This is a genomic window from Polaromonas sp. Polasp52 (assembly GCF_059491565.1).
The window spans coordinates 3,064,009-3,120,427 of sequence record NZ_CP168513.1; the positions used below are offsets into that span (position 1 = coordinate 3,064,009).

The 56,419-nt window shown below is 63.9% G+C and carries 51 protein-coding genes (2 of these 51 running past the window's edge); 11 read left to right on the forward strand and 40 right to left on the reverse strand.

Translation table 11 applies throughout. The annotated features are described in order from the left end of the window. The 31 genes from ACEN9P_RS14335 to tviB form a co-directional block, all read right to left on the reverse strand. Positions 1 to 387, reverse strand: the 5' end (the start) of a protein-coding gene (locus ACEN9P_RS14335; RefSeq protein ID WP_477663622.1) for a polysaccharide biosynthesis protein. It extends 624 nt beyond the left edge of the window; only the first 387 of its 1,011 coding nucleotides appear in the window; the start codon lies at positions 385 to 387; its stop codon lies off the left edge, out of view. Next, positions 380 to 1,252 (reverse strand): dTDP-4-dehydrorhamnose reductase family protein, encoded by an 873-nt coding sequence (locus ACEN9P_RS14340; protein WP_477663621.1) that lies wholly within the window; start codon positions 1,250 to 1,252, stop codon positions 380 to 382. Before ACEN9P_RS14340 ends, ACEN9P_RS14335 begins: the two co-directional genes overlap by 8 nt. 245 nt (positions 1,253 to 1,497) lie before the next feature. After that, positions 1,498 to 2,718, reverse strand: coding sequence for a glycosyltransferase family 4 protein (locus ACEN9P_RS14345; RefSeq protein WP_477663620.1), 1,221 nt, complete (start codon positions 2,716 to 2,718; stop codon positions 1,498 to 1,500). After that, positions 2,715 to 3,863, reverse strand: a complete 1,149-nt coding sequence (locus tag ACEN9P_RS14350; RefSeq protein ID WP_495619629.1) for a glycosyltransferase — start codon at positions 3,861 to 3,863, stop codon at positions 2,715 to 2,717. The genes ACEN9P_RS14345 and ACEN9P_RS14350 overlap by 4 nt, the downstream gene beginning before the upstream one ends. Then, positions 3,860 to 4,807 carry an NAD-dependent epimerase/dehydratase family protein gene (locus ACEN9P_RS14355; protein ID WP_477663618.1) on the reverse strand — a complete coding sequence of 316 codons (948 nt, stop codon included), beginning with the start codon at positions 4,805 to 4,807 and terminating at the stop codon, positions 3,860 to 3,862. The genes ACEN9P_RS14350 and ACEN9P_RS14355 overlap by 4 nt, the downstream gene beginning before the upstream one ends. Continuing rightward, entirely contained in the window at positions 4,804 to 6,225 is a 1,422-nt protein-coding gene (locus ACEN9P_RS14360; protein ID WP_495619630.1) for a hypothetical protein, read from the reverse strand. Before ACEN9P_RS14360 ends, ACEN9P_RS14355 begins: the two co-directional genes overlap by 4 nt. Continuing rightward, a complete protein-coding gene (locus tag ACEN9P_RS14365) occupies positions 6,222 to 7,577 on the reverse strand; it encodes a hypothetical protein (protein ID WP_495619631.1) in 1,356 nt (451 codons plus the stop codon). The genes ACEN9P_RS14360 and ACEN9P_RS14365 overlap by 4 nt, the downstream gene beginning before the upstream one ends. A 43-nt stretch (positions 7,578 to 7,620) precedes the next feature. Next, positions 7,621 to 8,550: a glycosyltransferase gene (locus ACEN9P_RS14370; protein ID WP_477663615.1), complete on the reverse strand. Its 930-nt coding sequence runs from the start codon at positions 8,548 to 8,550 to the stop codon at positions 7,621 to 7,623. Next, positions 8,547 to 10,043: a flippase gene (locus ACEN9P_RS14375; protein ID WP_495619632.1), complete on the reverse strand. Its 1,497-nt coding sequence runs from the start codon at positions 10,041 to 10,043 to the stop codon at positions 8,547 to 8,549. Before ACEN9P_RS14375 ends, ACEN9P_RS14370 begins: the two co-directional genes overlap by 4 nt. Then, positions 10,040 to 10,771, reverse strand: coding sequence for an acylneuraminate cytidylyltransferase family protein (locus ACEN9P_RS14380; RefSeq protein ID WP_477663613.1), 732 nt, complete (start codon positions 10,769 to 10,771; stop codon positions 10,040 to 10,042). Before ACEN9P_RS14380 ends, ACEN9P_RS14375 begins: the two co-directional genes overlap by 4 nt. Positions 10,772 to 10,838: 67 nt before the next feature. Then, positions 10,839 to 11,867: a class I SAM-dependent methyltransferase gene (locus ACEN9P_RS14385; RefSeq protein ID WP_477663612.1), complete on the reverse strand. Its 1,029-nt coding sequence runs from the start codon at positions 11,865 to 11,867 to the stop codon at positions 10,839 to 10,841. 29 nt (positions 11,868 to 11,896) lie between these two features. Next, the gene (gene neuC, locus ACEN9P_RS14390) at positions 11,897 to 13,048 is read right to left on the reverse strand and encodes a UDP-N-acetylglucosamine 2-epimerase (RefSeq protein WP_495619633.1); all 1,152 of its coding nucleotides are present in this window, start codon (positions 13,046 to 13,048) and stop codon (positions 11,897 to 11,899) included. 7 nt (positions 13,049 to 13,055) lie between these two features. Further along, a complete protein-coding gene (locus tag ACEN9P_RS14395; protein WP_477663610.1) occupies positions 13,056 to 13,742 on the reverse strand; it encodes a glycosyltransferase in 687 nt (228 codons plus the stop codon). Between the two features lie 45 nt (positions 13,743 to 13,787). Further along, positions 13,788 to 14,798 (reverse strand): N-acetylneuraminate synthase family protein, encoded by a 1,011-nt coding sequence (locus ACEN9P_RS14400; protein ID WP_477663609.1) that lies wholly within the window; start codon positions 14,796 to 14,798, stop codon positions 13,788 to 13,790. Then, positions 14,795 to 16,108: a hypothetical protein gene (locus ACEN9P_RS14405; RefSeq protein WP_477663608.1), complete on the reverse strand. Its 1,314-nt coding sequence runs from the start codon at positions 16,106 to 16,108 to the stop codon at positions 14,795 to 14,797. The genes ACEN9P_RS14400 and ACEN9P_RS14405 overlap by 4 nt, the downstream gene beginning before the upstream one ends. Before the next feature lie 10 nt (positions 16,109 to 16,118). Continuing rightward, positions 16,119 to 17,549, reverse strand: a complete 1,431-nt coding sequence (locus tag ACEN9P_RS14410) for a hypothetical protein (protein ID WP_495619634.1) — start codon at positions 17,547 to 17,549, stop codon at positions 16,119 to 16,121. Next, entirely contained in the window at positions 17,546 to 19,075 is a 1,530-nt protein-coding gene (locus tag ACEN9P_RS14415; protein ID WP_495619635.1) for a capsular polysaccharide export protein, LipB/KpsS family, read from the reverse strand. Before ACEN9P_RS14415 ends, ACEN9P_RS14410 begins: the two co-directional genes overlap by 4 nt. Further along, the gene (locus ACEN9P_RS14420; RefSeq protein ID WP_495619636.1) at positions 19,072 to 20,559 is read right to left on the reverse strand and encodes a hypothetical protein; all 1,488 of its coding nucleotides are present in this window, start codon (positions 20,557 to 20,559) and stop codon (positions 19,072 to 19,074) included. The genes ACEN9P_RS14415 and ACEN9P_RS14420 overlap by 4 nt, the downstream gene beginning before the upstream one ends. Positions 20,560 to 20,627: 68 nt before the next feature. Further along, positions 20,628 to 21,353: a methyltransferase domain-containing protein gene (locus tag ACEN9P_RS14425; RefSeq protein ID WP_477663604.1), complete on the reverse strand. Its 726-nt coding sequence runs from the start codon at positions 21,351 to 21,353 to the stop codon at positions 20,628 to 20,630. A gap of 10 nt (positions 21,354 to 21,363) precedes the next feature. Further along, entirely contained in the window at positions 21,364 to 22,263 is a 900-nt protein-coding gene (locus tag ACEN9P_RS14430; protein WP_495619637.1) for a phytanoyl-CoA dioxygenase family protein, read from the reverse strand. 285 nt (positions 22,264 to 22,548) lie between these two features. Continuing rightward, positions 22,549 to 23,604, reverse strand: coding sequence for a hypothetical protein (locus tag ACEN9P_RS14435; RefSeq protein ID WP_495619638.1), 1,056 nt, complete (start codon positions 23,602 to 23,604; stop codon positions 22,549 to 22,551). Continuing rightward, positions 23,604 to 24,698 carry a hypothetical protein gene (locus tag ACEN9P_RS14440; protein ID WP_495619639.1) on the reverse strand — a complete coding sequence of 365 codons (1,095 nt, stop codon included), beginning with the start codon at positions 24,696 to 24,698 and terminating at the stop codon, positions 23,604 to 23,606. The genes ACEN9P_RS14435 and ACEN9P_RS14440 overlap by 1 nt, the downstream gene beginning before the upstream one ends. 11 nt (positions 24,699 to 24,709) lie before the next feature. Continuing rightward, complete coding sequence (locus tag ACEN9P_RS14445) at positions 24,710 to 26,149, reverse strand: MBOAT family O-acyltransferase (RefSeq protein ID WP_495619640.1); 1,440 nt, start codon at positions 26,147 to 26,149, stop codon at positions 24,710 to 24,712. 127 nt (positions 26,150 to 26,276) lie between these two features. Then, positions 26,277 to 27,566: a hypothetical protein gene (locus tag ACEN9P_RS14450; RefSeq protein WP_495619641.1), complete on the reverse strand. Its 1,290-nt coding sequence runs from the start codon at positions 27,564 to 27,566 to the stop codon at positions 26,277 to 26,279. Further along, entirely contained in the window at positions 27,563 to 29,353 is a 1,791-nt protein-coding gene (locus ACEN9P_RS14455) for a glycosyltransferase (protein ID WP_495619642.1), read from the reverse strand. The genes ACEN9P_RS14450 and ACEN9P_RS14455 overlap by 4 nt, the downstream gene beginning before the upstream one ends. Beyond that, positions 29,346 to 30,161 carry a hypothetical protein gene (locus tag ACEN9P_RS14460; RefSeq protein ID WP_477663599.1) on the reverse strand — a complete coding sequence of 272 codons (816 nt, stop codon included), beginning with the start codon at positions 30,159 to 30,161 and terminating at the stop codon, positions 29,346 to 29,348. The genes ACEN9P_RS14455 and ACEN9P_RS14460 overlap by 8 nt, the downstream gene beginning before the upstream one ends. A 56-nt stretch (positions 30,162 to 30,217) precedes the next feature. Continuing rightward, the gene (locus ACEN9P_RS14465; RefSeq protein WP_477663598.1) at positions 30,218 to 30,859 is read right to left on the reverse strand and encodes an acyltransferase; all 642 of its coding nucleotides are present in this window, start codon (positions 30,857 to 30,859) and stop codon (positions 30,218 to 30,220) included. Beyond that, entirely contained in the window at positions 30,853 to 32,076 is a 1,224-nt protein-coding gene (locus ACEN9P_RS14470) for an ABC transporter ATP-binding protein (protein WP_477663597.1), read from the reverse strand. The genes ACEN9P_RS14465 and ACEN9P_RS14470 overlap by 7 nt, the downstream gene beginning before the upstream one ends. A 7-nt stretch (positions 32,077 to 32,083) precedes the next feature. Next, entirely contained in the window at positions 32,084 to 32,914 is an 831-nt protein-coding gene (locus tag ACEN9P_RS14475) for an ABC transporter permease (RefSeq protein ID WP_477663596.1), read from the reverse strand. 30 nt (positions 32,915 to 32,944) lie between these two features. Then, positions 32,945 to 34,006 carry an NAD-dependent epimerase/dehydratase family protein gene (locus ACEN9P_RS14480; protein WP_495619643.1) on the reverse strand — a complete coding sequence of 354 codons (1,062 nt, stop codon included), beginning with the start codon at positions 34,004 to 34,006 and terminating at the stop codon, positions 32,945 to 32,947. Position 34,007: 1 nt separating this feature from the next. Continuing rightward, entirely contained in the window at positions 34,008 to 35,300 is a 1,293-nt protein-coding gene (gene tviB / locus ACEN9P_RS14485; RefSeq protein WP_477663594.1) for a Vi polysaccharide biosynthesis UDP-N-acetylglucosamine C-6 dehydrogenase TviB, read from the reverse strand. A 516-nt stretch (positions 35,301 to 35,816) separates the two neighbouring features. Between tviB and ACEN9P_RS14490 the strand changes: the two genes are divergently transcribed. From ACEN9P_RS14490 to slmA, 9 genes are all read left to right on the forward strand, one after another. After that, complete coding sequence (locus ACEN9P_RS14490) at positions 35,817 to 37,070, forward strand: hypothetical protein (RefSeq protein WP_477700908.1); 1,254 nt, start codon at positions 35,817 to 35,819, stop codon at positions 37,068 to 37,070. A 15-nt stretch (positions 37,071 to 37,085) separates the two neighbouring features. Next, on the forward strand, positions 37,086 to 38,537 hold the full coding sequence (locus tag ACEN9P_RS14495; RefSeq protein WP_495619644.1) for an MATE family efflux transporter: 1,452 nt from the start codon (positions 37,086 to 37,088) through the stop codon (positions 38,535 to 38,537). Continuing rightward, complete coding sequence (gene epsC / locus ACEN9P_RS14500; protein ID WP_495619645.1) at positions 38,465 to 39,091, forward strand: serine O-acetyltransferase EpsC; 627 nt, start codon at positions 38,465 to 38,467, stop codon at positions 39,089 to 39,091. The genes ACEN9P_RS14495 and epsC overlap by 73 nt, the downstream gene beginning before the upstream one ends. Next, positions 39,088 to 40,980, forward strand: coding sequence for an NAD-dependent epimerase/dehydratase family protein (locus ACEN9P_RS14505; protein WP_495619646.1), 1,893 nt, complete (start codon positions 39,088 to 39,090; stop codon positions 40,978 to 40,980). Before epsC ends, ACEN9P_RS14505 begins: the two co-directional genes overlap by 4 nt. A 101-nt stretch (positions 40,981 to 41,081) precedes the next feature. After that, entirely contained in the window at positions 41,082 to 41,870 is a 789-nt protein-coding gene (locus ACEN9P_RS14510) for an NAD-dependent epimerase/dehydratase family protein (protein ID WP_495619647.1), read from the forward strand. 90 nt (positions 41,871 to 41,960) lie between these two features. Continuing rightward, positions 41,961 to 42,857 (forward strand): acetylglutamate kinase, encoded by an 897-nt coding sequence (gene argB, locus ACEN9P_RS14515; RefSeq protein WP_074576764.1) that lies wholly within the window; start codon positions 41,961 to 41,963, stop codon positions 42,855 to 42,857. A gap of 159 nt (positions 42,858 to 43,016) precedes the next feature. Beyond that, positions 43,017 to 43,718 (forward strand): response regulator, encoded by a 702-nt coding sequence (locus tag ACEN9P_RS14520; RefSeq protein WP_495619648.1) that lies wholly within the window; start codon positions 43,017 to 43,019, stop codon positions 43,716 to 43,718. 107 nt (positions 43,719 to 43,825) lie between these two features. Continuing rightward, positions 43,826 to 45,265, forward strand: a complete 1,440-nt coding sequence (locus ACEN9P_RS14525; RefSeq protein WP_477663275.1) for a sensor histidine kinase — start codon at positions 43,826 to 43,828, stop codon at positions 45,263 to 45,265. Positions 45,266 to 45,427: 162 nt separating this feature from the next. Beyond that, entirely contained in the window at positions 45,428 to 46,078 is a 651-nt protein-coding gene (gene slmA, locus ACEN9P_RS14530; protein ID WP_477663218.1) for a nucleoid occlusion factor SlmA, read from the forward strand. Between the two features lie 195 nt (positions 46,079 to 46,273). On the opposite strand, the gene manD is transcribed toward slmA, so the two are convergent. From manD to ACEN9P_RS14565, 7 genes are all read right to left on the reverse strand, one after another. Next, positions 46,274 to 47,485 carry a D-mannonate dehydratase ManD gene (gene manD / locus ACEN9P_RS14535; protein ID WP_477663219.1) on the reverse strand — a complete coding sequence of 404 codons (1,212 nt, stop codon included), beginning with the start codon at positions 47,483 to 47,485 and terminating at the stop codon, positions 46,274 to 46,276. 49 nt (positions 47,486 to 47,534) lie between these two features. Further along, positions 47,535 to 48,329: an amino acid ABC transporter ATP-binding protein gene (locus ACEN9P_RS14540; protein WP_477663220.1), complete on the reverse strand. Its 795-nt coding sequence runs from the start codon at positions 48,327 to 48,329 to the stop codon at positions 47,535 to 47,537. Further along, positions 48,326 to 48,985: an amino acid ABC transporter permease gene (locus tag ACEN9P_RS14545; protein ID WP_477663221.1), complete on the reverse strand. Its 660-nt coding sequence runs from the start codon at positions 48,983 to 48,985 to the stop codon at positions 48,326 to 48,328. The genes ACEN9P_RS14540 and ACEN9P_RS14545 overlap by 4 nt, the downstream gene beginning before the upstream one ends. Next, entirely contained in the window at positions 48,982 to 49,647 is a 666-nt protein-coding gene (locus tag ACEN9P_RS14550) for an amino acid ABC transporter permease (protein WP_495619649.1), read from the reverse strand. Before ACEN9P_RS14550 ends, ACEN9P_RS14545 begins: the two co-directional genes overlap by 4 nt. A gap of 79 nt (positions 49,648 to 49,726) precedes the next feature. Then, positions 49,727 to 50,575 (reverse strand): transporter substrate-binding domain-containing protein, encoded by an 849-nt coding sequence (locus tag ACEN9P_RS14555; protein ID WP_477663223.1) that lies wholly within the window; start codon positions 50,573 to 50,575, stop codon positions 49,727 to 49,729. Between the two features lie 61 nt (positions 50,576 to 50,636). Next, positions 50,637 to 51,473: a substrate-binding periplasmic protein gene (locus ACEN9P_RS14560; protein ID WP_477663224.1), complete on the reverse strand. Its 837-nt coding sequence runs from the start codon at positions 51,471 to 51,473 to the stop codon at positions 50,637 to 50,639. Between the two features lie 57 nt (positions 51,474 to 51,530). Next, positions 51,531 to 52,271, reverse strand: coding sequence for a FadR/GntR family transcriptional regulator (locus tag ACEN9P_RS14565; protein WP_477663225.1), 741 nt, complete (start codon positions 52,269 to 52,271; stop codon positions 51,531 to 51,533). 128 nt (positions 52,272 to 52,399) lie between these two features. Between ACEN9P_RS14565 and ACEN9P_RS14570 the strand changes: the two genes are divergently transcribed. Next, the gene (locus ACEN9P_RS14570) at positions 52,400 to 53,842 is read left to right on the forward strand and encodes a mannitol dehydrogenase family protein (protein WP_495619650.1); all 1,443 of its coding nucleotides are present in this window, start codon (positions 52,400 to 52,402) and stop codon (positions 53,840 to 53,842) included. 3 nt (positions 53,843 to 53,845) lie between these two features. Then, positions 53,846 to 54,601, forward strand: coding sequence for an SDR family NAD(P)-dependent oxidoreductase (locus ACEN9P_RS14575; RefSeq protein WP_477663227.1), 756 nt, complete (start codon positions 53,846 to 53,848; stop codon positions 54,599 to 54,601). Here the strand turns inward: ACEN9P_RS14575 and ACEN9P_RS14580 are convergent. Further along, positions 54,598 to 55,653, reverse strand: a complete 1,056-nt coding sequence (locus tag ACEN9P_RS14580; RefSeq protein WP_477663228.1) for a malate/lactate/ureidoglycolate dehydrogenase — start codon at positions 55,651 to 55,653, stop codon at positions 54,598 to 54,600. The two genes, ACEN9P_RS14575 and ACEN9P_RS14580, sit on opposite strands and share 4 nt — an antisense overlap. Before the next feature lie 25 nt (positions 55,654 to 55,678). Then, positions 55,679 to 56,419: the 3' end of a UxaA family hydrolase gene (locus ACEN9P_RS14585; protein WP_495619651.1), read on the reverse strand. Its footprint extends 795 nt past the window's final position; the window shows 741 of its 1,536 coding nt (coding positions 796-1,536); the start codon falls outside the window, past its right edge; its stop codon occupies positions 55,679 to 55,681.

Sequence of the window (56,419 nt, forward strand, 5' to 3'; positions counted from 1 at the left end):
ATACACGGCCTTGTCGGTGCTCAGCACCACCACCCGTTTCACACCGGAGGCGATGGCGGCGTTCAGGACGTTCTCGGTGCCCAGCACGTTGGTCCGCACGGCCTCCATGGGGTAAAACTCGCAGGAGGGCACCTGCTTGAGCGCCGCGGCGTGAAACACATAGTCAACGCCGACCATCGCCTGCGTGAGGCTTTCGCATGAGCGCACGTCGCCGATGTAGAACTTCACCTTGTCGTTGCCGAGCTCGATGCGCATGTCCTCCTGCTTTTTTTCGTCGCGGCTGAAGACCCGGATTTCCTTCACGTCCGTGGCGAGAAAGCGCTTGAGCACCGTATTGCCGAAGGACCCGGTCCCACCCGTGATCAAGAGGACTTTGTTGTCAAACATCGCGGGATACCTCGTAGCGGTGCATGGTCTCAACGAGATCGGGCCAAGGCGGCGGGGTGTAGCCGGTTGCCGCGTTGAAACGCTGCGCATTCAATGAACGATCGATCACCAGCCGTGAGTCCGGGGTGATCTCGATTTTTTTTCCGTAAGCGGCTGCAACCATGGTGAGGAGCTCATATTTGTTGATGGGGGACGACGCCACATGGTAGAGGCCGTGCAGCTCGGGCCTGGGCAGAACGACGTCCCGGACAAGGCGGGCCAGCTCCACGGTGGGCAGGCCCGAGAAAATCGCCTTGTCATAGCCCTTGCAACTGCCCTGCTGCTGCAGGAACCAGCCGATCAGGCCGTTGGCGCCGGCCAGCTCGTGCCCGATGATGGAGGTCCTCAACGTGATCGCGTGCGGGTAGTCCACCTCGCCCAGCAGCTTGGAGCGGCCGTACAAGTCCTCCGCGTCGGGCGCATCGCTCTCGAGGTAGCCGCCTTTTTTTCCCGAAAAAACGCAATCGGTGCTGACGTGCACCAGCCGCGCGCCCGCCAGCTCGCACAGTCGCGCTATGCGGTGCGGCAGCAGGGCGTTGACCGGAATGGCGCTGAGCGCATCACCGGCATGCGACAGCTGTTTGATCAGGCCGATGCAGTTGATCACCACCTGCGGCCGCACGGTCTGGAACAGCTGGATCAGCGAGTCGGGGTTTTCAACGTCCCCCCCGACCACAAGGTGTTTGCGCAGGTTCGGCGGGAACAGGGCCTTGCTGGCATTGGAGCGGATGGCACCGACAACCTGATGCGCGCCGGATTCTGCGAAAACCCGCAAGGCGGCGCTACCCAGCATTCCGCTTGCGCCAAGAATCAGTACTGTGCTCATCGATTGATTGGGTGTTCCCGCTTCAAAAAATGAGGCGGGCGGTGAATATGCTCTGTCATGTAAGACGGGAATCCAAATGGGGCGCCACGAGGGTTTAACTACACCTTGAACTGAACGCGCGCCTGAAGATCGGCTTCTTCCGGCACGCTTTCAGCTGAAATTCAGAGATGGATCCCGGTGGCTTGGTCCAAGCCCACATGGTGCGCCGCCGCCGGCCACCCCGGATCGGCCGCGTACGCCGGCAGTCATTTCTTTGTTACTTCAGAAAGCCACTCGTCCAGTTTGTCAAGAAGCTTTTCACGGTCAAAGTGCTTTTCGTAGTACTTCCGGCCATTGTCTCCTAATACCTTGCGTCCGGAAGGGTCCATTTTATAGATTTTCAGCACAGCCTCGGCAAGTGCCCGGGCGTCTTCGGCGGGCACGGCCACGCCTGCGCCGGAGACATTGACGACACGGGCGCCTTCGCCGTCCAGGGCCGCGACAATGGGTTTGGCGCACGCCAGGTAGGACTGGATTTTGGAGGGGATGGTCAGGGCAAAGACCGGGTCCCGGCGCAGGCTTGCGAACATCAGGTCGGCCTGTGCAAACCACTGCGGCATGGCGGCCAGCGGAAAGTGCCCCACCAGATGAATACGGGCACCGAGTTCCCGCCGCGCCACTTCCTCTTTGAGCCATGGCGCCAGGCGGCCGTCCCCGACGACAATCCAGTGGATATCCCCGTGATCCCGCAGGATTTCCGCGGCCGCCAGCATGGTTTCGATGGATTGCGCCGCTCCGATATTCCCCGCGAACATGACGCGAAAGCCGGTGGGCAAGGCAGGGGCGGTCCATGCCTGGCCGGCGGGCGGTGCCTGGTATATCGCCTCCGCGCTATTGGGAAAGTACCGGATTTTGTCCGCCTCCACGCCCAGGTCCAGCAGCGGCTGCACAAAGGCTTCGGATTGGACGAGTACTTTCGCGCAGCCCCGGTAAATCCAGCGCACCAGGCCGGCGACCGCGTTCAGGGCCCGCGGCGACTTGACCGCTCCGGTGGCGGAGAGGCTTTCGGGCCACAAATCCTGAACCCAAAACAGGATGGGCGCGGCTTTTAAGCTTGAAATGACGCGGGCCGGTATGCCGACCGTCACCGGCGAAGGCTCAAAAACCAGAATGGCGTCATAAGGCCCTTTGCAGCGCCAGCCGCCCAGCAGGCTGGCCGTCAAGGCAAACGACAGGTAGTTGAGGACCAGCCGGACGGCGCGCCCATTGCCCCGGGGTACCAGTGGAACGCGGATGACTTGCGCGCCGCCGAACCGGCCCGTGTACGGGCCGCCAAAGCCAAATCCCGGGGACAGCTTGCCGGAAGGGTAGTTGGGAAGGCCTGTGAGCACGGTGACTTCGTGCGAGCGCTCAAGCAATCCCTCAACGAGATCGTTGATCCTGAAGTTTTCCGGCCAAAAGTATTGGCTGATGACGAGCAGCCTCATGCGCGCGCTTTGCCGAGGATTTGCTCATACAAGGCCACATAACGTGCCGCCTGCATGTCCCAGAGGTATTTTTCGCGCACCAGGGCTTCCAGGCGAGCGGCCGCCGCGCGCATGGAGGCCTTGTCGGCCAGCAAAGCCGCCAGCCCGGCGGCCAGCGCCTCCGCGGAGGGCTCCACCATGGTTCCGGCGCCCTCGGCCGCGATGCCCTCCAGGCCGCAGGCATCGGTAAACAAGGTCGGCGTGCCGCATATCCCGGCCTCAAGCACAACAATGGACATGGCTTCACGGCGCGACGGAATTGCCATCAGCGTCGCGGCCCTCAGGGCTGCCGTCTTGTCCGCCCCGGCCAGGTAGCCGGGGAAATGTATTCTGTCTTTCAGGGTGCTTTGCCCGGCGCTTTCCATCAAGGAAGCCAACAATCCTCCATCCGGGCCGGCAAAGACCAGGTGGAACTCGGGGAAGCGGCCCGCGACCCTTGAAAATGCCTCGAGCAGCAGGTCCGGCCCCTTGATCGCGTTAAGCCTGCCCAGGAACAGGACATAGGGCGCCGCCCCGATCCCCAGGCGCTCGCGAACCCGGCGTTCCGCGTCCGGGTTGCCGGTGTACTGCCCGGGATCGATGCCGTTGGGAATCACCGTCACCCGCCCGGGTGCCACTCCGTATGCGGCGAAATCCGCGCGCTCCTGGTCGGTAATGGCCACACAGGCCGCCGCGGACTGGGCCAGTTCGCGGCCAACCCACGCATCGTAGGCGCGCTTGAGCTTGAGGGAGCGGCCGAAGCTTGTCAGCGCCCCGGCGGGGCAAAAAACAAGGGGCTTGCCCTGCCGGCGGCAGGACTTGTGCACGAACGCATTCAAGAGGGTCCAATGCCCCGAGAGATGAACCACGTCCGCATCCGCGACCAATGCGTGGATGGCGCCCGGTGACGTCCACGGCACAAAATAACGCCGGTTCAGGCAGGGCAGCGCCACCACCTTCACGCCCTCAAGCGTGTCCCGCCGCGCCTGGCTCAGGCCGATGTCGAGCGCCAGAACGCTGGTCTGGACGCCCGCCTTGCGCAAAAAGCGGCTGAGCTGGAAAGTCCGCTCGGCGGTTCCTCCTCCCGTTTCCGGATCCAGGAGGTGGTTGACGTTCAGGACCCTCATGGCGTGTTGTTGCCATGCAGGGCTTTGTGCGTCGCCGCGAATTGTTGCAGCGCCGCTTTCAGCGTCACCGGCTTGACGAATCCGCTGTTGGACAGCTTGTCGCAGCGGTACTCGGTGCGGGTGTTGACGTTCGCACGGCCCATGATCCGCATCAATGTCTCAAGCAGGATGCGGGGCAGCGGGAGGCGGGGGATGCGGTAAGGCGGCAGTTTCAGCTCATTCATGAGCACCCGCTCGACATCGCGGAAATTGTTGAAGGGGTCGTCGTCGTCGGACACGATGAACATTTCTATGCCGTCCGGTCCCGGCCTGGCGCCGATAAACCTGAGCGCGGCGACCACGGTTTCCACGGGAACAAGGTGCGTCTTGCGCCCGCCGAACATGGAGGATCGCAGGTAGTTGACGGTCCGGCTTCCCTCGAGCAGCTCATCCAGCAGCTTGATCAGCGCTTCACCGCCTTCCCCGAATACCGCGGAGGGTCGGATGATGGTGACCGAGAACCTTCCCCTGACCTTGTCGGCCAGCACCTGCTCCACGCGCAGCTTCACCTGGCCGTAGGCATCCAGCGGGGTGCAGCGCGAGTTTTCGGTCAGGATGGTTTCATCCGCCCGGCCGTAAACGGACACGGTGCTGCAGTGGATCAGGTGGGCGATTCCGGCGTTGGCGCAGACTTCGATCATCTGGGCCGTCGCGTCTACGGCGGCCGCGCCGGCCCGGGTGTTGGAGAAGGCGAGGTTGACCACGATGCAGTCCTTCTCCACCAGCTTTTCCCAGGTCTCGCGGTCGGCCGTGTCGCCGACAACCCATTCGATGCCGGGAATCCTGTCTTTGGCGTCGGGCTGCTTGCGGGTCAAGGCCCGGACCCGCACGCCGTCCGAGACCAGGCTGGCGACCAGATGGCGGCCGATAAAACCGTTGGCCCCGGTGACCACAAAAAGTGTCATGCCAGCATCTCCTTGACCTCGCCGGCAAGGCGGGCCGCCGCGCCGCCATCGAGGCGGTACAGGTAGCGCTGCCTGAGCCGCTCTCTTCCTTCGGCGTCAGCCCCCCGGTCGGCAAGATAGCGTGCGCAGGCCGCAAGCAGTTCAGCAAGGTCGCGGGCAAACATCATTCCCGATTCATGGCGCAATTCGCGCAAATGCTCAAGATCATAAGCGCGGGCCGGCCGGTCCCAATAGGGCAGGCCCGGGTCTTCCCAGGCCAGGCCTATGGTCGGTGTGTCCAGCGCCACGGCGTCCAGGTTGATGGACCCCGCCGATGCGATGACCACACCCGCATGGCGGACCATGGAGGCCAGATGGCCGAGAGGCCCGAGGTCGGGCGGGTCGACCACGACCCGCTCCATGGCCAAGGCCCATCCCCAGCGAGCGCGCCAGTCGCGGTCCTGGGGGTGGCAGCGGCAGACGAGGGTGACGTCCGCGCCGAATGTGTTCGCCTGGACCTGCATGGCCAGCTGCTTGAACACTTCCGGCTCATGCAGGCCCAGCCTGGGCGCATTGGCCGCGAACAGGATGTAGCGGTGCCCGGCGGGTATGCCCGCGCGCCGCAGCACTTCTTCGCGGGCCACCTCCGACTGGTGGAAGTAGGCGTCCATCTGCAGCCAGCCTATGGGCTTTATTTTTCCGGGGGCGATCTGGTGGTACCGAACCAGCTCATCCCGCACGATGTCGTTCTGGACCACGATGCGTTCAATGCCGGGGCACACCGGCCCCTTGGTGGTGGGCTGGTCCCAGCTTCCGTTGATGCCCAGTATCCTCACCTTGAGATGGCGCGCCGCCAAGGCATAGGGCGTGACCATGTGGGTCTGCACCATGGACAGGATCATGAGGTCGGGCTGGACTTGCGCGATCAAGTTCTCGACCGGCCCGAAGCTCTGCCAGCGCCCGTAGTAGCAGCGGTAGAGAAAGCGGTACAGCGGCAGGCTTTTCGGGAAAGGAAAGCCGAACACGCGGGACATGGGCAGGCCTTCGCGCAGATAGGTTTTGCGCAGGCCGAAGGATTGCCGCAGGCGCGCCGAGAATCCCTCAAAACCCGATAGCGTGTTGATGCGGTAGGTCAGGCCCATGTGCAGAAAGAGGCCTGCCAGGTAGCGGGCGTAGCGGCCCGCCCTCAACAGCCGCGCCAGGAGCCCTTCCTCGCCGGCGATCTTTGAACGCCGGGGATGAAAGTAGGGATGCCACGTCGCCCCGTTTTTTTCCACCAGCTCGCGATCATCGGGGTTCGGTGAGACCACGGTAATTTCGGTCTCTTCGCCCGAGCCCAGGAGGCGCAGGATGTCGGTGCGCAGAAAATTGCGCGCCATGATCGGCGAAGGCAGCACGACCAGCACCTTCCTGTTGATTCCGGTCCCGGCGTTTCTCATGGCTGCTTGCGGTCCAGAAAGCGTCCGGCCACATGCCATAGCGCAATGACGCCCACCGCGACGACGGTGTGGATCAAGGAAATGAAGGTGGCGAAAAGGCTGGTCGTAAAAAGTGTGAAGCCGAGATAGCCGTACCAGGCCGAGAGTGCCCAGGCCGTCGCGCCCGCGCGGATTCGCAACAGCACTTCCTGTATCAGGACCATGCACAGGAAGGAGATGCCGCCGAACAGCACGAAGCCCGGCCAGCCGAAGTTGACATAACCCTCGCCGGTGGCGGGCACGGGCGTGGCGCCCGCCACCGCGGATTGTGAACTCACCTCCAGGCCGCCGAGGAAAAGCTGCATCGCCGCTTCGAGGTTGAAGCGCTCGTGCGGGAGCAACCCCTTGAGGTTGGGCAGTGTTGTCCCGTGCAGGTAGCCGTGGGCCTCCACGAATCCCACGGTGGCGGCCAGCGCCTGGGAATAGACGCCTGTTATCCGGAAAAGAAACTGGCTGGCTATCTCGCGCAGGCTGTCGCTCGCGGTATTGAAGTAAATGAAGTAGGTCGCCGCCGTCGGCACGAATGCCAGGGCAATGGCGGCAAGGGCTTTGCCGTTCAGCGCGGAACCCAGGGCGCGCCCATGCCGGCCCAGGTGGATGCCGTAGGCGATGAACAGCACGGCCGACATGTTCAGGATGGCCGCTTTTTCAGCCAGCAGCAAGGGCGGAACGAGACAGGCGGCGATCCACAGGAGGTCGGAAAACTTCATGCGGCCCCGCGCGGAGGCGATGCCGATCGACAAAGCCGCCACCAGCGCGGGAAAGACCAGGAAACCCAGGCGAAAGAAGGGGTACTCCTTCAATCCGTAAGTCAGGGCCCGGAACTCGAGGATGTTGATCCGGTTGATCTTGCCGGCGAGCAGGTCAAACAGCAAGAACCGGCCGACCTTGAGGTAATACAGGAACAGGACGATCACCATTCCCAGCGCGAGAAGCGCCCGCACCACCTCGTCCGCTGGCGCGGCCGCCGGTGCCGCCACCGCGACCTCCCTTTTCAGGTAGACGTAGGGGCCGGCTATCGCATAGAACAACAAGGCCTGCGTCAGCAGCATGACGACGAACTGGCCGCTTCCCAGCGTGCCCGCGGCAACGGAGATCCAGACTCCCTCGCTTGTCAAACGAGGCAGATAGTGTGTTTGCGTCATGACCTGCCAGCTTCCCGCCGCGGTGAAAAGAAACATCCCCAGGAAGGTGAAGGTCACGACGGGCATGGCCGCGAGCTTGGGAAGACGCACGGCGGCAAGCAGCCCCGGCAGGTAAACCGCGAGGACCAGCAGAAACAGCAGGCCGGGATAACTCTCAGTGATTTTCATCGTGGGGCGCCGCCGGAAAAAACGGGTTTGGGGGGCCGGCGCATCATGCGCTCCACCTCGCCCAGGTGGAACGGACCCGGTGGAAAAACCGCCCTGTCACGGCGCTGAGCAACAAATGCGCCGCGCGTGCGGAGAGCAGCGTCACAATGCTCGCGCGCATGGCGCAAGCTATCCTCTGCAAGGCCATGACGGGCCGGCCCGCGCGCAAATGCAACTGCGCGCTGGCGATGTAGCCTGTTGCGACGACCCGACGGCTTGCCGCGGCGATCCAGTCAGGCAGGCCCGCGGTGGCGACGAAGCGGCGGGTCACCAAAACGGGTTCATCGGCCCTGCTGACGTTGGTGGACTGGTAGGTCGCGGAGCCTTCATGGACACGAAACCCGGCCAGTACCTTGGGTATCCTCAGGAAATTTCCGACCAGGGAAAGCCTCAGCCAGAAATCCAGGTCGGGATTCTGGCGCAATTCCGGATTCCAGGGCCCGGCCCGCAGGAAGGCGTCACGCCGGAAGAAGGCTCCGGGCCCGGGCTGGCAGACCAGGTCCAGCACCAGGTCCCGCGCGTCGAAGTCACGCGCGGCGATGGTCCTGACGGCTCGCGACTGCTCGTCGATCAAGTCGAAATCGCTGTAGGTCGCGACGATCTCCGGCCTGGCATTGAGCACGGCCACGGCTTCGGATACCGCCCGCGGCCGCAGGGCGTCGTCGGCGCTCAGGTAGCCCAGGATCTCTCCCCGGGCCATGCCCCAGCCCTTGTTGAGGGTGGCCGATTGCCCCATGTTGGCCTGGCTTTCCCAGTGAAAGCGCTGTCCGTAAGCGCGCAGCACGCCGGGCGTCGCGTCGGTCGAACCGTCATCGAGCACGATCAGTTCCACCTGCGGATAGTCCTGGGCCAGGACGCTCTCGATGCATTCCTTCAAATAGCCTGCGTGGTTGTAGGCCGGCACGACGATGGAGACAAGAGGCATGCTGTTCATGGCTGGTTATTGTGTGGCCGCGCGCCGCGGATACGTCCCAAGAGCTTGCCGCGTTCCTCGGCGGTCAGCAGGTAGCGCCAATGCCAGGCCGCCAGGCCGGCGACCAGGGCCAGGGCGAGCAGGCACTTTACGGCAAATGGCGTTGCGCGGGCGGCCAGGCCGCTTGCAATTATCGTTGCGCACAGCAGGCAGAAGCGAAGCGCGGAGATGCCCGGCCAGCGGCCCGGGCGCGCCTCGGTCCGGTGCAGGGAAAAACTCAGGGCCAGCCATTCGATCGCGGCCCTGATCGCCCAGGCCGCGGCGGCGCCCGTGGTGCCGTAGCGCAGGATCAGGCACCAGGCCAGCGCGGCATAAACAGGCAGCTCGAGCAGCTGGATGCCGCCGACGATGCTGGCGCGGCCCGAGGCCTGCAATGCGGTCAGGGGGACCTGCGCGAGGATGTTGACCCAGACGCCGACGGCCAGCCACTGCATCACCGGGGCACCGTGTGCCGCGATATGAGGGCCGACCCACAGGCGCAGCAGGTCGTCGGCGAATATGACGGCCACCAGCGTCGCCGGCGTTGCCGTGACCAGCAGCCAGCGCAGGCTCTGGTCGCAAAGCCGGTGCAGGTCATGCCCCTTGCTGGCGCTCATCAGGGGGTAGGCCGCCCCCAGCAGGCTGGCCGAGAGCACCCACATTTTCGTGACCACTTCGTAGGGCACCACATAGTAGGTGACCGCTTCCAGGGACACCAGCCGCGCGATCAGGCCGCGGTCCAGCATCATGATGGCCGGAACGGCGACGCTGGTGACGGTCAGCCAACCCCCGTCCTTCAGCAAGTCCGTGATCGTGCCCCGGCGCGGCGCCCGGTGGCCCGGCCGCAGCCGGACGGCCCGCCGGCACAGCACGGCGTAGACCAGCGTCGCCAGCCAGCGCGACAAGGCGATCACGGCGATGACGGCGTCAATGCGTTGCGTGAATTGCAGCGCCAGCAGGGGCGCCAGGTAGTTCAGCGCGCTGATCGGCATCTTCACCGCATTGACCAGGTCAAAGCGCTGCTCCGCCTCCAGCGGGCCGCGCAGGGCCGACGCCAGGACCAGCGCCGGCACCGAGAACGCCAGCCAGTAAAAGGCCGCGTAAGCCTCGCTTCGCAGCACGGGCGGGATGGCAAATGCGGTGTCGACAAACCAGGGCACGGCGGCGGCAAAAAGCAGGCCTCCCAGCGCCGCCAGGATGGCATGCGCATAGAGGGAATTCCAGAAGACCGCGGCATGTTCGCCCTCCGCCGCGGCCCCGCGCAGCGCCGCCATGCTGCGCGTGGTGGCCCTTCCGACCCCGAAATCGAACAGGGCGAAGTAGCCGGTGACCATCCAGCCGAGCGCGAGTATGCCGAACCGCGCATCGCCCAGCTGGCTGATCAGCAAGGGCATGGCCACGACCGCTGCGAGAATGGGCACGCCCAACCCCGCCAGGTTCCAGGCCGTATTGGTCAGCATGCGGGAACTGCTCACAGGGCGGGACTGGATGGGTGTTGCAGCAGCGGAAGCAAGTGCCTTGCCATCTCCAGGTCGATCGGATCGTCGATGTCCAGCGATGACAGGCGGTCCATTTCAAAGCCCAGCACACGCTCCCCATACAGCCGGCCGTGCAATTGCGCGTCGGCGGCCGAAACAATCAGGATGGCCGGGCCGTTTCGCGCGAACAGTTTTTCCTTTTCCTGGCGCCGCAGTTTCTGCCCGGCCGGGGACTGGAGCATCAGCGGCGCCGACGGCCCCAGGGGCTGCATGAGGGATGCCGGCACCATGTTGTGCGGAACGGCCGTCACGCTCACCAGGGTGTCGGGTTTTTCCCGGGCGAACAGGGCAATCGCTTCCGTGAGCTGGGCGGTGCTGCGAAAGGGGGACGTCGGCTGCAGGTAGGCAATCGCATCGTAGGGCTGGCCGTCCCGCGCCCTGAGCGCCTGGAGCGCGTGCCTGATCACATCGAGCGCCGGCGCGTTGTCGCCGGAAAACTCGGCCGGGCGCAGAAAGGGCACCTCGGCGCCATGCTCCGCGGCGGCCGCCGCGATCTTCTCGTCGTCGGTCGATACGATGACCCGATCCAGTCCGTGCGCGGCTTTCGCGGCGGCGATGGTCCAGGCGATCAGCGGCCGCCCGCCGAGATCGGCGAGGTTTTTATAGGGAATGCCTTTTGACCCACCCCGGGCCGGGATCACGGCGGCGATGCGCAATGGGCTCATGGACATGGGGGAAACGAATCAATCGTCCTTGTCTGCTCGCGTGGATGGCACCGGCCGGTGCGGGTTTTCACCGGATTTTGGCCCGGTAGCGTATTTTCTGGCGCACCGTGATGACGTGGATTGCCTTGCGGAAAAACCAGTCCAGGCCGAGCCACGCGCGGATCAGGAAATTTTTGTCGAAGTGAAACCCGTCGACCGAGCGGCCGCTCCAGGCTGTGGCGGAAGCCGACACCGGGCGCAGTTTTTCCGTGCTCAGCCAGGACAGGGCCCGAGGCGCGTCGCCACGCGGGGCTTTGCGGCAAATCAGGTTCATCGAGTAGCCGAAACGCGTGCCGCGCGGGGTATCGAGCGACGCGACTTCCTGGTAGCCATATTGCTGCAGCGTCGCGTGAAGCGCCGCCGGATTCAGGCGCAGGGACAAGCGCTCGAAGACGGACTGGTCCTTGGGTGAATACAGGTATTTGGCGGCCACCGAATTGGATGCATCCATGGTGAACTTCACCTGAAGCTCGGCCAGCGGCGAACGCGTCACCAGGTTGAAGAAGTCCCCCTTGAACTGCGTGTTCAGCAAGACAATCAGCGGCTTTGCGGGATCGGCCAGTTCCTCGAACATGTCGAACACCAGCAGCGGGTCTTTCAGGTGGTACAAAAGGCCGTGGCAAAGAATGATGTCGAATTTTCCCAGCGCCCTGATTCCCTCGATGTCGGTGGCGGCGCAGTGCACCAGCTTGTAGTTGCTAAAGCCGTGGTACTGGCCCAGCAGGAATTCGGCCCGGCGTAGATGCTCGTCGCTGATGTCGATGCCGACCACTTCCTTGAAGCCCATCCCGGCGATGAGCGCCGTGTAGTGGCCTTCCAGGCAGCCCATGTCGAGCACCCGCAGCTGGCTTGCGCTGCGCCCGTCGAGGATCGATTCAAACATCGCCGTCAATTCCGCGCGCGAGTCGAAATTCCGCTCGATGGCCGCGATGCTCGGATCCCCTTCGATGGGCGCGCTGCGGCCATTGCTGTGGCCGTAGCGCCACGGCTTCAGGCGCTCCACGCCTTCGGCGATCGAAGACTCGTCGGCGACAGCGCCTTGCTCAAGCATTTGCATAACCGGCTCCCTCTGCATTGCCGTACTGCTCAGTACGTGATGACTTTGTTGATGTTGAATGTCGCGGTCGCCAGAATCTCGGCGATGCGCGGCCCGGCATGGCCGTCGCCATAAATGGGGTTCGAGGGCAAACGCCCCGTCTTCAGGCGGTCACGGATGGCCGCCAGGATTTCGGCCTGGGTGTAGCCGGCATCGATCACGTTCTGCCCGCGCTCCCGTGCCGTCTGGCGTGAGCCGATGTTGACGGCGGGTGTCCCGATGAACGCCCCCTCGCGGATGGCGCTCGAGGAGTTCCCGATCAGGCAGCGCGTGCGGGCCATGAGCGGCATGTAGATTTCAGGCGGGAGGTTTTTCACGTACCTGAAAGGCGCGTCCGGATGCTGCTCGCGGAACTTGCGGATGCCGCGCGCAACATCCTCGGAGCCGGCGTCGGCGTTGGGCCACAGCACCAGGGTCTGCATGCCGAGCTCGAGGCAGGCGCCCAGCGTCGCCGCGACCTGCCGCTCGCCGCTGCCGTATTCGCCGGTGACAGGATGCTGCGACACCAGCAGGAAATCGCCCTTGACGTCAAAGCTGCTGCCCACGCCTTCGCTCAGCAGCTGGTTGCTGACCTCGGTTTCGTTGCGTAGAAAGCCGGCCACCAGGTCCATGCGCGGGCAGCCGACGTTGTGAACGGTGTCCGGCTGTTCCCCGAGTTTGACGATGCGGTTGCGGGCGTCTTCGGAGGCGGGAAAGTGAATGGTCGCGAACTTGGTGATGGCGTGGCGGATGTTTTCGTCGATGTTGCCCGACACCTCGCCGCCCATGGTGTGCGCCAGCGGGATATTCATGTACGCCGCGGCCAGCGTGGTCGCCATGGTTTCAAAACGGTCGCCGACCGTCAGTACCACGTCCGGTTGCAGCCTCTCGAAGATGGTCGGCAGCTCGATCAACCCCAGCCCGGTGGACTTGGCCATGGTGGCCGGCGTTTCGCCCTCGACGAGCATGAACAACCGGGCATCGATCTTGAAGCCGTCTTTTTCCATGATGTCGACCACAGCGCCATAGCGGTCCAGAAGCGCGGAAGCCCCGGCGACGACCTGGAGTTCGAGGTCAGGGTGCGCATCCACCGCGCGCATGACGGCCTTGATGCTGCTGTAGTTGGCCCGCGAGCCGACAACGACACAAATTTTTCTTTTCATGATTGACTCAGGGTTGTGGGGTAACGCGTTGAAGTGAATAGTCCATCAACATTCTTTCCCTGTGCCATTCGTCCGCCATGGGCGTGGTGGCGAATTCGTGGAAGCAGGGGGTGCCCAGCGTGAAATGAAGGAGCTTGGCCTCGGGATTGGCGCCGAACTCATCGGGGAGCCAGTTCCAGACTTTGGGAAGTTCGCCGATCAGCTCGTCATCCAGCCAGGTGAAGCGGTGCAACTGGGCACCCGTCGCGCCCTGCACGAATTCCGGGGTGAGGGCGCGGTTGGCCGGGTGCTCGCAATTCCACAGCACCACGCTCGACCAGTTCTTGCGCGGATAGTTTTCATTCTTCGACCCCAGGTACTTCTCGGTCATGCGGGTCTTGTAGTCGTGCTTGACCACCATCACGGCCTTGGTCGGGTCGCGAAGCTCCCACAGGCGGGTGATGTCGTCGCGCAGCAGCATGTCGCCGTCCATGAAGATGGCCCAGCCGCGGTGCTCCATCAGGTGCGGGACCAGGAAGCGGCTGTAGATGAAGTGGTTGCTGCCGTCGGTGTGTTTCTCGACATAAAAGCCCAGGTTGCGCAGGGCCAGCGGATTCAAGGACACGGGTTGCGACACCTGGCGCACGATGCTGTTGCTGCACACGTGGTACGCAACGGCTTCCCGGGGGTCGTATCCAATAAAAATCGGGATCATTCGGTATTCCTTGTTCTTGCAGGGGATGGAGGCCGCACCGGGCGCTCAGGCCGGGCGCGCCACCAGGTCGGCTTCGCGGATCAGGCTGTCGCTCTTGATGTCCACCTTGGCCACGCTGCCGACCACCTCGTTCAGGCGCGCGGCCGGGATGCCGGAGCCGGGCTTTTTGATACCCAGCATCTCCAGGGTGATCACGCTTCCGGCCGCGATATGGCAGGTCGACACCACGCTTTTCTCGAAAATCTCTTTCATTTCGCGGAAGGCGCTCAAGTCGTTCTTGTCCACCGGGTTCTCCAGCATGGCGGTGATCTCGCGTATGCCCTTGACCAGCGAGGTGAATTGCGCGGGTTCCGCCGAGTGCTTGGCATCCGAGCCGTACATCGCGCGGCTGAAGGTGAGGTGTTTTTCCACCACGGTGGCACCCAGGGCCACCGCGGCCAGGCAGGCATTGTTTTCCATGGAGTGGTCGGAATACCCGACCGGCACGTCCCAGCGCGCCTTCATCTCGCCCAGCACATTGAGGCCGACGTGCTCGGGCGGGCAGGGGTAGGAAGAGGTGCACTGCATGACCCACAGCTTGTTGTGGTGGCGGCGAATCGTCGCCACCGCGGCATCCAGTTCAGCCCAGGAGCTCATGCCCGAAGACAGGAAAACCGGTTTTCCGGTTTTGGCGATGACGTCCAGCATGGGCAGGTTGGACACTTCGCCCGACGGAATCTTGTAGCGGCTGATGCCTATGTCTTCGAGCATCTCGACGGCTTCCGCCGAAAAGGGGGAGGACATGAATTCGATGCCGCCGGCCGCGGCGTGCTGCGCGAGCTTTTTCCATTGCTCCAGGCTGAAGCCCGTGCGGGCGAAGTACTCAAAGCGGGGCTCTCCCTTGAAATAGGAGGGCATGGGGGCATCGCGAAGGGTTTCGGCCGCGGGGAGGTGGGTCTGGAACTTGACCGCGTCGGCGCCGCAGCTGACGGCCACGTCGATCAGGCGCTGTGCATTGCCGAAACTTCCATCATGGACAGAGCCAACCTCGGCGATTACATATACCTTTTTGCTCATGGCTGCCCTTTTGTCAGATTTGAAAGTAATGAGAAAACCCGCTGCCCGGCTTGTCCGTCGATTTTCCCGTACACCAGAGACTCCTGCTGCAACCGGGCACCCAGGGCCGAGCGCTCTTGTGCCGTGTGAACGAGTTCTGCCAGCATAGGCGGCAAATCCGAGGGGCCATGCGACAGGCGCAACGAGGGCAGTGCGGAAAAAAGTGCGTAATTCTGGCCAGCCCAGTCAAGGTTCACGGAGGCAATTCCCAGCATTGCCGACCAGCGCAGTGTCGAAGACCACGACGCCACAAAAATATCCGCTTCCGGCAATATTGTAGACAAGGCCTGCGGGGCTATCCGCAGGCCGTGCCGGGCCGCCAGGCTTTCATAGGCCTCCCGGGATGCCTTGGGATGCAGCGACAGCGAAACTTCACATGGGGTGGCCTGCAGTATTTCAAACAGGGACTGGATCCTGGCCATGTGCTGCGGCCAGGGCATCTGCAGGTGCTCCCCCCATTGCGGCAGGGCACAGACCAGCTTCAGCTTCTGCCCGCCGGCGGCAAGGCCCTGCGCGGCGCGCGCCTGCAGGCGGCGGGCGGCCATGCCGTCCCAGGAGGGCTGGCCCGTGACATGAAAGCGCGGCGCGGCGTCGCACAGCGACAGGGCTTCCTGCAAGTCCGCCTCGCCCTGGACGGCCACAGCGGCCACCTTGCCGCCTCCCACCACCCAGGGCTGCAGATCGGCCATGCCTGCCAGCGCCAGGGCGGCGCTGTCCCACAGCGAATAAAAAAGCTGCCCGCCCCAGGGGGTTTGCCGTGCGTGGCGGGGGTAAAAATGCGCGAAGCAGCGACGCGCCCAGGCCAGAACCCCGGACTCCAGGGAATAAGCGGTTTTACCGCGCCGGGTCCAGGCATCGCTCTCGGCCGAGGAAGAGGCATACCTGACCAGCAGCGCCGGAATGCCGCGGCGGGCCGCCACGTCCAGCCAGACCATCTCGGGCTGGAGCACCCTGTCTTCAAAAACCACCAGCACATCGGGGCGCAGCGCCGCCAGCTGCCGGCCGACTTCACGGCGGCACCGGGCGATTTCCAGCAGCGTGAAGATGCTGCGCAGAAGGCCTATGCGCAGCAGCGGGTTTCTGGTTTTGCGCCGCCGGTATGAGCGATCGGGCTGCCCGCCATGGAGCGCCTCGGAACCGGCGCCGGCGGCGAGTTCGCCTCCCAGGACCAGCGTCGGCTCAGGCCATGCATTGCGAACGGCCGCGGCCATGACGGCGCGGGCATCTTCGAGCATGGCCTGGCGGGAGACGAGGACGGCGCACTTTGCCATGTCAGCCTGTTTACGGATGGCTCAGGCCGGCGCCTGAATGGGCTGGTACCACCTTGGCACTCCCAATGAGGCGGGTCAAGCGCGTGCAGACCTCTCCGTCAAAAAGGCTGCGTGCCGGCATTCGCGACATGGCCTGCACCATGGATTGGCGCGCCTTGTCGTCCTTCAAACAGGTCTCGCACAAGGGATAGAGGGATTCACGGGTCAGGGCCGACTCAACACCGGGTTCGTTCGCGAACAGGGTGTATCCAAAGCCATAGTACTCAAGCGCGACGGAAGGAATGCCTAACAACTGCGCCCATGAGATGGTGCTGGAATACGCCACGAACAATTGCGCGGCCGGCAGGATTTCGCGCAGGGCTTCGGTGGCAATCGTCAGGCCGAAGCGGGCGGCCAAGGCCTGGTAACTGGCCGGCTCCTGCCGGGGATGCAGGGACACCAGGACGTTTTTTCCATTCAGGTTGGCCATGGTTTCGAACAGAAAACCCGTCTCGTTTTGCTGGAGCTCGTTGTCGGTCAAGCCGTGCTCGCTGAGCGGGGGCAGGGCCACCAGCACCAGCGCCTGGGAAGGCGAAAAGCCGTACTTCTCGTCCAGCTGCGCGCGTATGCGCTGGCGATCCTGGCCCACGCGCCACAGGGTGTCATGGCTGCATTGCCCGGTCACGGCGATTTTGCCGGCGGGCACGCCCAGCTGCCGCATCGTCGCGGCGGCGGCTTCGTCGGTCGCGCTCACTTTGTCGGCTGTCCCGCCGCCGTAAGACCAGGGCGCCGGAAAAAGAAGGCCGTGGCGGCGCAGCGCCAGGTATTCGCCGGGCCTGAAAAACAGCACCTGCCGCCCGTTTTCATCCGACCGAACGCCCTGGGGGTAGCTGCGCGCGATAGAGGCTTTCAGGCGTTTCCATGGCCCACTCGCAAGCTGGTAGGAGGAGGCTGAGCGCCTGAAGGCATCGGTGGCCACGTCGGATTTACCGAACGCCACCGACAGCGTCCGCATACCCAGGCGGGCCGCTTCGGAAAGCACCCCTTGGTCGACCCGGATGTCGCGGTCGTCGGCCGTCAGTACCGCGGCACCCTCGGTGCCCAGCTTCAGGATGCGCCGGGCGAAGCTTCGGCCCCGGGCAATCGCCTCCGAGGTGTCCAGGAAATCCGCAGCCAGTTGCAGGCCTGATTGCCTGGCCAGGCGCCCCAGCCTGCGCGCAAGGGCGTAAGCGACGTAAATCGCCAGGGGTACCATGCCGGCCTGCCGCCAGGCTTGGGAATTCGTGCCGACCAATTCGGCGCCGGGCGGCAAAGGCCGGGGCAGCAGGTGCCAGAGGCCGTTGGGCACCACCAGAACGGGTTTGTATCCCTGGGCCGACAGCTTCTCCGCGAGCAGGCAGAACTCCGCGACTATCGGCCGGCGGCTGCACAGCAGGTAGACACGCGTGCCCGCGGCGCTCATGGGTGGCGCGCTTCCACGAAGGCAATCAGGCCGTCGCTCATCGCTTGCGCCGCATCGTCGTGCGCGAGATGCTCCGCCTGTTCCAGTTCCGGCTCCAGCACGCCCTGCAGGCAGATTTGCGAGAAAGCCAGGCAAAGCGCCGCGACGGCATCCAGCTGCGGCTTCCAGCCGGCCGCGATGCGCTGGAGGGCGTGCGACAGTGATGCGCTGGAATCGATGGGCAGCACACCCGCGCCGTCCCTGTACCACGCCGCGCCAAACAGCAACACGGGAATGCCTTTGCACATGGCGTCCCAGCCGACGCTGCCGGTGACGGTGGCGACGGCTTTTGCGCCTGAAACCAGCTCCGAGGTCTCCACGTCGCGCGACACCAGCACCACATTCGGGTAGCCGGCGATGGCGTCGTAGAACTCCTCGGCGCGCTGCATTTCACCCCAGCCGAAGGGCTGCAGCTGCCAGGGATGTTCCTTGATATAGAGCTTCCAGTCCTTGGGCAGGTTTTTCGCCAGCATGTCCACGATCAGGGTCTGGTCGCCGAACACGCCGCCCAGGGGCACCGTGGCGCGTTCCGGCTGGTAGTGCAGTGCCAGGAACACGTAGTCCTGCTCGGGTTCCAGGGGCCGGCACAGCGCGTCATAGCGCCGCATGAGGCGGCGCTTGAAGAGCAGGCCCCTCAGCCGGGCCAGCAGTGTTTCGCCCCAGCCGGCGCGTTGGTGCGGGTAGGACGCGGACCGGATGTAGGAGTTGCGCATGGGGCCGAAGCCGTACTTGCGCCACAGGTTCACCGCGCGCCGCAATTCATAGAACATGGCCCGCCCCAGCGGGGGCGTTGACGCGCGTCCCTGCAGGCCGTAGCGGGCGAGCTTCTTCTTATAGTTGGCCGGCACGTCGGCCTGGCCTTTGGTCGAGTTCACAAACCATTTCTGGAAGTCCCCCGGCAGTTCCGAGGCATCCGCGCCGGGACGCTGCTTCAGCGCTGAACGCAGGGCATCGGAGCCTTGCGTGAAACTTTCGATCGGGAAGACCCAGCCCGGCATGCCCAGGCGTTCGAACATGACAGTCGCGATGCCCAGGTGGCGGGCCAGCGTGAACAGCACATAGTCAAAAACAATGTGGGGTGAAATCGAGAAAACAATCAAGTCCGGCTTCAGGGCCTGCAGCGCGCCCAGCCAGTAGCGAAGCAGGCGGTAGTAGTGCCGGCGGCGCTGGTCGTGGGTGAAACCCTTGCCGCTGGCGATGTCCATCCTGTCCATCATGTGCAGCGCCGTGATTTCCGCGCTTGAGAGCGCGGCCAGCAAATCGGCGTCCAGGGCGGGCAGGGGCCAGGCGGCGGTCTGGTCGGGCGTGCCGAGCGCCGCATCGGGGCCGGCGATAAACACGGCCTGCGGGGCCAGGCCCAGAACCGCCGGGCCGTCGTCGGCGGGCGCCGTCCAGAGCACGGGCTGCCAGGCTGCCTTCTGGCGGCAATGGTCCGCGATGGAGCGCCAGACGGCGCCGGCGCACTCGATGTAAAAAACACGCTTCAAAGGGGGCCTCGCGAAACAATCTGTGCCAGCAGCTTCTCCAGCCGGGCGCCGGCCTGGCCGTCAAGCCGGCCCCAATCGGCGGAAACAGCCGCCATTTTCTGCGCCAGGCTTTCACGCCACGCGGTGTCCCCGCAGATCCTCTGGAGCTCCGCTGAAAAGTCCTGCCCCGACTCCACATGGATACAGCCCGGCACTTCCAGGAAATCACGATAGCGCGTCAAAAAGCAGTCGAACAGCAGGGTCGGCTTGCCGCAGGCAATGGCCCAGGAGGTGATGGATGAGCCGTTGAGCGTCGTGAACATGTCGCAGGCGGCGACCAGGTCTTCAACGCCGCCGCGCTGGCAGGCGAGGCCCTGGGCGCGGGGCGCCAGGTATTCCTCATCCAGCGTTTTGGGGTGCACGCTGACGATGACGTTGACACCGTGCCGCACCGCCGCCTGCTTCAGCGCCTGGGCCCAGAAGGACGCAAGTTCCTCGTAACTGGCATAGGCAATCGGCCGGCCGCCCAGCCAGGCAAACATGTTGACGGGCCAGCCGCAAAGGAGCAGCGGTTTATCGGCATCGAAACCGTAGGCCTGGCCGAGCTGCTCGCGCAGCTCGCGGCGGGTATTGAGCTTGCGCGCCAGCAGGTCCTGGACCGGCGAGCCGATGACCTGCAGCCGCGACCGCTCCAGCCCCAGCTGTTCCAGGGTGTCGGCGGCGACTTTCGAGTCCGCGGTCACCGCCTCCGCAGGCTCCGACAAGGGCGTCCAGGGCATGCCGTGGACCAGTCCGCTGGTTTCCAGCGCGAGCGCCCGGTAGCCCGGTAGCCGCAGCACTTCGCGGCCATCCTGCTGCAGCAGCCAGTGGGGGTACATCCTGGCCACCAGGCGGTTCAGCGCGCCCCTTGCCGCATCGTGGTCGGGCCGCGCCATGGCGTAGTCCGCGGTTTCCTGCAGCGAAAACATGGCGAAAGGCGCGACCAGGCGGGGGATGCCCAGCTTGCCGGCCGCGATCAGCAAAAAGGACAGGTCGCTGCCCACGCCATCCTGGCCCACCACCAGCAGCGAGGGTTTGCGCGATTCAAGAATGCGCGAGAGCGTCTGGTAGCGCTGGCGAAAGCGGCGGCCATCGCGCCAAAAATTCGCGAGCTCCCGGGCCAGGTTTCTGGCCGCGCTTGCCATGTCCGCGAAGAAGCTGGCGGCCGCGAACAGCGGGACCAGTCCCACCGACAGCAGCGAGCGTGCCGTGGAACGGCCTGGCCTGCCTTCAGGCAATTGCGCGGGCGCGCCGGCTATGGCCACCGTGGCCGTGCCGGCGGGCGCGACAGGCGCCTCGGCAGGCGCGGCGGCCTCGTGCAAACGGCCGTCCGCATCCATCCACTGGAAGCCGCGTGCGACCACTTCGGCGCTGTCGGCCGCCAGCCGGCGGTAGCCGCGCTTGGCGAAAAAAAACAGCGGCGGGGCGCCAAAGGCGTTCCGTCCGGCCTCCGCGATGCGGAGCAATTCGGGAAACTCTCCGTACTCCAGGATCGCGAAAACAGCTTGCGATGGAGGCTGCTGCGCCATGAACGTCAGTGGGCGCCGTGCTTGCGCAGCACGATGATTTCGCGCTGCCAGAACAGCGGGGCGGTCAGCCGCTCGATTTTCAGCAGCATCTGGTCAGAGACCATGCCGCCGCGGGGGCCGGTGAGAAAGCGGAACACCCTGAGGTAAATCTTGGCCCGCGTCAGCGCGGCATCCAGGCGAACCCGGGTGACCACGGAGGCGTCCAGCTGCTTGAGCACCGCGGCGAGGTCATCGCCGTCCAGGATCATTTTTTGACCCTTGACCATGGTCAGGGTCGGTTTGCGGCCGTAGTCGAACACCATCAGCCCGCCGGGGCGCACGACGCGCAGCATGTCCGGGAGGATTTTCGGCAGCCCGCCTATGCCCGAGAGGCTGCGCAGGCACATCACGTTGTCGTAGGAGGCGGTTTCCACCGGGATGCCGGCCGTCAGGTCGCCGGTCTGCAGATGCGACGCGGGGTACTTTTGCCGCACGTGCTCCACAAATTCGGCAGACAGGTCCATGCCGTCGTAGCGGGTGACCCCGGGCATCCTGCCGATCAGCCGGCCAATCCCGATGGTGCAGTCAAACAGGGTGCCCTTGAGCAAAGGCGCCAGCGTCTGTACCTCGATTTCATCGCGCAGCACATCGATCCGGTTGCCGAGTTTGCGCTCATACCTCGCGACGGCATCGGCGCCCTGGTGCAATTGGGCGTACTTTGCGCGGGAGGCTGAAATATCGTTATCGTTCATGGGAGACCGGTCAGGCTTTCGCGTAGGGCAATTGGTAATGGTGTTTGTGCTGGCCGACCGGCTGGCCCGCGGCCATGGCCGCCCGTAGCCGGGCCGGCATGTCGATGACCTTCAGGCCCGCGGCATTGCAATGCGCAATGACTTCCGGCGAATAGTGGGCCTGGGCCCACATGGCCAGCCGCTCGGAGCGGTTCAGCAGGTATTCGCAGTGGCGCTCAAGGTGCTGGTCGTCCAGCGCGTAGGAAATCCAGAATCCGGTCCTCTCCACGGGCGGGAACGGCGCCTGCATGAATTCGGGCAATTTGTTCTGCAGGTAAGGACCCAGGGGCAGGCCCGGGAAACCGCGTATGCAGCGGCCCAGGCCGGCATGCTGGATGCGCATGCTCCATACGCCCGCATCGCCTATGCCGGTGTTCAGGTAGCGGTCATGCAAATGGGCTTTCCAGCCGCGAAGCACCCGGTTGTGGGAATCACGCCTGACAATCAGGCCGCCCGAGCTCGACGAATGGTCCTGCAGGTAAAGGCCGAACCTCACCAGGGAATAACGGCTTTTCCAGTCCGGGGCGTCGAGGTCGGAGCGGTCCGTGTTGTCCCTGTGCCATCCCCCCACGTCCTTGCCTGGGGTATAGCCATGGCCCACGACGGCGTAACCGCCGTCTCCGTAGTACGCCAGGTTGTCGCCGCCCAAAAGCTTTTTGGCCACCTGGATAAAGCGCTCGTCATACACCCAGTGCTGCAGGTGGCGATCGGCAAGCGCATCCACCACCGCTTCGCCGCCTTCTTCACGGCCCTTGAGGGAGGCGAACACGTCGTCCCGCATGGCGGCGAACTCCTGGGCGGAGAACATGTTCTTGAGGATCAGGTAGCCATCGCGCCAGAACTTGTCGTTATCTACATTGAATTTCAACATCGCAGGCGGGCTTTCAGGTAACGCTGGGACTGTGGTCGGAGGGGAAGGTGTATTTTAAAGCGTGCGGCGTGGGTCTAGATGGACAGCCGAGGTCCAAAAGGCCGTCCAGTATCCCTCATTTACCCCGGCGAACCTTCCGGTGCCGGCACTGCCGTTTGAGCTCAGATCGGCTGCGGTCGCGGTCTCTGTGCAGCCTGGCAGCCAAGGCTGGGAAACCCGTTCAACACAGCTAGGGCTCTTATGTGAGGCTGTCGGTGGGGAAGGAGCCACTCACTCCCCCAGCGTTCATCTGAGCTTGTTGCCTTGAGGAAAGGTCAGTACCCGTTCAAATGCAGCAGGAAAGAGAAACATGTCGCTCATGAAGTCCTCAGCCCCTACGGCAGGAACCTTGTAGGACCCATACAGCTTGGCTCCGGCCTGTTCCGCGAGCCCCGTGGCTGCGGCTTGTGTCGTTTGCAGGGCAAGACACATCGCAGGAACTTCGCACTCAAAAACCCTCGGGTGGTAAGGCGCCAGTACGAACGACACGGAAACGCCGCTTAAGGAAGCCTTCTTCAAGAGTTTCCGGAAATCTTCCAGGGTTGCCTCGTTTGGAGCTGTTGAAACCAACTTGTAGGAGAGGTGCCTCGGATCCCAGGTTTGCAGCATTTTTTGCCGGTATTCAAGGGAATACTCATGGCTCCCATCGGCCAGGGTTGCGGCCTCATTGCTATTCCTTGATTCGGCCGGCATGACCCGGTACTCGTTGGCTGAAGCGCCTGGGAGGCTCCTGAGGTTCTTCAATGCGTAAGCGGGATCTATGAGCCTGCCTTTTTCCTGCTGAACCGCGCAATCTGCCCGTTGCAGGGAGAAAAAACGCACCGCGTTGCAGTACTCATCTCCCAGTTCGTAAAAACGGTCATCCGCCCGGGGCTGGAATGTCCAGTGGTCAATATTGATGAACAGATGCTTTGACCGATGGGTGATCGCAAGATGAGCATAGATGAGAATGTCCTCGAACGACCCGCCCGATACCCCCAGATTGACGGGGTGGCGGCATTCCGGGGCAATCAGCCTGATGGCCTTGGCCTGGATGGTCATGGCGCGGCTTGAGCCGATCACATGGCAATCTCCCGGCCCCGCCACCACGAGTGCGCGCTTGATCAATCGCTCATCCCCAACAGCCACCAGCCCCTCCCTGGAGACAAACAGCTTCTTCGCATAGCTGTCGGCTCTGTCAGCGGTTTTCTTCCGGATTCCAGCGGTGAAACGCCCGTCGGTATCAATGGTGGAATTGATGCCTGATATGGCGAAAAGGGCAACACATATGCCTGCGAGAAGCGCCAGTACGATTTTCAACATCACTTGGACCGCATCAATGCTTTTGCCGACAGTAACTGCCGTTCAATACACGACTCGCGGGGATGTATGTCGTCATAAAACTCACTTGGCTGGCAGTTGGCCGCGACGGGATCGTATGAGCCGCGCACCTCGATTCCCAGAGTGTCGGCTTTTTCCCGGATTTTTTCCTCCAGATGTTTCATGGCCGGAACGTGGCGTATCAGCGACGGATACATCCCCGGATGGTAAGCCGGTAAATAGATGACGACGTTCCCTGTTCCTTTCCCTTTCAAGTGGGCCATGAGGGCCCAGAACATCGTCCAGTACCTCTCGTCGACCTCTTCGTACTTATTCAATGCGTAGAGCGGGGGTTGGCTTCGTTTTTGAACGTACGCCGCAGTCTCTTCCGGTGTTCTCGATGCAAGCTTGAGGTTGTACATGCGGGAGCCATCGGAACGAATCGTGTCGCGCAGGGGGTCCGGCGAGGTGTCCCTCTTTTCGCTGTAGTCAAAGCGTCCCTGGCGTATCCGGTTCAGCAGGCCCAAAGCCGAGGTCTTGCTGTACTCAAAATTCATGAGCTGGCGCCAGCGTACGTTGCGCGAGCAGCGCAGGCCGCTGCCAAGGTTTGGCAAACCAACCAGTCCAAGGCCGTTGCGATAGTCGTCGCAGACACTGAGCCATCGATCCTGGTCGGAATTTGCATTGAATATCCATGGATCGGCTCCCATGATGAATTTCTTGCCAGGCCAGCTTGAGACCATCTGGCTGATGGCAATGTGATCTTCGATGCTGGCACCCGAGACCGAGAGGTTGAGCACCGGCTTGCCCAGCATGTCGGAACTGATCTGCATCGACCGGGAGGAGCCCATGACTATCCATTCCGGCTCGGTCAAGGGTGTTTCTTCGGTCCGCATTTTCTGAAGAATGCGTTCGTCGTAGTTGGACATGCCCACGACATATTTGCCTTGTCCCAGTATTTTCGCCATGCCCCGTTCGTATTGGTGGCCCCAATCGAACAACTTGGCAGGGTCGACGTAGAGATTGACCGCCGCGGTGGCCAGCACCATGAACGCCGTTGTTCCAGCCGCGCGAATGAGAAACCGTGTGTTGAACATGCGCTAGGGGGTCAAAATTGAAAGTAGAGGAATTCTGATTTTTTATCAAGCATCAGAAGACAGATCCACAGTGACAGGCCCACCAGCCATGGCGTCGCCGAGCTGAGGGCCCGGCGGGTGCCCGATATTGCCGGAGCGGAGAGTTTGCTGACGATTTCATTGCTGTTGGGAAGGCCCCAGACCATCGCCAGCCCCGTCGCGATCCAGAGGGTGTTGCTGAAATTCGAGACCGTCGCCGATCCACTTCCAAGCCCGAACATGGCCGAAAGAACCGTCAAGGCTGAACTGAGGTCCTGTGCCCGGAAAAAGACCCAGGCAATGGCGACAAGGGTGAAAACGAACAGGCGCTGCAGAGCCGCCAGCAGCGGGCCTTCAAGGAGATGAAGGGCGTGGCGCAGCCTGGCGGCCAGCAGGTGATTGGCGATCAAATACGTACCGTGCAACGCTCCCCACACAAGAAAGGTCCAGTTCGCCCCGTGCCACAAGCCGCCCAGCAACATGGTGATGCCCAGATTGAGGTATCGCCTGAATTCTCCGTGCCGGTTGCCGCCGAGAGGGATGTACAAATAGTCGCGAAGGAACTCTGACAGCGTGATATGCCATCGCCTCCAGAAGTCGATGATCGAACGGGATTTGTAGGGCGAATTGAAATTGATCGGGAGTTCGATGCCAAAACATCTGGAGGCACCCACCGCCATATCCGAATAAGCAGAGAAATCAAAGTAGAGCTGGAGCGTGTAGGCCAGTGTTCCGCACCAGGCGTCGGCGGCCGACATTGAAGACCCGGATGCCGCCATCTCAAAAACCGGGGTGGCATAGAGGCTGAAATTGTCAGCAAGGAAAATTTTCTTGACGAGTCCGATCACGAACAAGGTCATTCCGCTGGCAAAGGTCTCGCTGTTGACGCGAAAGGCCAGTCCGGCGTCGAACTGCGACATGACCTGCTTGTGATGGATCAGCGGCCCGGCTATCAGGTGGGGAAAGTAGGTCACAAACAGCGCATAGCGGGTAAAACTTTTCTCATTGGCCAGATTGCGGTAGGTGTCCGTGAGAAAGGCTATTTGCGTGAAGGTGAAAAATGAGATGCCAAGGGGTAAGGCAACGGACGCGCTTGGCCAGTGCAGGCCGGTTTTTTCCAGTTCATGAACAAAGAAGTTCCAGTATTTGTAGTACCCCAGCAGCGAGAGATTGGCCGTGATACCCGCCACCAGCAGGAGCAGGCGAATCCTGTCGGCCTTGCTGCGGCTGATGAAAAATCCGATGACAAAATTGGCTGTAAAAGACGCCACAACGAGCAACAGATATCTCTTGTCCCACCATCCGTAGAAGGCAAGCGAGGCAATGGTCAGCCAGACCAAGGCGAACTGCAAGTTGCGATTCAGGCTTGCCCGAAAAACAAGAAACACCAACGGAAAGAAGACGAGTATGAATCCGTAGCTGTTGAAGAGCATGGGTCTTGGCCCGTTAGATAGAGCAAATCAACTTGCTCTATAGGTGGAAAAAGCTAAAGGAATTAGCCCGTAATGGGAGGCGATGGACGTTCAGGTCTGGGTCCGGGCGGCGTTGCATGGGCCGTGATCAAGCAGGTGTGAAGCAAAAAACCTTCGCAGCCCCGCGGTGCCCCGCAGTCGATGCGTACAGCCTCTCGCCATCGGTGCACAGCCGGTAAACCCACCAGCCTCCATCGCCGGGCCCGGGGTTGCCCAGTTCGGGCGGCCCCACCGCTTGCCAGTGTTGCGCGCCGTCCAGCATCCAGATTTGCGCGGGGCGGCGTGTGCCGTGTCCCGTCGCCACCACCAGGCGGCCCTTGTAGACAATGGCGTCGTTCATGATGAGCGACTCGGCCATCAAGGCCGGTGTTGCGCCTGTTGCCAAGGGGCCCCAGCGGTCGCCGTCGAACACCCACACGCTGGAGGCGCCGCTGGGCGTGTTGTCGGGGCGCGATACCGTGGCCACCAGGCACTCGCCGAACACGGCCAGGCTGAGCACAAAAGGCAGGCCCTCGCGCGCCCAGCTGCCGCGGATGCCGGCGCCGCCGACTTTTTCCCAGGATGTCCCGTCATAGCGCCAGACCGCGCTGGCCGGGCCTGTCAGCCTGCCGGTGCCGGTGCCCGCATACAGCACGCCCTTGAAGGCGACCAGGCAGTAAATCGTGCGCACCCCCGCGCCCCAGCCGCCTTCGGGGTCGGGCAGGTAAGTCCATTGATTGTCCGGCCCCAGCTGGGCGACGCGTGGATGACCCCATTGGCCCATCACGACCCGGCCGTTCCAGGATGCAAAGCTGTAGGGTCCGCACTTCTCGCCCAGGGCCAGGCCTTCGCTGATGTGCGTCCACTGGCCGTCGGCCAGGCGCCAGACGCCGGTTTTTTCGGCGGCCAGCAGGGTGTTGTCATCCAGGCTGAACAGGTGGTCGACAAAAGAGTCGCCGGCACGCCAGGATCCGGCCAGGTCGCCGCCGACCTGTGTGCAGGTTTCATCGGAGAGGCGCCAGACCTGGCCGCCGGGGCCGTCGGCCTTGGGACCGGTCAGGCTCGCATGCAAGGTGCCGCGGTGCATGGCCAGGCCGCGCACTTTGTAAAAGGCATCGGCCGGCCAACCGCGGCCGCCGCCCTCGCCGGCGAGCACGCTCCAGCGGCCCTTGCCAAAAGGGGATGCGCCGCCAGCCGGGGGCAATGCGGGCGTCTGGCCTGCCATCTGCAGCTGGTAGCCGAGTTCCCGCTCCATGGCCATGGCCTCCACGGCACGGGCGGCGGCGCGCAGCTGCCTGAATTCGGCGCGCAGGCGGGGCAGCCAGCGGCGCAGCAGGGCGGCGGCCAGCAGGATGCCGCAGGCGGCGGCGAGGATGGGCAGGAGCCATAGCAAGGTCATGGGTGTACCGCCTCGGTCGGGGCTGTTGGGTTGATCAGGAAGGATGCAAGCTGCGCCACCCCGGGTGTCGCCGCGTCAAAAGCATACGCCGCTGCTGGCCGCCCGCCGTCGCCGGTGGCGCGCATGGCGTCGCGAAGGCCCGCCAGCATGGCGGGAAGCGCGGCCGCGTCGCGGACGGCGTAAACGCTGTCGTTCAATGTGCCGGCGGGTGGGGTCTCCTGGCCCGGGAACTGGGTATACCGGTCCGCGCTGCCCCACAGCAGCACGGGTTTGCCCATCTGCAGCGCCTGTTCAACCGTGGTGGAAAAATGGGCGACCAGCAGGTCGCTGTCCGCGAGCTGCTCGAGAAAATCCTGTTCAACCCCGCACACCACCACATTGCGGCGCTGGCCCAGCCGGGAGAGGACGACTTGCGAGTCGACTTCGCGCTTGGGCCTGACGCGTATCGTGAGCTCGACGCCGTCAAGCCGCTCCACCGCATCGGCCAATGCCGACAGGCCGTCCATGTATTCGTCGGCGGTTTCCGCGATCCATGGGAAAAAGTCCGACCAGTTCTGGTAGTTGCCCGCATGCAGGATGCGCAGGGGCCGGCCGGGCTGGCGGCTGTTTTGGGCGGCCGGGTAGGCTAGGCGCACATCGCATTTCCGCACCAGGCCGCCCAGGTCCCGTTGGCCGCTCACGGGTGACCAGAACGCCGCCACGTCCACCAGGCGGTTGCAAGTCCTCTGGCTGAAAAGGGTATCGAGCACCGCCGCGGCAGGCGGCGAGCCGGAAGGCGGGTTGGAATTGTGGTTAAAGATGACGCGGGCCGCGCCGGCTTTTTTCGCCGCGTCCATCAGGGAGGCGGAGATCCAGGAATTGGCTTCATAGCTGGTGGCGCTGGGTGCGGCGAGGATGCGCATCAGCCTGGCGCCTTCGGTGATGACGGCCAGCATGACCGGGACCACCTGTGCGAAATACGGCTGGTAAAGGCGCCAGGCCGAGCGGACCTTCTCATCGCGGAGGGTGTGGCCCATGCCTTCGAGTGTTGCCAGAACCTGCCGCACGCGCGCTTCATCGCGGTGCAGCGGCGGGATCGCGAAAGTGCGCGCGGCGCCCTGGTTTTGCAGCTCCCTGAACAAATCGGCGTAATCGCTCCATGAGCCTTTGGTGGGCTGGAACACCGCTATTTTTGCGCCCTCGTCCTTCAGCGCCTGGCGCAAGCCGTTCTTGAGCTTGGGGGTGGGGGCCGCCACCCATTTCCCGCGGGGGCCGGCCGCGATACGGGCCGCGATTGCGCTTAAAAACGCATAGAGCGCGGGCCACGGCGGCCGGGCGCCCGCGATGAAATGGGCCTGGCCGTAGCTCCAGATTCTGGGCAACATGGCCTGGTGAAGGGCGGCCCAGTCCCCGGCTTCGACCCAGGCGCCGGCGCGGTTGCGGACGCGCCAGGGCCCTGGCGGCAGGGTTTCATGCAGCCGGTGCACGAGGCTGGCGTGTCCCCAGATGGATTGCCTCGCCATCAGGGCCACCGAAGGCGGCAGCGCGGCTGAAGCGGCGGCGCCGTCAAAATCGGCCAGTGCGGCGTCCGCCGCGGCGACACATTTTTCATGTCCCTGGCGGGAAAAGGCGGCAATGGTGCCCTGAACCGCGATACCCGCCTCACGTGCCGCGAAGAGCGCCGAAGGGGACAGCGCCACAGCCGCGGCGCCCGCCGGCAAGGGCGGCGCCAGCAGCACGTCCTCGCGGTCTAAAAAAACGACGGTGGCGGCCTGGTCCACGGCTTGCTGCAAGGCCGTGTCAGGCAAAGAGTTTCTTGACCTGGTTGAGGAAGCCGCTTTTTTTCACGAACAGCTCGGTGGGCAGGGACAGCGGCTGGTCGGTGATCTGCTTTCCGGCGATCGCCGGCGTCCAGAACAGCACGTCGCGGCCGGTGTTGGAGTACTCGCGCTGCTCGACGCCGTGGAAGGAATGGTCGCACTTCATGAAAAACAGCATGGAGTTGGGCACGTACTCGGCCGTGTACGCGACTTCGAAGTCGGCGTACTCAAAGCGTTCGGAGTCCCAGTCGGTGAAAGCCGGGTTGCGGGCCCGGTAGAAACTGGTGCCGAAGGGCTTTTGGGCTTCATCCTTGGGCAGGTAAAACGCGCCCACGATGGTCTTGCTGCCCGAGTCGGTGTGCGGCGAGATCGCGAAGTTGGAGTAGTCGCGCACCAACAGGCTTCGGGGCTCGATGCGGACCGTGGAGGGCCCGATCGCCGCTTTCTTGAGCTGCTCTTTCCGGTAGGCGGCGTTGACGTCCAGGAAGGGCTGGAATTTGGCGGTGATCCTGTCCAGGAATTCCTGGGAGTGGATCCAGGCTTCGAATTCCTGCCAGATCGCGCGGCCGCCTTCCGGGAATTTATCCAGGGTTTTCCTGGAAAGGTCCAGGCCCAGGCGCGATTCGTAGGGCGCGGGAAAACGGTCGTAGCTTTCGTTGGGGGGCAGGGCCGCGATCAGTGTTTCGTAGTACTGCGCGGGCAGCACGTCGCGCATGTAGAAGTAGGGGAAAGGGTCGGTGACGATCGCCACTTTTTCGAGATTGGCGTAGAGATGGTCTTTGATTTCTTGGTTCATGACAGCACTCACTGGGTCAATGGGTGGAGAAAATTCGGCGCCGGCGGCAAGTTGCCCTATTCCTGGCCGGCCTCGGGTTGCGATTCAAAGCGGTTGCTGACGACGCGGGCGGGCGAGCCGACCGCCACCGAACCGGGCGGCAGGGACTTGTGCACCACCGTGCCCGCGCCCAGCACGCAGCCTTTTCCGATTGTGACGCCGTCCAGGATGCGGCAGCCCGCGCCCATCCAGACGTCATCCTCGATCTTGATGCCGCTCTTGGTCAAGCCCTGTTCGCGGATGGCGACCGTCGTGTCCTCAAAGCGGTGGTTGGCGGGGATGATGACGGTATGCCCGGCGATGCGGACATCGTTGCCGATTTCGCAGCCGCCGTGGCCGTGCACCAGCGAATAGGCCTGCACCGTGCAGTTTTGCCCGATCGTGACGAAGCCGCCCTTTTTACCGGTATGGACCATGGCGCCGGGCCCGATGTAGGAGCTGTCGCCGATGCGGATTTTTCCGCTCTTGTGGCAATGGATGATCGCGTGGGCGTCAATGATGACGTTGCGGCCGAACTCCACGTTTTCAGGAAAACCCGTGAAGATGGCGGTGGGGTGGATGCGCACGCTGTCGTCGCAGCGGGGCACGCGCATGGGCCAGAACAGCCATTGCATGCGCCGCAGCCAGAATCCGAGGCGGGAATTTCGGGGTATCAGCAATTGGAGCTCCAGTCCTGGTCCACGTGGAATGAGCCGATCTGGTAGGTCTTGTGGGCGAAGTAGTCGCCCGCCATGACGGTGAAAGCCAGTGCCTGGTTGACCTTGTCTTCGAGGTAGCCGTTGCTCCAGAGCGAGACGTCGGCCGTGTATTCGCCGGACATCAGGGCCAGCTTGGGGATGGTGCAGCGGGCCTCGCCGGTGCTTCCCTCGAATGCCAGCTCCTGGCCGGGGGACTCGTTGGTCAGCAGGGCCACGATGCGGTCCATATTGTCCCGGATCGAGAAGCGCGCCACGAGTTTTTCATTCACCGGCTCTTTGGCGGCAATCGAAAAAACGATGCTGGCCGGGCGTCCCGTGGAGGGCGGGCGGCCGGCATCGTCGCCAATCGTCAGGTCCGTGATGCGCAGATTGCCCTTGCCGCTACGGTCCTTCCTGCTGCCTATGCCCGACACGGTGGCCTGCGTGGTCGAGGCCAGGTAGGAGGAGACCACTTCCGAGGCGGGTCCGTCCAGCTTCATGCGGCCCGACTCCAGCCAGATGGCCCGCGTGCAAAGCGACTGGATGGCCTCCATCTGGTGGCTGACGAACAGCACGGTGCGTCCTTCGGAGGCGACCGTGTTCATTCTTCCCAGGCATTTGCGCTGGAATTCGGCATCGCCCACGGCGAGGACTTCGTCGATGACCAGGATTTCCGGGTCCAGGTGCGCGGCCACCGCGAAGCCGAGCCTCACGCGCATGCCGCTGGAGTATCTTTTGACCGGGGTGTCCAGGAATTCCTCGACGCCCGAGAACGCGACGATCTCGTCGAACTTGCGGCCGACCTCGCGGTGCGTCATGCCCAGCAGCACGCCGTTCATGTAGATGTTTTCACGGCCGGTGAGCTCGGGGTGGAAACCGGTCCCCACTTCCAGCAGCGAGCCGATACGGCCGCGGACCCTGATTTCACCTTCGTCGGGCGTGGTGATGCGGCTCAGCAGCTTGAGCAGCGTGCTTTTGCCGGCGCCGTTGCGGCCGACGATGCCGAGCACCTCCCCCTCCTTGAGTTCAAAGGAGATGTTGCGCAGTGCCCAGAAGCCTTTGTCGTCTTCCTGCGCATCCGCCGCGCCCTTGCGCGAGAAAAGGCCGGCGACGCTGTCGCGCAGGGTCTGGTAGGGCGCCATGCCGCCCAGCCTGTATTGTTTGCCAACGCCGTCAAGTCGCAGTATCGGAGCAGTCATCTGAATCTCAAAGCCGATCAACAAAGTCTTTTTCGAAGCGGGCGAAATACACCAGCCCGCCAATGGCCAGAACCACGATCGAAAGGGAGGACACGATCAGGCTGGGCATGTCGGGGGGCTTGACCCCCAGCAGGGACCACCTGAAGCCGTCTATCACGCTCACCATCGGGTTGAGCATGAATAGCCACTTCCAGTTTTCAGGGATCATCGACGTCGGGTAGATCACCGGTGTCACGAACATCCAGATCTGCGTCAGAAAGGGCATGGCCTGCTGCACGTCGCGGTATTTCGCGTTGATGGCGCTCAGCCACAGCGCAACCGCCATGGCCGAGGCCAGCGCCAGCAGGATGAAAACCGGCGCCAGCAAAACCTCCCAGCCCGGATAGACGCCGTACCAGACCATCAGCGCGATCAGGATCCCGAAGGAAATGGCGAAGTCGACGAGGCCGGAGAGAATGGACGACAGGGGTGCGATGAGCCGCGGGAAATAGATTTTCCCCATCATGCCGCCCATGGTCACCATGCTGGTGCTGCCCTGCGTCAAGGCCTTCGAAAACAGCTGCCAGGGCAGCAGGGCCGTCATGACGAATACCGGGTAGGGCAGGTTGTCGGACGGCAGGCCGCCCAGCTTGCCGAAGATGACGGTGAACACCACCATGGTCAGCAGCGGTTGCAAAATGGCCCACAGCACGCCTATGGCGGTCTGCTTGTAGCGGATCTTGATGTCGCGCGTGACCAGTATCCAGATGAGTTCGCGAAATCCCCAGAGCTCGCCGATATCCGGGAATCCCCAGCCTTTGCGGCTGGTGATGAGAACGGTCGTGTGATCTTTATGCATGTGCGGGCTTGTGGCTGTCTTGTGGCGGGTTTAACGGGAAACTGCGGCGGCCGCCTGGCCTTGCAGGTTGCGCACGTACCACGCGGTGGCTTTTTGCAGGCCGGCCTCGATCCGGTAGGCCGGGGAGTATCCCAGCAGCCGCGAGGCCTTGCTGATGTCCGCCAGCGAGTGCCTGACATCGCCCGAACGAAAGTCCCGGTAAACCGGGGCGGCGTTGCGCACCGCGGGAAAGTCCGGCGACAAGTAGGTCACCAGGTAGCGGTACAGCTGGTTGAGCGTGGTCTGGTCGCCCACCGCGACGTTGTAGACCTCATTGCTGGCATCGGGGTTGTCCGCGGTGGCCGCCAGCAGGTTCGCCTGCACCGCATTTTCAATGAAGCAGAAATCGCGGCTGGTTTCCCCGTCGCCGTTGATCAGCACCGGTTCGCCGGCCAGCAGGGACGCGGTCCATTTGGGGATGACCGCCGCATAAGCGCCGTTCGGGTTTTGCCGTTGACCGAACACGTTGAAGTAGCGCAGGCCTATGGTCTTGAAACCGTAGGTTTTGGCGAAAACGTCGGCGTAAAGTTCGTTGACGTACTTGGTGACGGCATAGGGCGACAGCGGCTTTCCGATGTTGGCCTCGACCTTGGGCAGTGCCGGGTGGTCGCCGTACGTCGAGCTGCTGGCGGCATAGACAAAACGCTTGACCTTGGCGTCCCGGCCGGCGACCAGCATGTTCAGGAAGCCGCTGATGTTGGTTGCGTTGGTGGCGATCGGGTTGTCGATGCTGCGCGGGACGCTGCCCAGGGCCGCCTGGTGCAGCACGTAGTCCACGCCGGCGCAGGCTGCCTGGCAATCCTCCAGCACGCAGATGTCGCCTTTGATGAAGTTGAACCTGGACCACTGCTCGGCCGTGACGCTGGCCTGCACGGCGTCCAGGTTGTGCTGGTAGCCGGTGGCGAAGTTGTCCAGGCCGACGACACGCTGGTCCAGCTTGAGGAGGTGCTCCAGCAGGTTGCTGCCGATGAAGCCGGCCACCCCCGTCACCAGCCAGGTGGCGGGGTGGGCGGGGAGGTGGGCCTGCAGTTGTTGGTACTTGCTGCTTGACATGTTAGAGCCGCAGGTCCGACGCCTGCGCGGGGAGAAGGTATTTCAGGTCATACAGGACATGGGTTTCGGCGCCCAGTTTCCGTATGGCGGCTTCGCCCATTTCCTTGAACTGGTGATGGGCGACGGCCAGGATGATGGCGTCGTAGGCGCCCGCCTTCGGTTGCGCCACGAGCGGTATGCCGTATTCCCGCCGGGCTTCGTCCGCGTCGGCCCACGGATCAAAGATGTCGACCACGCAGTTGTAGTCCTTGAGTTCGGCCACCATGTCGATCACGCGGGTGTTGCGCAGGTCGGGGCAGTTTTCCTTGAAGGTCAGGCCCATGACCAGCACTTTCGCGCCGTCCACGTGGATGCGCCGCTTGGTCATCGCCTTGACGAGCTGGGCCACCACATAAGCGCCCATGCCGTCGTTGAGCCGCCTGCCCGCGAGGATGATTTCGGGGTGGTAGCCGATGGACTGGGCCTTGTGGGTCAGGTAATACGGGTCCACCCCGATGCAGTGGCCGCCCACCAGTCCGGGCCTGAAGGGCAGGAAATTCCATTTGCTGCCGGCCGCCTGCAACACCGCTTCGGTGTCTATGCCCATGCGGTTGAAGATGATGGCCAGCTCGTTGATCAGGGCGATGTTGAGGTCGCGCTGCGTGTTTTCGATGACTTTTGCGGCCTCGGCGACCTTGATGCTGGCCGCCTTGTGCGTTCCTGCTGTGATGATTTCGTTGTACAGGCGGTCGACCAGGTCGGCGGTTTCCGGGGTCGACCCGGAGGTGACTTTTTTGATATTGGTCAGGCGATGCTGCTTGTCACCGGGGTTGATCCGCTCGGGCGAGTAGCCGGCGAAAAAATCCCGGTTGAAAACCAGGCCGGAAAATTTCTCGAGCACCGGCACGCAGTCCTCTTCGGTGGCGCCCGGATAGACGGTGGATTCGTAAATGACGATATCGCCGGCTTTGAGCACCTTGCCGATCAGTTCGCTGGCCCGCACCAGCGGCGTGAGGTCCGGCCGCTTGTGTTCGTCAATCGGCGTGGGCACCGTGACGATAAAGCAGTTTGCCGCGGCAAGGTCGGCCGCGTTCGCGGTAAAAGTGAGGTGGCTGGCGGCCTGGAGCTCTTGCGGCTCGGTCTCCAGCGTGTGGTCGTGGCCCGATTTCAGCTCCGCGATCCGGGCTTCATTGATGTCAAAGCCGATGACGGCCCTTTTTTTTCCGAACTCCACCGCCAGCGGAAGGCCTACATAGCCGAGGCCGATGATCGCGATCCGGATGTCGGGTAGTGTGTTCGGGTGAGTCAGCGACATATCAAAAGACTTGTTTCGGATTTTCGAAAGAGGCGTTGCCGCCCACTCCGGTCCGCGTTGTTAATAGCTCTATCTCGGCTTTGCCGTGCCGGCCGTCGGGGATTTTGACGCCTGGGCAGCCAGTTTAGCTTTTGCCGTTGCTTCGCTGAAAATGGGTCGAAAGGCCCGTCGGCCTCCTGAATGGGGTGCCACGCGGCATCCGCATGCCGTTTTCGCGGGGCGGGCGGCGTTCCCGGGAGGGCGGCCGCCAAGTTTAAGCTGCATTTGGCTTCGATCCGGCATTTCGCTTGCAAAAGCGGAAAACCCGGCCAGTTTGCCGGGGAAAACGGCCTGCCGCAGCAAAAGCGCTCGCTTATGTGTCCATGCCGGGATTTTGGGGGTGCCCGGATGCGGCACAATTTGGCCGAGCCAAATACTCGCGACAATCGTCAATCCGGGCTTTGCCGCAGCCGTCGACATGTGATGCGACGTGGGCGAAGCGAACGGACCGAGCCAGAAACTCCCCCTAGAGACCTCATGCAACCCAGAACCCGCAATTTAACGCTTTGGCTGATCGGAGCGGCACTCCTGTTTCCGCTGTTTATCCAGCTGTCCGGCGGCATTTACAACAGCCCCCGCTACGTCGTCGATTCCGGCGGCGTGCTCAGCACCTTGCCATTGCCGATCTCCATAGGCGCCTGTGTTTTCGGCATCCTCGCGCTTGCGCAGAACCGCCGCCAGGCCTTGCCGGCGGCGGTTTTTATCGCCGTGCTCGCCGCGGCCATGCTGTTGTCCATGGTGTTTGCGGGGGAAAACCTGGACATTGAAAAGCGCAAGACCCTGCTTGCGGCGCAGTTCCTGCTGCCCACCATGGGCCTGGTGCTGGGCCAGCTGGTGCGTGATGAAGAGGATGTGATTCCCCGGGCCTTTATGTGGGTGCTGCTTCTGCTGGTCCCGGTGCAACTGGCCATTGGGTGGTGGCAGAAGACGCTGACGCTGACGCACCACATCTATGTCTTCAGCATTTACCAGCATTTCCAGTTTGTGCCCGTCATCTTCATCGCCGCCTTCTGCGTGGCCGTGGTGCACCTCTGGGAGCGCCACAAGACCTTGCTGCGCTGCCTGACCGTTGTCATGGGGGTGTATGCCGTCGCCAGCGCGTCTTTCCTGACCGTGGGCCTTTACAGCGCTTTTGTGCTGCTGTTTTTCTCCAAAAAAATGTGGGGGCTCAGGACGGCCCGCCTGACCAGTTTTGTGGTGTTCGGTGCGGGCATCGTGGCGGCGGTCCTGGCCGTTGGCGTGTATTACAGCCTTGCCAAAACCAACACCAGCGTTGCCGACGACAACGGGCAGTACGTGGGCAAGTTCGACACGCTGGTGGAGGGCAAGATGCCGGTGAATATCCGGGACCGCCTGGGCGACTGGGCGCTGTTTCGCAACGGAATCACCGAAAACGCCCGCACGCTGGTGTTCGGGCATGTGGAGCCCCTGCCGCGCGCGGTCAAGACCAGCGCCCACAATTGGTATCTCGATTTCACGTACAGCTTCGGCCTGGTTTCGCTCCTGCCGATGTTCGGGTTGATTGCCTTTACCGCGCACCTGGTCTGGCGGCGGCGCAAATCCATTTCGGGCCAGACCTGGTGGCTTGCGGCGCTGGTGGCCTTTTTGGTGCTGGTTGACAGCAATTTCAAGGTCACGCTGAGGCAGCCTTACCCGGGAATTTTTGCGTACTTTCTCTGGGGCTTGTTGCTCACACGCTTGCGTTTGCATGTGCCGTCGCAGCGTGGCTGAGTTTTGCGCGGCCCCATGAGCACTCCCTCTGCAAACCTTAGGGGCGGGATACTGATCAGCACGGCGGGTGTGTTCGGTTCGGCCTTTTTGTGGCTGCTCAGTTTCAAGGCCGTTGCCCTGTGGATGGGGCCGGAAGGCGTCGGGCTTTTTTCGCAGCTCAGGCAGATGGCGCAAGCCGCCACGGTGGGCGCGACGTTTGGCGGCACGAATTCCGTCGTTCAGGGACTGTCGGAGCGTTCGGAAGAAGCAGCCCGCAGGCAATTTCGCGCGACGGCGGCGCGCCTTGTCGGTGCATCCGGCGTGATGGTGGTAATGGCAATACTTGCCGCCGCGCCTGTGTTGACCCAGTTTTTCCTGTCGTCCAATGCGCCTGAGCTTGTGGCGACGGTACGCTGGCTTGCGCTGGCCGTGCTGCTCAATGTCGCCGGGACTTATGCACTGGCTGTGCTCAACGGCTATCGCTCCTACCCCTATCTTGCCCTGGCGCAGATCGCCGGGCCCGCAGCGCTCGTGATGCTGCTGGCGGTCGCATGGTGGTGGCGCTTGCCGCCCGATCCTTTTGTGCTGTCCATGTCTTTTGTGGTGTGCTTCGGCATCACCTGTCTTGCGGGCCTGTTCGGGGTCTCGCGTTTGCCCCGGCCCGCCCTCATATTGCCGGCGCCGCGGCTGGCCAAGGCCGAAAGCCGTGTCTTTCTCCGGTTCGCGCTGTCCAACCTTGCAGCGGCGCTTTCCACCACCCTGGCATTGCTGTTGATCCGGTCCTGGGTGATTGAGGCGCGCGGACTGGCATTTGCCGGCCTGTTCGATGCGGGCTGGACATTGACCTTCAACTACACCACGCTGTTCCTGACCGCCTGCAGCGCGATATACCTTCCGCTGCTGACCCGGGCCACCGATGCGCAAAGCCAGAAGGCTTGCATGCTCAAAACGGCCTATCTGGTCTTGGCCGGCGGCGTGCTGGTTTGTTATGGCATGGTCCTTTTGAAAGGCCCGCTGATCAATCTGCTGTACAGCCCGGCGTTCCAGCCGTCGGGACAGGTCCTCGTCGTGCTGGTGATCGCGGTTCTTTGCCGCAGCATCTCCTGGGTGTATGGAACCATGATTCTTGCCACCAGGAATTCACGCGTCCTGTTGCTCTCCGACCTGGCACTCAACCTCGGCCTTCTTGCGACTGTCAAAGTTGCGCTTGTGAACTTTTCTTCCCTGGCGGCGCTGGCGTGGGCCTTCGTGCTGCCGAACTTTCTGTACCTGGTGTTTGTGGTGGAATATGCGGGATATAAAAATCCGTTGATGCGGCGCAGGCATATCTGGCCCTTTTTGCTGGTGGCAACGCTTCCGCTGCTGATGCTGGTGCTGACGGGTGCGGGGGCTGCGCCGGATTGGACCCTTGGGCAATGGCTGGCCATGGTTGCCGGTCCGGCGGTGGCCGCCGCATCACTGGTCGCTTACAAAAGGGTGGTGCTGTGAAAAATCTACGGGCGGATATCGAGCGTTACCAGCGATTCATGGGGCATGCCGGGCCGGTTTCCACCCTCAGGCTGCTCGCCAATTGCTTCAACCCGCGCATGGCGCCTGTGGTCCTGATCCGTCTGGCGGAGTTTTTCTTTGAGCGGCGATTGGGCGTGCTTGCCAAACTGTGCACCATGGCAAACGTCGCCGTCTTCGGTATCGAATCATCCCCCCAGGTCAAGATAGGCGGCGGGCTGTTTTTGCCGCATACCGTGGGTACCGTGCTGGGCGCCGAAAAGATTGGCGACAATGTCACCATCCTGCAAGGGGTGACCCTGGGAACGGCGGAGCCGGACAAGGGGTTCACGGTGTCGCTGCGGCCAGTCATAGGCAATGACGTGGTTCTGGGCGCCGGGGCCAAAGTGATCGGCCGCGTCACGGTCGGCGACCACGCCAAAGTCGGCGCCAATGCCGTGGTACTGCAGGACGTTCCCCCCCATGCTGTTGCGGTCGGGGTTCCCGCCAGAATCATTCTTCGCACTGAAGCCGCAAACGTCCAGGAAAAAAATTGACTCGCCTTTCTTTAAGCGCCTCACTGGTGATCTACAAACCGGACCTGGCAACGCTGGAACGCACACTGCTCGCTTTGCAGGAAGCCGCTCGCGTGGCCAAACAGGATCGCGAACTGCTTCTGGAGCTGACCCTCGTTGACAACTCCTGCGATGCCGCCCTGCACGAGCATCTCGGCCAGTGGCTTGAGGCACGCCGTGCCGCCATGTCCGATTGGACGGTGAGCCTGCTGCTGTCGCCCGGCAATATCGGCTACGGCAGGGGCAACAACCTTGTCATTGAAGCGGCCCGTTCAGACTACCACCTGGTGGTAAACCCCGATCTGTTCGTGGCGCCCGACGCGCTGCGGGAAGCATTGCGGTTTCTGGAGGACCACCCCGAAACCGGCCTGTTGACGCCGGCGGTATTTGGCGAGGACGGCGAGAGGCACTACCTGTGCAAGCGCCATCCCACCCTGCTCGTCATGTTTCTGCGCAGTTTTTCCCCCAAATGGCTGCAATCGTGGTTCAGGCCGACGCTTGCCGAATTTGAGATGCTGGATTGCGACTATGAGAAACCGATTTTTGGCGTGGAGTACCCGACGGGGTCCTGCATGTTCTTTCGGACCAGCGTGCTGCAGCGGATCAAGGGATTTGATCCGGATTATTTTCTGCACTACGAAGACGCCGACATAGGCCGCAGGACTTTGCAGGTGGCAGGGGTCGTCTATGTTCCCTCCGTCAAGGTTGTGCACCAATGGGCGCGGGACACCCATCGCTCGTGGGCATCGAGGCTGGTGACCGTTCGCTCCGGTTTGCTTTATTGGCGAAAGTGGGGTGGCGTGTTCAGCAGCAAGGCTGATGCTGGCCTGGCCGGAAAAAATGCCGCGGAAAGTGGCGTGCGGGCGGGGAAGACGGGCACGCCGCGGCCTGCCGTTCCGGCGGGCGCGGGAAAGACCGTCCTGGTGACGGGCGCCAACGGTTTTATAGGGAAAGCCGTTTGTTCCGACCTGGCGTCAAGGGCCTACCGCGTGCGCGGTGTTGTACGGCATCCGCATCGCACGGTTTCGCAGGGCGAATTTGAGGGCTTGTCAATGGATGAAATTGACGCGAATACGGATTGGTCGGGTGCGCTGGATGGCGTGGATACCATTGTTCACCTTGCCGCACGTGTTCATTTGATGCGCGAAACCGCGTCGGACCCTCTTGCTGAATTTCGCCGGACCAATGTGGCCCTGACCTTGAATCTCGCGCGCCAGGCCGCCGCCGCGGGCGTGCGGCGTTTTATCTTTATCAGCTCCATCAAGGTCAATGGCGAGGTGACGCCGGTGGGCCAGCCTTTTACGGCAGAAGATGCGCCGCATCCTATCGATCCTTACGGCATCTCCAAGCTTGAAGCCGAACAAGGCTTGTTGACGCTTGCGGCTGAAACCGGGCTGGAGGTGGTCATTATCCGGCCGGTGCTGGTTTACGGGCCGGGCGTGAAGGCCAACTTCCACTCCATGATGCGTTGGCTGATCAAGGGCTTACCCCTTCCGCTGGGTGCTTTGTCGAACCGGCGCAGTTTTTTGGCCTTGGGCAACCTGACGGACCTGATTGCAGTCTGTGCGCAGCATCCAGCCGCCACCAACCAGGTTTTTCTGGCCAGTGATGGCGAGGACCTTTCGATCTCGGGACTGCTGCGCCGCACCGGAGTGGCGCTGGGCAAGTCCGCCAAGCTGATTCCCGTGCCGGTCATGGTACTCAGGGGGGCTGCGCGTCTGGCGGGCCAGGAGGCCGTGATGCAGCGATTGTGTGATTCGTTGCAGGTGGACATCTCGAAAACACAGCGGGTCCTGGGCTGGGCCCCCCCCGTGGACGTGGACGACGCGCTGAAAGAAACCGCCCGGCAATATCGGTACGGCAGCACATGACAGACACAACGCCGCCTGCCGTTTTTTTGACGGGACGAACCAGCACTATCGGGTCGCTGCTGCTTCCTTTGCTGTTGCGGCAAGGCCTTCAGGTGCAGGCATTGGGACGCCAAGCCCCGGCTGAGGAGGATCGTGCACCGGGCCTGGCCTGGTTCAAGACGGACCTGGCCGCGCCCGCGCAGGAACTGCCCTCGGTCCAGGCCGGCGCCCTGATCCACACCGCAAGCCTCTGGCTGCTGCCGGGCTGGCTCGAAAAATTCCACGCGCGCGGCGTGCGGCGCGTCATTGCCTTCAGCTCGACCAGCCGTTTCACCAAGCTGGCCTCGGCCAGCCCTTATGAGCTGGAGGTGGTCAACAAGCTGATCGCGGCCGAGGAGCACCTGGCGGCCGAGTGCGAGCGGCTGGGCATGGCCTGGACGATTTTCCGGCCCACGCTGATTTACGGCGGCGCCGGCGGGGACCGCAACGTGGCCGACATCGCGCGCCTGGTACGCCGCTTCGGCTTTTTCCCGCGTTTCGGCCAGGCCCTGGGCCGGCGCCAGCCTGTGAATGCGCGCGACCTGGCCCTGGCCTGCGTGCAAAGCCTGGACGTGGCCGCCAGTTTCAACAAGGCCTACAACCTCAGCGGCGGCGAAACCCTGGCCTATGTCGACATGGTGCGGCGCATCTTTGAAACCCTGGGCCGCAAGCCGGTGTTCATTCCCGTCCCGATCTGGGCCTTCCGTGTCGCGGTGCGGCTGGCGCGGCTGCATCCGCGCTTTTCGCACCTGACGGCCGACATGGCGCTGCGCATGCAGGCCGACCTGGTGTTCGACCACCAGGACGCCACGCGCGACTTCGGCTACCGCCCGGGCCGCTTCGATCCGGCCTACCTGACCACGCTGCGCTGACCCGGCCACCCTGTGCCGTGGGGGCGCCGGCTATGTTGCACAATGGCGCCATCCTCCCTTTTTAGACCTTTGGCCATGAGCGACACCTCCATGACTGATCCTGACCTCTCCCACGTCGGCCCGCGCGACAAAGCCGAAATCCTGGCCCAGGCGCTGCCCTACATCCGCAAGTTCCACGGCAAGACCCTGGTCATCAAATACGGCGGCAACGCCATGACCGACCCGGCCCTGCAAGCCGACTTCGCCGAGGACGTGGTGCTGCTCAAGCTGGTGGGCATGAACCCGGTGGTGGTGCACGGCGGCGGCCCGCAGATCGAGGCCGCGCTGAACCGCCTGGGCAAAAAGGGCCACTTCATCCAGGGCATGCGCGTCACCGACGAGGAAACCATGGAAGTCGTCGAATGGGTGCTGGCCGGCCAGGTGCAGCAGGACATCGTGGGCCTGATCAACCAGGCCGGCGGCAAGGCCGTGGGCCTGACCGGGCGCGACGGCGGCCTGATCCGCGCGCAAAAGCTCAAGATGCTGGACAAGGACGACGCCTCCAAGGAGCACGACATCGGTTTTGTCGGCGACATCGTCAGCATTGACCCCAGCGTGGTCAAGGCCCTGCAGGACGACGCTTTCATCCCGGTGATCAGCCCTATAGGCTTCGGCGAGGAAAACGAGAGCTACAACATCAACGCCGACGTGGTCGCCGGCAAGCTGGCCACGGTGCTCAAAGCCGAGAAGCTGGTGCTGCTGACCAACACGCCCGGCGTGCTCAACAAGGCCGGCGAGCTGCTCACCGACCTGAGCGCCCGCGAGATCGACGAACTGTTCGCCGATGGCACGATCTCGGGCGGCATGCTGCCCAAGATCGAGGGCGCGCTGGATGCGGCCAAGAGCGGCGTGAACTCGGTGCACATCATCGACGGCCGGGTGCCGCACGCCATGCTGCTGGAGATCCTGACCGACCAGGCCTACGGCACCATGATCCGTTCGCACTGAGAAAAGCGGCGGGAAAGGCCGGCGGCCGCCAGCCGTCAGCCTGGTGAAAGTGCGGCTCTGTCAGACTGCGGGCTGGCGGACCGGCGCGGGGCCGAAAAGAACAAGGACAGGCCGGGGCGCTCTATAGATAGGCATTGGCAGCGAACCGGACAATTCGTGATGCGACTTCTCTTGGTTGAAGACGACGTGATGGTGGCCAGCGGCATCAAGCTGGGGCTTAGCGACGCCGGTTATGCGGTCGACTGGGTCGGCAGCGCCGAGCGGGCCGAGGAAGTCCTGCAGGGCGAAACCTTTGACGCCGCCATCATCGACATCGGCCTGCCGCGCATCGACGGGCTGGAGCTGACCCGGCGCCTGCGCCGCGGCGGCCTGGCCATGCCGGTGCTGATCCTGACCGCCCGCGACGCCCTGCAGGACCGCGTCCAGGGCCTGGACCTGGGCGCCGACGACTACATGGTCAAGCCCTTTGAGCTGCCCGAGCTGCTGGCGCGCCTGCGCGCGCTGCTGCGCCGCTCGCAGGCCGCCACCAGCGCCACCCTGAGCTTCGGCGCGCTGGAACTCGACACCGCCAACCGCGAGGCGCGCGCCAACGGCCAGCTGGTAGAGCTCGGCCCGCGCGAATGGACGGTGATGGAATACCTCTTGATCAACGCCCCCAAGCCGGCCAGCAAGGACAAGCTCCTGCAGGCCATGACCGGCTGGGACAAGGAGATCACGCCCAACGCCATCGAGGTCTATATCTCGCGCCTGCGCGGCAAGCTGGAGCCGCACGGCATTGCCGTGCGCTCCATCCGCGGTTTTGGCTACCGCCTGGAACTGACGGAAGCCGCGCCCGGCTTGCCCGGCGCGGGCGCCGAGTAAGCGCCGCGCGCATGGACGCTTCCGGCCGTTCCTGGGCCGACCGCCTCAAGGCCCGACTGGCCGCCCTGGCCGCGCGAGCCGGCCGCAGCCGCCTGATGCCGCCGGCCATGAAGTCCGGCCTGCAGCGCCGCCTGCTCTTGCTGCTGCTGGTGCCGCTGGGGATTTTTGCGCTGGTCAGCGTTTACTTCGACTACCAGACCGCCGGCAACGTCGCGCTGCAAAAGGACCAGCAGCTGGCGCGGCTGATCCCCTTGCTGGCCGATTCCGTGGTGGGGCCCGGCATCACGCCCGGCGGGCGTGAGCCCTTGCTATTGCTGGCGCCACCCGTGGACGACTTCCTCAAGGGCCGCATCGGCTTTGCCGGGTTCCGGATTTCCGATGTCCAGGGCGAATTCATGGCGGGGGAGGAGTGGATCCCCGAACTCCTGCCGGCCACGCATGAGACCGAGTTCCACAGCATCGAACACAAGGGCGTGACCTACCGCATCGCGGCCCAGCGCGCCAACACGGCCGCGGGCGAGTTGATCGTGCAGCTGGCCGACGGCTCAGACCCGCGCCAGCAGTGGGTGCGCTCCGTGCTGCTCAAGGTCATACTGCCCAACCTCATCCTGGTGATGGCCGCGGGTTTTGCGCTCAACTGGGCCGTCACGCGCGCGCTCAAGCCGCTGATCGAACTCAAGGACGCGGTGGAGCGCCGCAGCCCGCGCGACCTGAGCGCCATAGACCCGCAGACCACACCCGCCGAGGTCCAGCCGCTGGTCAGCGCGCTGAACCGGCTGTTCGGCCTGGTCAACGACCAGGCCGAGGGCCAGCGCCGCTTTGTGGCCGACGCCGCGCACCAGCTGCGCACGCCGCTGGCCGGCTTGCAGGCGCAGGTCGAGGCCTGGGCCCAGGCGGCGCGGGTGGCGCAGGCCGCGGGTTCGGACGGCGCCGTCACGCTGTCGGCCGAGAAGATCACCAAGCTGCGCAATGCGACCCGGCGCACTTCGCAGCTGGCCAACCAGCTGCTGGCGCTGTCGCGCGCCGACGCCACGGCCGCCGCCGCCCAGCCCATGCAGCGGGTGGACCTCAAGGACCTTTGTGAGTCCATACTGCCGTTGCACCTGGACGCCGCCGCCCGCAAAGGCATAGACCTGGGGCTGGAGGCCGAGCCCGCCCAGACCACGGGTTATGAATGGCTGCTGCGCGAACTGCTGGGCAACCTGGTCGACAACGCCGTCAAGTACACGCCGGCCGGCGGCACCGTCACCCTGCGCTGCGGCCTCAGCGCCGGCTCGCCGCCGCCGGACGCCGGCGGCGACCCCGAGCATCCGCGCTGGGGCGTGTTCCTGGAGGTCGAGGACGACGGCCCGGGCATTGCGCCCGATGAGCGCGCCAAGGCCTTGCAGCGCTTTTACCGGGTCCAGGGCACGGAAGGCGAGGGCAACGGCCTGGGCCTGGCCATCGCCAGCGAAATTGCCCGCGTCCACCATTCGCAGCTGGAGCTGGGCGACGGCGGCACAGAGGCCTCGGGACCGCGCGGATTGCGGGTGCGCCTGAGTTTGTAGTCCGCCCGCCACAGTGAGCGCTCGCTGTTATGAAACAGAACGTTGTAGCTACGCCTCACGCGTTAAAACCCGGGCTGTTCAAGCCCTGAACCGTCACTTCCCTGTGCGAGAATGAATTGCAACGATATCCGGTTTTTTGAAACATTCTCCACTCGATCGCCTATGTCCGACCTTGCGCCTGAATCCGAACTGAGCCCCCAGGGCACGCCAGCCTCCGCCGAGCCTGCGGTGCGCAAGCGCCCCAAACCGGGGGAGCGCCGGGTCCAGATCCTGCAGGCGCTGGCGACCATGCTGGAGCAGCCGGGCGCCGAACGCATCACCACCTCGGCCCTGGCGGCCAGGCTGGAAGTCAGCGAAGCGGCGCTTTACCGCCATTTCGCCAGTAAGGCCCAGATGTTTGAAGGCCTGATCGAATTCATAGAGCAAAGCGTCTTCACCCTGATCAACCAGATCGGCGAACGCGAGCCCGACCACTCGATTCGCACCCGCAAGCTGGTGGTCATGGTGCTGCAGTTCGCCGAGAAAAACCCCGGCATGACCCGCGTCATGGTCGGCGATGCCCTGGTGTTTGAAAACGAGCGCCTGCAGGAACGCATGAACCAGTTCTTCGACAAACTGGAATCCAGCCTCAAACAAAGCCTGCGCGACGCGGCAGCCGCCAGCGGCGCCGCCACCCCCACGGTGGACGCCCAGGTACGTGCCTCGGTCATCGTGGCCTTTATGGTCGGCCGTTTGCAGCGTTTTGCCCGCTCGGGTTTCAAGCGCCTGCCATCGGAACATCTAGAAGCCAGCCTGGCGACAATCCTGGCCTAAACAGACGACTCCTATCTAGTGGGGGCCATAGGCGCCCGTCCCCTGCAAGGGGAAAAGGCGCGACACGGAGTGCGCGTCCGATAGGGACGATTCTTCCCCAGCAGGGGCCGGGATCCGGCTTTGCCGGTCCCAAGGCGCCTGTCCCCTTGAGGGGAGGGGGCGCTACACGAAGTGAGCGCCAGCAGGGGGGCCTATCTACCAGTTCCAGAGCGTGCCGTCGTGCTGCAAGCGGTTCACCGGCAGGTAGGCGCGCTGGTAGGGGTATTTGGCGGCCAGCTTCTCGTCGATTTCCACGCCGTGGCCCGGCGTTTCGCCGCAGTGCATAAAACCCTTGTCGAAGCGGTAGCTGTGTGGGAAGACCTCGTCGGTCTGCTCGGTGTGGCGCATGTATTCCTGCACGCCGAAGTTGGGCACCCAGGTGTCGAAGTGCAGGGCCGCGCCCATGCACACCGGTGACAAATCGGTCGCGCCGTGGCAGCCGGTGCGCACCTGGTGCAGGGAGGCGAAGTCGGCGATGCGCCGCAGGTGGGTGATGCCGCCGGCGTGCACGACGGTGGCGCGTATGTAGTCGATCAACTGGTTCTGGATCAGGTCCTTGCAGTCCCAGATAGTGTTGAAGATCTCGCCCACGGCCAGCGGCGTGGTGGTGTGCTGGCGTATCAGGCGGAAAGCCTCCTGGTTTTCGGCCGGCGTCGCGTCCTCCAGCCAGAACAGGTGAAAAGGCTCCAGCGACTTGCCCAGCCGGCCCGCTTCGATGGGCGTCAGGCGATGGTGCGCGTCGTGCAGCAGATGGATGTCAGGCCCCACGGCCTGGCGCACCGCGTCGAACAGCTTGGGTGTGTGAAGCAGGTATTTTTCGCTGCTCCAGTCGTGCTCGCTGGGCAGGTTGCCATCGGCCGGCTCGTAAAACATGCTGCCCTTGCCCACGCCGTAGACTTTTTCCAGGCCCGGCACGCCGCTTTGCGCGCGTATCGCCTGGTAGCCCATCTCCTTGTAGCGCAGCACCTCGTCCACCGTGTGGGCGATGTCGCTGCCGTTGGCATGGCCGTAGACCATCACGCCGTTGCGGCTGCGCCCGCCCAGCAACTGGTACAGCGGCAGGCCGGCGGCCTTGGCCTTGATGTCCCAGAGGGCGGTGTCCACCGCGGCAATCGCGCTCATGGTCACCGGGCCGCGCCGCCAGTAAGCGCCCTTGTAGAGGTATTGCCAGATGTCCTCGATCTGGTGCGCGTCGCGGCCTATCAGGCAGGGAATGACGTGTTCGGTCAGGTAGCTCACGACCGCCAGCTCGCGCCCGTTGAGCGTGGCGTCGCCGATGCCGCTCAGGCCTTCGTCGGTTTCAATCTTGAGGGTGACGAAGTTGCGGCCGGGGCTGCAGACAATGACGCGGGCGTTGGTGATTTTCATGAAAGGTCAGGGGGTAATAAAAGAATGACAGTCGGGGAGGCTGCGGCTTTCAGCCGTTCCAGCCGAGGTGGCCGAGGAAGTCGCGCGTGCGCGCCACCGTGGGGTTCTCAAAAATCTGCGCGGGCGGGCCTTCTTCCAGGATGGCACCGTTTTCAAACACCACCACCCAGTTCGCCACGCGCTGCGCAAAACTCATTTCGTGCGTGACCACGATCATGGTCATGCCTTCCTGGGCCAGCTTTTTCATCACATTGAGCACCTCGCCCACGGTTTCCGGGTCCAGCGCTGAGGTCGGCTCGTCGAACAGCATCACCTCAGGCTCCATGGCCAGCGCGCGGGCTATCGCCACGCGCTGTTGCTGGCCGCCCGAGAGGTTGGCCGGGAAGTTTCCGGCCTTGGACTCCAGCCCCACTTTCTCGAGCAGCGCCATGGCGCGTTTGCGCGCGTCGGCTTCGCTCATGCCCAGCACGGTGATGGGGCCCATGGCCACGTTGTCCAGCGCCGTCTTGTGCGGGAACAACTCAAAACTCTGGAACACCATGCCCATGCGCTGGCGCACCTTGCGCACCTCGGTCTCCCGCGTGGGCAGCGGGATGCCGTCCAGCAGCACGCGCCCGCCGTTCAAGGTTTCCAGCGCGTTGGTACAGCGCAGCAGCGTCGACTTGCCCGAACCGGATGGCCCGATCAAACACATCACCTCGCCCTTGTTCACTTGCAGCGAGACGCCGTTGAGCGCCACAAAATCGCCGTAGAGCTTGCGCACGTTCTCGTAGACCAGCACGGGCGGCTGCTCCGCGCCCTTGCGCGCCGCGGTGGCGCCGCCTTGTCGGGTAGCTGATGTCATTCCTTGACTCCGTATTTTTTGTGGATCCAGTCCACGAGTTTTGCCTGGGGGTAGCCCATCAGCCAGTAAATCGCGGCCATGGCGGTCAGCATTTCCAGCACCCGGAAGGTCTGGGCGCGTATCTGCATGGAGGTATAGGCCAGCTCGCTGACGGCGATCACCGACACCAGCGAGGTGTCCTTGAACAGCGAGATCCAGGTGCTGGCCAGCACCGGCAGGATGCGGCGCGCCGCCTGCGGGATCACCACCTTGAACATGGCCTGGCGGCGCGACATGCCCATGGCCAGCGCCGCCTCCATCTGGCCCTTGCGTATGGAGTTGATGCCGGCGCGAAAGGTCTCGGCGTTGTAGGCCGAGATGTTGAGCACCAGCGCGACCAGCGCCGTCGTCAGCGCCGAGAACTGCACGTCGAAGGCGATAGGCATCACGTAGAAGGCCCAGTAGATCACCAGGATCAGCGGCAGGTTGCGGAAAAACTCCACAAAGGCCAGCGAGACGGAGCCCAGCAGCTTGTTGGACGACAGCCGCATCAGCGCCAGCAATATGCCGCCCGGCACGGCCAGCAGCATGGTCAGCACCGTCAGGCCCACGGTCATGAGCGCGCCGTCCCACAGCGCGCCGCGATGCGTCCAGATGACGTTCCAGTCGAAATTCATGAGCGCCCCAGGTGTGCGAGTTTTTGGTACATGCGGTCGACGACGCGGGTCACCGGGAACAGCACCAGGAAGTACAGCACCATCACGGCCGTGAACACCTCGACCGGCCGGTAGCTCTGGCCGGCCACGGTTTCAGCGCGGTGCATCAGCTCGGGCACGGCGATCACGGTGGCGATGGCCGTGTCCTTGATCGCCATGGTCAGCACCGAGCCGAAGGCCGGCAGCATGCGTATCGTGGCCTGCGGCAGGATGATCTTGCGCAGGATCTGCGCGCGCGACATGCCCAGCGCCAAGCCGGCGCGCGTCTGCCCGGGGCGTATCGATTCAATGCCGGCGCGGATGATCTCGGAGGCATAGGCCGCGATGTGCAGCGTCAACCCCACCAGCGCCGCCCAGAAGGGCGGAAAGGTCACGCCGGCCAGCAGCGGGAACGCGAAGTAAATCCACACCAGCACCACCAGGATGGGGATGGCGCGCATGGTGTCCACGTAAAACACCAGCACGGTGCGGAGCCAGCGCGGGCCGTACAGGCGCAGCAGCGCGATCACCAGCCCGGTCAGGATGCTGGTCACCGCGCTGACCACGCTGAGCAGCACGGTGATGCCCAGCCCGCCGGCGAAGAAACGCCAGTTCTCGATGATCGGTGAAAAATCCACGTCCATGAAAGGTCCGTCCGGGGTGAAATAGGGATGGCGCGGCCCGCCTGGCCAAGCAGCGGACCGCGATGTGACAGGAGGCGGATTACTTCAGGTTCTGCGTCATGCGCGCTTCTTCGGCCTGCAGTTGCGGCTCCATGCGCTTTTCGACCTCACGCAGCCAGTCCAGGTAGACCTGCTCGTTCTTGTTCACGCCCATGCCGGTCTTGATCTCGAAGATCTTGCTGTCCTGGCAGTTGTTTTCTTTCGGGAACACCGCCAGGCCCTTGACCTTTTTATTGATGTTGGGCCAGAGCATGCGGTTCAGCGGCGCCACGTCGGAGCGGCCGGCCAGCACCTCCTCAATCGGCGCGACCGAGCCTGAATTGGCCACACCGCGCAGCTTGGCCTTGGAGAATTGCTCGCGCACCAGGGGCTCCTCTCCCGCGCCCGAGAAATAGGCCATGGTGATCTCGGGCTTGTTGAAGTCTTCCAGCGTCTTGGCATTGGTGAACTTCGGGTTGTCGGCGCGGCCGAACATGCACACGCCGGTGCTCGAGAAAGTCACAAAGTCAATGATCTTGGCGCGTTCGGCATTCTGGTTCAGCGGGCCGATCATGATGTCCATCTGGTTGGCGATCAGCGCCGGCACCTTGGTTTCATGGCTGACCGGTACAGGCACGATCTTCACGCCCAGCAGCTTGGCGAACTCCTTGCCCAGCAGCCAGGAGGGGCCGGACCAGGGCTCACCCTCGCCGGTGGTGTTCTGCGCCAGCCAGGGCGGGTTGTTGACCACACCGACACGCAGCACACCGGCCTTGCGGATCGCATCAATGCGCTGGCTGGCGCCGGGCGCGGGCGGCGTCTGGGCCAAGGCGGCGGCCGATATGCCGGCGGCAACGGCGGCCAGCGCAAGATGGCGGCACAGGCGCAGGGAAGAACGGAAGCGGTTCATGGTTTGTCTCTTTCTGTTTGGGTCTTGTGGGTATTCCGGGAATGGAGGGCGGCGTTGGCGCTTACTTGAGCGATTCGATCACGCGCTTTTCTTCGGCCGCGAGTTTGGGTTCCAGCGTTTTTTCCACCGCGCGCAGCCAGTCGAGGAAGGCTTGCTGGTTTTTGTCGACGGCCAGGCCCACGGGCGAGGCTTTTTCCTTGCTGCCCTGGCAGTTGTTTTCCTGAGGAAACACCGTCAGTCCCTTGACCTTCTGGTTCAGATTGACCCAGGGCACACGGTTGATGGGTGCCGCATCGGCGCGCCTGGCCATGATTTCTTCCACGGGTGCGGTCGCGCCCGAGCTGGCGACGGCGCGGAACCTGGCCTTGGGGAAACGTTCCTTGACCCAGTTCTCTTCGGCGCCGCCCGTGAAGTAGGCAATCGTGATGTCGGGGCTGTTGAGGTCGTCCACCGACTTGACCTTGGCCAGCTTGTCGTTGCCTGCGCGGCCGAACATGCAGACGCTGGTGGTCGAATAGACCACGAAGTCCACCACCTTGAGCCGCTCCGGCGTTTCGCCCAGCGGACTGATGGTCATGTCGACCTGGTTGGCGGCCAGCACCGGCACCTTGGTCTCATGCGACACCGCCACTGGCACCAGCTTGACGTTCAGGAGACGCGCATATTCGGTCGCCAACGTCCAGGCCGGGCCGCTCCAGGCCTGGCCGCCGCTGGTGTTCTCCAGCAGCCAGGGGGAGTTTTGCAAAACACCCACGCGCAGCTCGCCGGATTTTTTGATCGCGTCTATGCGCGGGCTGGCGCCGGGCGCCGGCGGCGCCTGCGCGAACAGCGCGGCGCTGGCCAGGCCCATCGCCAGGCCCGCCAGGGTGGATTTGAGTTTCAGTTTGGGCGTGTTCATCTTGTCTCTCGTTGTGTTGTTTGGGGAAGAACTGTCTGGAAAAAAGCGTGGAACCATTCACCTCCAGGCTTGGGCGAATTCGCTAATGACGCGTTCCAGGTGCGCGCGCATGGCAGCCCTCGCGGCAATCGGGTCGCGCGCCAGCAGCGCCTTGAAGATGCGCTGGTGATCGGCGTGCGAGGCCAGGCGCAGCTCGGGCGTGTGGAAGTGGTGTTCTATCTTGGTCCAGACCGGGCCCTTGGCCTGGGCCCACATGGCGCTCACCATCTGCAGCAGCACGCTGTTGCCGGTGGATTCGGCGATGCGCAGGTGGAACAGTTGGTCGGCCGCCTCGTTTTCTTCCTTGTTGTCGATGTGCTCGCGCATGTCGCTGAGGGCAGTGAAGATGCGGTCCAGGTCGCCGTCCTTGCGGGTTTCCGCCGCGACCGCGGCGATTTCCGACTCGATCAGGCAGCGCGCGCGCAGCAGCTCAAAAGGGCCGGGGCCGGTCTCTGACATAAAGGGCGAGGTGGTCGCGTTGCCGCGCACCTGGGTGACATAAATGCCTGAGCCGCCGCGTACTTCCACCACGCCCTGCAGTTCCAGCGCGATCATGGCTTCGCGCACCGAGGTACGGCTCACGTCAAAACGCTCGGCCAGCGCGCGCTCCGACGGAAGCCGCTCGCCGAGCTTGAATTCGCCCTGGGCGATCAGCGCCAGCAACTGCGTGGCCAGGCGCTGGTAAGAGCGGTCGGACAGCGCCCGGGGCGCCGTTGAACTGTCGTCGGGGGAGGCCGGTTGGATGAGTTGGAGTGCCATGGTGGATCCCAAATTGGTTGGACCAATTATCGAATTTGGCGCCCAAAATAGCCAATAGTGGTTTACCACTATGGATAAGTGGTCAGTCCAATCGTCCAATAAAGTCCTTTCATCGGCAGACCACAGGCATGCGCGCACTCTCCCAAACCGTTCTGGACGACCGAGCGGCTCCATCCTCCCTGCATCCCCCCGGCTACCCAAGAGCCTCCCTGGCGCCCGGCGTGCTGCACCTGGGCCTGGGCGCCTTCCACCGAGCCCACCAGGCCGTGGTGTTCGACGCCCTGCTGCAAGCCGGCGATGCACGCTGGGGCGTGCTGGGCGTGGCCATGCGCAGCACCGGACTGGCCGACGCGCTGGCCCGCCAGGATGGGCTTTACACCCTGCAGATCGCCAGTGCCGAGGGGCGGCGCTGGCAGCTGGTCGGCTCGATCCTGGGCACCTGCGTCGCGGCGCGCGAGCCGGAGCGTGTGACGGCCGCCATCGCCGCGCCCACCACGCGCTGGCTTACGCTCACGGTGACCGAAAAAGCCTATGGCCCCGCGCTCGCGGCGCAGCTTGTGGCGGGCCTGGCCGCGCGCCATGCGGCCGGCCTGGGTGGCCTGACCATCGCTTCCTGCGACAACCTGAGCGGCAACGGCGGCAAGCTGCGCCAGCTGTGCCTGGACACGGCCGCGGCCCAGGACAGCGTGCTGGCGCAGTGGATAGAAAGCCAGTGCGCCTTTCCCGACAGCATGGTGGACCGCATCGTGCCCGCCGCCACCGCGCAGCACCGTGATGACGCCGCCCGCATGACCGGCCTGGACGATGCCTGCGCCCTGGGCACCGAAGCCTTCTGGGAATGGGTGATAGAGCGCCACTTTGTGGACCCCGCCGACGGCGCCGCCCTGGCGGCCGCGGGCGTGCAGGTGGTGGAAGACGTCAGGCCGTTTGAAGAAGCCAAGCTGCGCATGCTCAACGGCAGCCACACCGCCATCGCATTGATGGGCGCCGTCATGGGCTTGCCCACGGTGGCCGATTGCGTGGCGAATGCTGACATCCGCTGGTTTGTGCACCACCTGATGACGGACACCGTGATGCCGCAGCTGCAGCGCCCCGGCCTGCCGGCCTACCGCGATGCGCTGCTCGCGCGCTTCGCCAACCCGGACCTGTACCACAAGGTACACCAGATCGCCTCGGACAGCTCGCTGAAGATTCCGCTGCGCTGGCTGCCCACGCTGCAGACCCGGCTGGCCGCCGGCGCCGATGTCGAGCCGCTGGCCTTCGGGGCGGCCGTCTGGATGCGTTACCTGCTGGCCGAAGACGAGCAGGGCCGGGCCTATGCGATTTCAGACCCCGCCGGCGAGCGCCTGCAGATGCTCGCGCAACAGCACCGCGGCGATGTGCCCGGCACGGTGGCCGCCTTGCTCCAGCAGCCAGCCATCTGGGGCGACACCTTGCCCGCCGAGCCGCGCTGGACATCGCGCGTGGGCTTCTGGCTGGAACGCGTCCAGGCCCTGGGCCTTGGCGCGGCGCTCGCCCAATTCAAGGCCGGGCATACCACCAACCTCAACACTGAACACGGAAACACCTGAACCATGATCCCCAAACATCCCCCCATTCAAGACCAGGTCGCCCTTGTGACCGGCGCCAACGCCGGCATGGGCCTGGCCACCGTGCGCGCATTGCTGGACGCGGGCTACCGCGTCGCGGCCACCGACCTGCGCACCGAAGCCGTCGCCGGCGAGCTGGCCTCTTACGGCGACCGGTTGGCCTGTTTTGTCATGGACGTGAGCGACTACGCCCAGGTGCAATCGGCCTGCGACGACATTGAGAAACACTTCGACCGCATCGACGTCTGCGTCAACAACGCGGGCTTTTTGCAGTACGCCAATTGCGAGCAGACCACGCCCGAGCTCTGGCACAAGACACTGAGGATCAACCTGGACGGTGTGTTCTATGTGAGCCAGCGCGTCGCCCCGGGCATGAAGGCGCGCGGCTTCGGCCGCATCGTCAACATATCGTCTTTTGGCGCGAAGACCGGCGGCCTGTCGCCGCTGCCCGCTTACGCGGCCAGCAAGGGAGGCGTTACTTCCCTGACCTTCAGCTTCGCGCGTGAATACGCGCCCTTCGGCGTGACCTGCAATGCGCTGGCTCCGACTTTTGTCAAAACCCAGATGCTGACCGAGCAGGTCAGCGCCGAGCGGCAGGCCGAGCTGCGGCAAAAAATTCCAGTGGGGCGCTTTTGTGAGCTCGAGGAGCTGGCGCACAGCGTGCTGTTTCTGGCCCACCCCATGAGCGGCTTTATTACCGGCGAGGTGCTGGACCTCAACGGCGGCCTGCAGTTCGATTAAACGTTCAGGCCTACTTTGTTAGCAGCACCCACAATTTCCTCCCAGGTGCTGGCGTCAATGTCTATGCCGTCACGCTCGCGCTCCACGCGCGCGCGGCGCTCGGGCTCGCCGGCAATCTGCACGCCGTGCTCGCCATCGGCCGGCGGGCTTTTGCGCAGCCACTCGACGAAAGCCAGCGCCTCGGTTTCCAAGGCTGACTGGGTGCCCAGTTTGCCGGGGTCAATCAGGATGGTGAGCATGCTGTTGTAGACCGCACGCGTATTGACAGTGGGGTGGTGCCAGGTGCCGCCGCCGGTGAGCGCGCCGCCCAGCAGCTCGCAAGCCACGGCCAGGCCGTAGCCTTTGTGCTCGCCAAAGGGCATGAGCGCGCCGAAAAACCCATTGGCCTGCGGCACCACCACCACGCCGGGGTCGGTGGTGGGCTGGCCGTGTTCGTCAATCAGCAAACCCGGTTGGACAGATTTGCCCTGGTTGTGCGCTACGCGCATCTTGCCCTGGGCTACGCGGCTGGTGGCGAAGTCCAACACAAAGGGCGGGGCGTCCTTCAGCGGCACCCCTATGCAGCAGGGATTCGTGCCGTAGCGGCCGTCGGCGCCGCCCCAGGGCGCCACCACGGGCCGCGTCATGACGTTGACGAAATGCAGCGACACCAGGCCCTGCGCCACCGCCATCTCGGCGAAATGGCCTATGCGTCCGAGGTGGTGCGATTCGGCCAGCGCCAGGATGCAGCTGCCATGCTCTTTGGCGCGGGCCATGCCCAGCAGCATGGCCTGCTCGCCGACCACCTGGCCGTAGCCGCGCTGGCCGTTGAGGCTCAGCAGCGCGCCGGCGTCCAGCACGGTCTTGACCTGCGCATTGGGCGTGAGCCCGCCTTCGAGCACCGCGTCCACATAACGCGGCAGCATGCCCACGCCGTGCGAGTCGTGGCCGCTGAGGTTGGCCATGACCAGGTTGGAGGCGACTTTGTCGGCTTCTTGCGCCGAGCTGCCGGCCGCGGCGAGGATGCGGGCGCAGTGCTCCCGCAGGGCTGGGGCTTGGATGTTTTTTTGCATGGACCTTGGAAGATGAGGGTGAGGTTTACATCACGGCGCCGACTTGCCAGGGCACGAACTCGTTCTGGCCGTAGCCGTGTTTTTCGCTCTTGCTGGGTTCGCCCGAGGCCGTGGCCAGCACCATCTCGAAGATGCGCTGCCCCATTTCCTGCACCGACACGCCGCCGTCGATGATTTCGCCGCAGTTGATGTCCATGTCTTCTTCCTGCCGCTGCCACAGCGCCGAGTTGGTGGCGAGCTTGAGCGAAGGCGAGGGCGCGCAGCCATAGGCCGAGCCGCGGCCGGTGGTAAAGCAGATGATGTTGGCGCCGCCGGCCACCTGGCCCGTGGCGCTGACCGGGTCGTAGCCCGGCGTGTCCATATAGACAAAACCGTGCGCGCCCACGGGTTCGGCGTATTCATACACCGCCTCGAGGTTGGAGGTGCCGCCTTTGGCCACCGCGCCCAGCGATTTTTCGAGGATGGTGGTCAGCCCGCCGGCCTTGTTGCCGGGCGAAGGGTTGTTGTTCATCTCGCCATCGTTGATTTCGGTGTAGTGCTCCCACCACTTGATGCGCGAGATCAGCTTCTCGGCGATCTCGGGCCGCACGGCGCGCCGCGTGAGCAGATGCTCGGCGCCGTAGATTTCGGGCGTCTCGCTGAGGATGGCGGTGCCGCCGTGGGCCACCAGCAGGTCCACCGCCGCGCCCAGCGCCGGGTTGGCGCTGATGCCCGAATAGCCGTCGGAGCCGCCGCACTGCAAACCTATGGTGATGTGGGCGGCGCT

What these genes read in the sequence shown, in the direction of transcription:
- ACEN9P_RS14340 (WP_477663621.1), bottom strand. Translation starts at nt 1,252, where the DNA reads ATGAGCACAGTACTGATTCTTGGCGCAAGCGGAATGCTGGGTAGCGCC.
- ACEN9P_RS14345 (WP_477663620.1), bottom strand. Translation starts at nt 2,718, where the DNA reads ATGAGGCTGCTCGTCATCAGCCAATACTTTTGGCCGGAAAACTTCAGG.
- ACEN9P_RS14350 (WP_495619629.1), bottom strand. Translation starts at nt 3,863, where the DNA reads ATGAGGGTCCTGAACGTCAACCACCTCCTGGATCCGGAAACGGGAGGA.
- ACEN9P_RS14355 (WP_477663618.1), bottom strand. Translation starts at nt 4,807, where the DNA reads ATGACACTTTTTGTGGTCACCGGGGCCAACGGTTTTATCGGCCGCCAT.
- ACEN9P_RS14360 (WP_495619630.1), bottom strand. Translation starts at nt 6,225, where the DNA reads ATGAGAAACGCCGGGACCGGAATCAACAGGAAGGTGCTGGTCGTGCTG.
- ACEN9P_RS14365 (WP_495619631.1), bottom strand. Translation starts at nt 7,577, where the DNA reads ATGAAAATCACTGAGAGTTATCCCGGCCTGCTGTTTCTGCTGGTCCTC.
- ACEN9P_RS14370 (WP_477663615.1), bottom strand. Translation starts at nt 8,550, where the DNA reads ATGAACAGCATGCCTCTTGTCTCCATCGTCGTGCCGGCCTACAACCAC.
- ACEN9P_RS14380 (WP_477663613.1), bottom strand. Translation starts at nt 10,771, where the DNA reads ATGAGCCCATTGCGCATCGCCGCCGTGATCCCGGCCCGGGGTGGGTCA.
- ACEN9P_RS14385 (WP_477663612.1), bottom strand. Translation starts at nt 11,867, where the DNA reads ATGCAAATGCTTGAGCAAGGCGCTGTCGCCGACGAGTCTTCGATCGCC.
- neuC (WP_495619633.1), bottom strand. Translation starts at nt 13,048, where the DNA reads ATGAAAAGAAAAATTTGTGTCGTTGTCGGCTCGCGGGCCAACTACAGC.
- ACEN9P_RS14395 (WP_477663610.1), bottom strand. Translation starts at nt 13,742, where the DNA reads ATGATCCCGATTTTTATTGGATACGACCCCCGGGAAGCCGTTGCGTAC.
- ACEN9P_RS14400 (WP_477663609.1), bottom strand. Translation starts at nt 14,798, where the DNA reads ATGAGCAAAAAGGTATATGTAATCGCCGAGGTTGGCTCTGTCCATGAT.
- ACEN9P_RS14405 (WP_477663608.1), bottom strand. Translation starts at nt 16,108, where the DNA reads ATGGCAAAGTGCGCCGTCCTCGTCTCCCGCCAGGCCATGCTCGAAGAT.
- ACEN9P_RS14410 (WP_495619634.1), bottom strand. Translation starts at nt 17,549, where the DNA reads ATGAGCGCCGCGGGCACGCGTGTCTACCTGCTGTGCAGCCGCCGGCCG.
- ACEN9P_RS14425 (WP_477663604.1), bottom strand. Translation starts at nt 21,353, where the DNA reads ATGAACGATAACGATATTTCAGCCTCCCGCGCAAAGTACGCCCAATTG.
- ACEN9P_RS14430 (WP_495619637.1), bottom strand. Translation starts at nt 22,263, where the DNA reads ATGTTGAAATTCAATGTAGATAACGACAAGTTCTGGCGCGATGGCTAC.
- ACEN9P_RS14435 (WP_495619638.1), bottom strand. Translation starts at nt 23,604, where the DNA reads ATGTTGAAAATCGTACTGGCGCTTCTCGCAGGCATATGTGTTGCCCTT.
- ACEN9P_RS14440 (WP_495619639.1), bottom strand. Translation starts at nt 24,698, where the DNA reads ATGTTCAACACACGGTTTCTCATTCGCGCGGCTGGAACAACGGCGTTC.
- ACEN9P_RS14445 (WP_495619640.1), bottom strand. Translation starts at nt 26,149, where the DNA reads ATGCTCTTCAACAGCTACGGATTCATACTCGTCTTCTTTCCGTTGGTG.
- ACEN9P_RS14450 (WP_495619641.1), bottom strand. Translation starts at nt 27,566, where the DNA reads ATGACCTTGCTATGGCTCCTGCCCATCCTCGCCGCCGCCTGCGGCATC.
- ACEN9P_RS14460 (WP_477663599.1), bottom strand. Translation starts at nt 30,161, where the DNA reads ATGAACCAAGAAATCAAAGACCATCTCTACGCCAATCTCGAAAAAGTG.
- ACEN9P_RS14470 (WP_477663597.1), bottom strand. Translation starts at nt 32,076, where the DNA reads ATGACTGCTCCGATACTGCGACTTGACGGCGTTGGCAAACAATACAGG.
- ACEN9P_RS14475 (WP_477663596.1), bottom strand. Translation starts at nt 32,914, where the DNA reads ATGCATAAAGATCACACGACCGTTCTCATCACCAGCCGCAAAGGCTGG.
- ACEN9P_RS14480 (WP_495619643.1), bottom strand. Translation starts at nt 34,006, where the DNA reads ATGTCAAGCAGCAAGTACCAACAACTGCAGGCCCACCTCCCCGCCCAC.
- tviB (WP_477663594.1), bottom strand. Translation starts at nt 35,300, where the DNA reads ATGTCGCTGACTCACCCGAACACACTACCCGACATCCGGATCGCGATC.
- ACEN9P_RS14490 (WP_477700908.1), top strand. Translation starts at nt 35,817, where the DNA reads ATGCAACCCAGAACCCGCAATTTAACGCTTTGGCTGATCGGAGCGGCA.
- ACEN9P_RS14495 (WP_495619644.1), top strand. Translation starts at nt 37,086, where the DNA reads ATGAGCACTCCCTCTGCAAACCTTAGGGGCGGGATACTGATCAGCACG.
- epsC (WP_495619645.1), top strand. Translation starts at nt 38,465, where the DNA reads ATGGCTGGCCATGGTTGCCGGTCCGGCGGTGGCCGCCGCATCACTGGT.
- argB (WP_074576764.1), top strand. Translation starts at nt 41,961, where the DNA reads ATGACTGATCCTGACCTCTCCCACGTCGGCCCGCGCGACAAAGCCGAA.
- ACEN9P_RS14520 (WP_495619648.1), top strand. Translation starts at nt 43,017, where the DNA reads ATGCGACTTCTCTTGGTTGAAGACGACGTGATGGTGGCCAGCGGCATC.
- ACEN9P_RS14525 (WP_477663275.1), top strand. Translation starts at nt 43,826, where the DNA reads ATGAAGTCCGGCCTGCAGCGCCGCCTGCTCTTGCTGCTGCTGGTGCCG.
- slmA (WP_477663218.1), top strand. Translation starts at nt 45,428, where the DNA reads ATGTCCGACCTTGCGCCTGAATCCGAACTGAGCCCCCAGGGCACGCCA.
- manD (WP_477663219.1), bottom strand. Translation starts at nt 47,485, where the DNA reads ATGAAAATCACCAACGCCCGCGTCATTGTCTGCAGCCCCGGCCGCAAC.
- ACEN9P_RS14540 (WP_477663220.1), bottom strand. Translation starts at nt 48,329, where the DNA reads ATGACATCAGCTACCCGACAAGGCGGCGCCACCGCGGCGCGCAAGGGC.
- ACEN9P_RS14545 (WP_477663221.1), bottom strand. Translation starts at nt 48,985, where the DNA reads ATGAATTTCGACTGGAACGTCATCTGGACGCATCGCGGCGCGCTGTGG.
- ACEN9P_RS14550 (WP_495619649.1), bottom strand. Translation starts at nt 49,647, where the DNA reads ATGGACGTGGATTTTTCACCGATCATCGAGAACTGGCGTTTCTTCGCC.
- ACEN9P_RS14555 (WP_477663223.1), bottom strand. Translation starts at nt 50,575, where the DNA reads ATGAACCGCTTCCGTTCTTCCCTGCGCCTGTGCCGCCATCTTGCGCTG.
- ACEN9P_RS14560 (WP_477663224.1), bottom strand. Translation starts at nt 51,473, where the DNA reads ATGAACACGCCCAAACTGAAACTCAAATCCACCCTGGCGGGCCTGGCG.
- ACEN9P_RS14565 (WP_477663225.1), bottom strand. Translation starts at nt 52,271, where the DNA reads ATGGCACTCCAACTCATCCAACCGGCCTCCCCCGACGACAGTTCAACG.
- ACEN9P_RS14570 (WP_495619650.1), top strand. Translation starts at nt 52,400, where the DNA reads ATGCGCGCACTCTCCCAAACCGTTCTGGACGACCGAGCGGCTCCATCC.
- ACEN9P_RS14575 (WP_477663227.1), top strand. Translation starts at nt 53,846, where the DNA reads ATGATCCCCAAACATCCCCCCATTCAAGACCAGGTCGCCCTTGTGACC.
- ACEN9P_RS14580 (WP_477663228.1), bottom strand. Translation starts at nt 55,653, where the DNA reads ATGCAAAAAAACATCCAAGCCCCAGCCCTGCGGGAGCACTGCGCCCGC.